The sequence below is a fragment of the Mesorhizobium sp. genome, from assembly GCF_017306585.1.
Classification (GTDB): domain Bacteria; phylum Pseudomonadota; class Alphaproteobacteria; order Rhizobiales; family Rhizobiaceae; genus Mesorhizobium.
In genome coordinates this window covers 1-53,238 of the sequence record NZ_JAFKIC010000126.1, presented here as the reverse complement: position 1 = coordinate 53,238, position 53,238 = coordinate 1, and the positions used below count along the sequence as shown (strand labels likewise).

Annotated in this window: 39 protein-coding genes and 1 tRNA gene; 21 read left to right on the top strand and 19 right to left on the bottom strand. The window is 63.7% G+C overall.

The features are described from left to right. Nucleotides 1–75: 75 nt before the first annotated feature. The 5 genes from J0I79_RS11600 to J0I79_RS11580 all read left to right on the top strand — a co-directional run bounded on the left by J0I79_RS11600 (nt 76) and on the right by J0I79_RS11580 (nt 4,842). The gene (locus J0I79_RS11600; protein WP_292857923.1) at nt 76–987 is read left to right on the top strand and encodes a toxic anion resistance protein; all 912 of its coding nucleotides are present in this window, start codon (nt 76–78) and stop codon (nt 985–987) included. Between the two features lie 11 nt (nt 988–998). Then, on the top strand, nt 999–2,570 hold the full coding sequence (locus tag J0I79_RS11595; protein ID WP_292857920.1) for a substrate-binding domain-containing protein: 1,572 nt from the start codon (nt 999–1,001) through the stop codon (nt 2,568–2,570). A gap of 15 nt (nt 2,571–2,585) precedes the next feature. Continuing rightward, complete coding sequence (locus tag J0I79_RS11590; protein WP_292857917.1) at nt 2,586–3,203, top strand: 5-bromo-4-chloroindolyl phosphate hydrolysis family protein; 618 nt, start codon at nt 2,586–2,588, stop codon at nt 3,201–3,203. After that, nucleotides 3,203–4,312, top strand: coding sequence for a substrate-binding domain-containing protein (locus J0I79_RS11585; RefSeq protein WP_292857914.1), 1,110 nt, complete (start codon nt 3,203–3,205; stop codon nt 4,310–4,312). Before J0I79_RS11590 ends, J0I79_RS11585 begins: the two co-directional genes overlap by 1 nt. Nucleotides 4,313–4,383: 71 nt before the next feature. After that, complete coding sequence (locus J0I79_RS11580) at nt 4,384–4,842, top strand: hypothetical protein (RefSeq protein ID WP_292857911.1); 459 nt, start codon at nt 4,384–4,386, stop codon at nt 4,840–4,842. Between the two features lie 31 nt (nt 4,843–4,873). Here J0I79_RS11580 and sthA read toward each other — a convergent pair whose 3' ends face one another. Continuing rightward, nucleotides 4,874–6,265, bottom strand: coding sequence for a Si-specific NAD(P)(+) transhydrogenase (gene sthA / locus J0I79_RS11575; protein ID WP_292857908.1), 1,392 nt, complete (start codon nt 6,263–6,265; stop codon nt 4,874–4,876). Nucleotides 6,266–6,468: 203 nt separating this feature from the next. Between sthA and J0I79_RS11570 the strand changes: the two genes are divergently transcribed. The 3 genes from J0I79_RS11570 (at nt 6,469) to J0I79_RS11560 (ending at nt 8,864) form a co-directional block, all read left to right on the top strand. Continuing rightward, nucleotides 6,469–6,939 carry an RDD family protein gene (locus J0I79_RS11570; protein WP_292857905.1) on the top strand — a complete coding sequence of 157 codons (471 nt, stop codon included), beginning with the start codon at nt 6,469–6,471 and terminating at the stop codon, nt 6,937–6,939. A gap of 136 nt (nt 6,940–7,075) precedes the next feature. Further along, complete coding sequence (locus tag J0I79_RS11565) at nt 7,076–7,840, top strand: arginyltransferase (RefSeq protein ID WP_292857902.1); 765 nt, start codon at nt 7,076–7,078, stop codon at nt 7,838–7,840. Nucleotides 7,841–7,967: 127 nt separating this feature from the next. Then, complete coding sequence (locus tag J0I79_RS11560) at nt 7,968–8,864, top strand: DMT family transporter (protein WP_292857899.1); 897 nt, start codon at nt 7,968–7,970, stop codon at nt 8,862–8,864. Between the two features lie 14 nt (nt 8,865–8,878). On the opposite strand, the gene J0I79_RS11555 is transcribed toward J0I79_RS11560, so the two are convergent. Next, entirely contained in the window at nt 8,879–10,093 is a 1,215-nt protein-coding gene (locus tag J0I79_RS11555; RefSeq protein WP_292857896.1) for an AI-2E family transporter, read from the bottom strand. A 249-nt stretch (nt 10,094–10,342) separates the two neighbouring features. Next, nucleotides 10,343–12,595 carry a DNA topoisomerase IV subunit A gene (gene parC, locus J0I79_RS11550; RefSeq protein ID WP_292857893.1) on the bottom strand — a complete coding sequence of 751 codons (2,253 nt, stop codon included), beginning with the start codon at nt 12,593–12,595 and terminating at the stop codon, nt 10,343–10,345. Between the two features lie 340 nt (nt 12,596–12,935). Between parC and J0I79_RS11545 the strand changes: the two genes are divergently transcribed. Continuing rightward, a complete protein-coding gene (locus J0I79_RS11545; RefSeq protein ID WP_292857891.1) occupies nt 12,936–14,126 on the top strand; it encodes a hypothetical protein in 1,191 nt (396 codons plus the stop codon). A gap of 114 nt (nt 14,127–14,240) precedes the next feature. On the opposite strand, the gene aspS is transcribed toward J0I79_RS11545, so the two are convergent. Together aspS and J0I79_RS11535 are read right to left on the bottom strand one after the other, a co-directional pair. Continuing rightward, nucleotides 14,241–16,031, bottom strand: coding sequence for an aspartate--tRNA ligase (gene aspS / locus J0I79_RS11540; RefSeq protein WP_292857926.1), 1,791 nt, complete (start codon nt 16,029–16,031; stop codon nt 14,241–14,243). A 133-nt stretch (nt 16,032–16,164) separates the two neighbouring features. Further along, the gene (locus J0I79_RS11535; protein WP_292857888.1) at nt 16,165–17,031 is read right to left on the bottom strand and encodes a LysR family transcriptional regulator; all 867 of its coding nucleotides are present in this window, start codon (nt 17,029–17,031) and stop codon (nt 16,165–16,167) included. Nucleotides 17,032–17,140: 109 nt separating this feature from the next. Here J0I79_RS11535 and J0I79_RS11530 point away from each other — a divergent pair, with 109 nt between their 5' ends. From J0I79_RS11530 to rnd, 3 genes are all read left to right on the top strand, one after another. Continuing rightward, nucleotides 17,141–18,067, top strand: coding sequence for a DMT family transporter (locus J0I79_RS11530; RefSeq protein WP_366014250.1), 927 nt, complete (start codon nt 17,141–17,143; stop codon nt 18,065–18,067). A gap of 76 nt (nt 18,068–18,143) precedes the next feature. Continuing rightward, complete coding sequence (locus J0I79_RS11525; RefSeq protein WP_292857882.1) at nt 18,144–19,388, top strand: MFS transporter; 1,245 nt, start codon at nt 18,144–18,146, stop codon at nt 19,386–19,388. A gap of 75 nt (nt 19,389–19,463) precedes the next feature. Further along, nucleotides 19,464–20,615 carry a ribonuclease D gene (gene rnd / locus J0I79_RS11520; protein ID WP_292857879.1) on the top strand — a complete coding sequence of 384 codons (1,152 nt, stop codon included), beginning with the start codon at nt 19,464–19,466 and terminating at the stop codon, nt 20,613–20,615. A gap of 58 nt (nt 20,616–20,673) precedes the next feature. On the opposite strand, the gene J0I79_RS11515 is transcribed toward rnd, so the two are convergent. From J0I79_RS11515 to guaB, 3 genes are read right to left on the bottom strand one after another with little or no spacing between them, the layout of a single operon-like run. Then, nucleotides 20,674–21,093 (bottom strand): MAPEG family protein, encoded by a 420-nt coding sequence (locus J0I79_RS11515; protein WP_292857876.1) that lies wholly within the window; start codon nt 21,091–21,093, stop codon nt 20,674–20,676. A gap of 25 nt (nt 21,094–21,118) precedes the next feature. Further along, nucleotides 21,119–21,742: a hypothetical protein gene (locus tag J0I79_RS11510; protein ID WP_292857873.1), complete on the bottom strand. Its 624-nt coding sequence runs from the start codon at nt 21,740–21,742 to the stop codon at nt 21,119–21,121. Then, the gene (gene guaB, locus J0I79_RS11505; protein WP_292857870.1) at nt 21,693–23,195 is read right to left on the bottom strand and encodes an IMP dehydrogenase; all 1,503 of its coding nucleotides are present in this window, start codon (nt 23,193–23,195) and stop codon (nt 21,693–21,695) included. The genes J0I79_RS11510 and guaB overlap by 50 nt, the downstream gene beginning before the upstream one ends. Here guaB and J0I79_RS11500 point away from each other — a divergent pair. Then, nucleotides 23,182–23,349 carry a hypothetical protein gene (locus J0I79_RS11500; RefSeq protein ID WP_292857867.1) on the top strand — a complete coding sequence of 56 codons (168 nt, stop codon included), beginning with the start codon at nt 23,182–23,184 and terminating at the stop codon, nt 23,347–23,349. The two genes, guaB and J0I79_RS11500, sit on opposite strands and share 14 nt — an antisense overlap. A 135-nt stretch (nt 23,350–23,484) precedes the next feature. Beyond that, nucleotides 23,485–24,903 carry an MFS transporter gene (locus J0I79_RS11495; protein WP_292857864.1) on the top strand — a complete coding sequence of 473 codons (1,419 nt, stop codon included), beginning with the start codon at nt 23,485–23,487 and terminating at the stop codon, nt 24,901–24,903. A 110-nt stretch (nt 24,904–25,013) separates the two neighbouring features. Here the strand turns inward: J0I79_RS11495 and J0I79_RS11490 are convergent, their stop codons facing one another. Together J0I79_RS11490 and J0I79_RS11485 are read right to left on the bottom strand one after the other, a co-directional pair. Beyond that, a complete protein-coding gene (locus tag J0I79_RS11490) occupies nt 25,014–25,760 on the bottom strand; it encodes an RlmE family RNA methyltransferase (protein WP_292857861.1) in 747 nt (248 codons plus the stop codon). A 25-nt stretch (nt 25,761–25,785) separates the two neighbouring features. After that, nucleotides 25,786–27,132 (bottom strand): Ppx/GppA phosphatase family protein, encoded by a 1,347-nt coding sequence (locus J0I79_RS11485; protein ID WP_292857858.1) that lies wholly within the window; start codon nt 27,130–27,132, stop codon nt 25,786–25,788. A 413-nt stretch (nt 27,133–27,545) separates the two neighbouring features. On the opposite strand from J0I79_RS11485, the gene J0I79_RS11480 reads away from it, so the two are divergent. From J0I79_RS11480 to J0I79_RS11465, 4 genes are all read left to right on the top strand, one after another. After that, nucleotides 27,546–28,478: a lysylphosphatidylglycerol synthase domain-containing protein gene (locus J0I79_RS11480; protein ID WP_292857855.1), complete on the top strand. Its 933-nt coding sequence runs from the start codon at nt 27,546–27,548 to the stop codon at nt 28,476–28,478. A 175-nt stretch (nt 28,479–28,653) separates the two neighbouring features. After that, a tRNA-Gln gene (locus tag J0I79_RS11475) sits at nt 28,654–28,727 on the top strand. Between the two features lie 96 nt (nt 28,728–28,823). Further along, complete coding sequence (locus J0I79_RS11470; protein WP_292857852.1) at nt 28,824–29,471, top strand: hypothetical protein; 648 nt, start codon at nt 28,824–28,826, stop codon at nt 29,469–29,471. 29 nt (nt 29,472–29,500) lie between these two features. Further along, nucleotides 29,501–31,186 (top strand): hypothetical protein, encoded by a 1,686-nt coding sequence (locus tag J0I79_RS11465; protein WP_292857849.1) that lies wholly within the window; start codon nt 29,501–29,503, stop codon nt 31,184–31,186. A 47-nt stretch (nt 31,187–31,233) separates the two neighbouring features. On the opposite strand, the gene J0I79_RS11460 is transcribed toward J0I79_RS11465, so the two are convergent. Next, complete coding sequence (locus tag J0I79_RS11460) at nt 31,234–31,920, bottom strand: D-lyxose/D-mannose family sugar isomerase (RefSeq protein WP_292857846.1); 687 nt, start codon at nt 31,918–31,920, stop codon at nt 31,234–31,236. A gap of 188 nt (nt 31,921–32,108) precedes the next feature. Here J0I79_RS11460 and J0I79_RS11455 point away from each other — a divergent pair, with 188 nt between their 5' ends. Further along, nucleotides 32,109–33,167, top strand: a complete 1,059-nt coding sequence (locus J0I79_RS11455; protein WP_292857843.1) for a D-TA family PLP-dependent enzyme — start codon at nt 32,109–32,111, stop codon at nt 33,165–33,167. Between the two features lie 3 nt (nt 33,168–33,170). On the opposite strand, the gene J0I79_RS11450 is transcribed toward J0I79_RS11455, so the two are convergent. From J0I79_RS11450 to hutI, 8 genes are all read right to left on the bottom strand, one after another. Next, nucleotides 33,171–33,932 (bottom strand): heme ABC transporter permease, encoded by a 762-nt coding sequence (locus tag J0I79_RS11450; RefSeq protein ID WP_292857840.1) that lies wholly within the window; start codon nt 33,930–33,932, stop codon nt 33,171–33,173. Between the two features lie 92 nt (nt 33,933–34,024). Continuing rightward, nucleotides 34,025–35,794, bottom strand: a complete 1,770-nt coding sequence (locus J0I79_RS11445) for a glucan ABC transporter ATP-binding protein/ permease (protein ID WP_292857837.1) — start codon at nt 35,792–35,794, stop codon at nt 34,025–34,027. A 372-nt stretch (nt 35,795–36,166) separates the two neighbouring features. After that, nucleotides 36,167–44,800 carry a glucoamylase family protein gene (locus J0I79_RS11440; RefSeq protein WP_292857834.1) on the bottom strand — a complete coding sequence of 2,878 codons (8,634 nt, stop codon included), beginning with the start codon at nt 44,798–44,800 and terminating at the stop codon, nt 36,167–36,169. Nucleotides 44,801–45,089: 289 nt separating this feature from the next. After that, nucleotides 45,090–45,668 carry a HutD family protein gene (locus J0I79_RS11435; protein WP_292857831.1) on the bottom strand — a complete coding sequence of 193 codons (579 nt, stop codon included), beginning with the start codon at nt 45,666–45,668 and terminating at the stop codon, nt 45,090–45,092. Nucleotides 45,669–45,670: 2 nt separating this feature from the next. Beyond that, a complete protein-coding gene (gene hutU, locus J0I79_RS11430; RefSeq protein ID WP_292857828.1) occupies nt 45,671–47,341 on the bottom strand; it encodes a urocanate hydratase in 1,671 nt (556 codons plus the stop codon). 34 nt (nt 47,342–47,375) lie between these two features. After that, nucleotides 47,376–48,191 (bottom strand): N-formylglutamate deformylase, encoded by an 816-nt coding sequence (gene hutG, locus J0I79_RS11425; RefSeq protein ID WP_292857826.1) that lies wholly within the window; start codon nt 48,189–48,191, stop codon nt 47,376–47,378. Between the two features lie 52 nt (nt 48,192–48,243). Further along, nucleotides 48,244–49,779: a histidine ammonia-lyase gene (hutH, locus tag J0I79_RS11420; protein WP_292857823.1), complete on the bottom strand. Its 1,536-nt coding sequence runs from the start codon at nt 49,777–49,779 to the stop codon at nt 48,244–48,246. After that, nucleotides 49,776–51,005, bottom strand: a complete 1,230-nt coding sequence (gene hutI, locus J0I79_RS11415) for an imidazolonepropionase (protein WP_292857820.1) — start codon at nt 51,003–51,005, stop codon at nt 49,776–49,778. The genes hutH and hutI overlap by 4 nt, the downstream gene beginning before the upstream one ends. A 99-nt stretch (nt 51,006–51,104) precedes the next feature. Between hutI and J0I79_RS11410 the strand changes: the two genes are divergently transcribed. Together J0I79_RS11410 and hutC are read left to right on the top strand one after the other, a co-directional pair. Next, complete coding sequence (locus tag J0I79_RS11410; protein WP_292857817.1) at nt 51,105–52,460, top strand: formimidoylglutamate deiminase; 1,356 nt, start codon at nt 51,105–51,107, stop codon at nt 52,458–52,460. A 6-nt stretch (nt 52,461–52,466) separates the two neighbouring features. Continuing rightward, on the top strand, nt 52,467–53,213 hold the full coding sequence (gene hutC, locus J0I79_RS11405) for a histidine utilization repressor (RefSeq protein WP_292857813.1): 747 nt from the start codon (nt 52,467–52,469) through the stop codon (nt 53,211–53,213). Nucleotides 53,214–53,238 lie beyond the last annotated feature (25 nt).

Here is a 53,238-nt window from a genome sequence, read left to right as displayed (position 1 = left end):
GCCCGACCGAACGGTTCGGTCATTGGAAAATTGACTTCAACTCGCAGCATTTCTGCCGCTTCCGGGAGAGCCGTGATGAGAGACATCGACACCGATACGGGCATTGGCGGGGCCGGGCGGACCGTGGTCATGGAGATCGACCCGGCGCTCGGAAGCGCCGGCTCGAACGTGACGCAGCTGCGCCCCGAGACGCCGACCGGCGAGGCGAAGACCTCGCCCGCGAAGGGCGTGGAGGGTGCCCCCGGCGATGCACCCGCCAAGAAGGGTGGCCGCAAGCGGTTCGCCTTCCTCATCGCCGGGCTCGTGGTGCTCGCCGGTGCCGGCTGGTACGGCTACAATTGGTGGATCAACGGCCGCTTCATCGTCTCCACGGACGATGCCTATGTGCAGGCCGGCAAGAAATTCGTCGACGACTACCGTGCCAACGAACTGCCGAAGCTGAAGGCGGTGGCGGATAAGGCCGGAGGTGACGCAGGCGGTACGCTGGAGGCGCAGACTTACCAGGATGCTGTGCAGGCGCTCGACCGCCTGGAAAAGCGCGTCTTCTACCTGGTGCAGGCGCGCCAGCTCGGCATCCAGCAATTGCCGCAGATCCGCATCGTCCAGTCCGGCGACGAGACCCTGATCGAGAATTTGCAGGCGACCTCGGCGCTGACCGTGCCGGCATGGAAGCAGAAAATGGTCATCCTGCTTGGGCTGACCAACCAGAAATCGGCGCTCGAACTGCAAAAGACGGTGACCGACGCCACCAACGAGATGATCCGCCAGACCTCCAAGATGATGAAGGACCAGGCGATCTCGATCGAGGAGCAGGCGCAGCGCGGCATCGTCGATGTCGAAACGCTGGCGCAGGCCAACCGCGATCTCATCGACACGGTGCAAGGCGTGCTGAAGGTGCAGCAGGAGGGCCGCCAGAAGCGGGCCGACGCCGAAAAGCAGATGGACCAGATGACGCTCGATCTGAAGAAAGCGCTGACCCAGTCCTGATCGGAACCGCCATGCTGAAGACGCTGACGTCCGTTCTGCTGCTGACCCTTGCGGTGCTGCTTACCGCCTGCAATTCGAGCCATGTGAACTTCTCGATCGTTTCCGGGTCCGAAAACACGGTGCTGGAACCAATCGTGCAGGAATTCTGCGCCAAGCAGGGCGCGACCTGCACTTTCGCCTATGAAGGCTCGCTCGACATCGGACTCGGCCTGCAGCGGCCAGCCGGGCTCGATCAGGACGCGGTCTGGCCCGCCTCGAGCGTGTGGGTCGATCTTTTCGACACGGGCCGCAAGGTGCGCAACCTCACCTCGATCGCGCAGATGCCTGTCATTCTCGGCGTGCGCAAATCCAAGGCAGCAGAACTCGGCTGGGTCGGCAAGCCGGTCTTCATGAAGGACATTCTGGCGGCGGTGAAGGACGGCAGGCTCAAATTCCTGATGACGTCGGCGACACAGTCCAATTCCGGCGCCAGCGCCTATCTCGCCATGCTGTCCAGCGCGCTCGGCGGCAAGGAAGTGATCGAGCCCGGCGATCTCGACAATGCGAATGTGCGCGAAACCGTGAGCGCTTTGCTGCAAGGCGTCGAGCGCTCTTCGGGCTCCTCGGGATGGCTCGCCGATCTCTATGTCGAAAGTGCCGGCAAGGGCACGCTCTACGACGCGATGTGGAACTATGAAGCGACGCTGAAAGAGACCAATGACCGGCTGAAGCAGATGGGCAAGGAGCCGCTCTACGCCATCTACCCCGCCGATGGTGTCGCGGTCGGCGATTCGCCGCTCGGCTTCATCGACCATGGGCGCGGCGCGGACGTCGAGAAATTCTTCACCGACCTGCTCGCCTATCTGCAGTCGGACGCGGTGCGCAAGCGCATCGCCGACACCGGCCGGCGGCTCCCGCTCGGCGGCCAGGCGGTCCAGGCCACGGCCGAGCCCGACTGGAATTTCGACCCGGGCAGGCTGGTGACCTCGATCCGCATGCCCGAACCGGCGGTGATCCGCAAGGCGCTCGACCTCTATCAGGAGGCCCTGCGCAAGCCTTCGCTGACAGCGCTGTGCTTCGACTTCTCCGGCTCGATGGAAGACCAGGGCGAGAAGCAGTTGCAGGCCGCGGCGCAACTGCTGTTCACACCGGAGAAGGCCAGCGAGGTGCTGGTGCAGTGGACGCCGTCCGATCGCATCTTCGTCCTGCCTTTCGACGGCGCCGTGCGCGGCAATTTCGAGGCGACCGGCGATGCGGCCGGCCAAGCCAGGCTGCTGGCCGCCGTCGCCGAGCAGCATGCCGGCGGCGGCACTGACATGTATGCCTGCGCCCAGCAGGCGCTGCAGGAGATCACCGCGACCCCGGACCTGCCAAAATATCTGCCGGCGATCATCATCATGACCGACGGCCGCACCGACGGCAGCGCCGACCGGTTCCTCCAGCAATGGCGTGATGCCCCAGTGCGCGTGCCGGTGTTCGGCATCACCTTCGGCGATGCCGACAAGACCCAGTTCGCCAGCCTTGCCAAGGCGACTTCGGCGCGGGTATTCGATGGCAGCGGCGATCTTGCCGGCGCCTTCCGCGCCGCCCGCGGCTATAACTGAGATGCGCGGCTAAGCATGCGTGGCTTGTTCGGCAACGACTGGAACTGGATCGCGGCAGGCCTGATCTCGGCAGTGCTCCTGGTCGGTTTGAGTTTTCTCACGCATTTTCCGTTCCTGGTCTCGGCTGTCATCTCTGTGCTGGTTTTTGCCGGCCTGGTCTTCGTGCTGGCGCCGCGCCAATTGTTCGAAGGCCTCGACCTCGGATCGATCGGCGGCAGCCGTGTGGCGTTCGCGCGCGAGCTGCTGGCGCAGGCGCAGCCTGCCGCGGACCGCCTTACAGCAGCGGCGCGCAGCATCTCCGACAAGGATATGGCGGCCAAGGTCAAGAACCTGTCCGATATCGCCGCCGACGTGATCGCGCGGGTCGAAGCCAAGCCCGAAACAGCGTCTTCCGTGCGGCGCTTTCTAACCTATTATGTGCCGCAGGCGGCGGAAGTGGCCGAAGGCTATGCGACGCTGGCCAGCCGGCGCGCGCCGAGCCAGGCGCGGCTCGCCAATATCGGTTCTGTGATCGCCAAGCTGCAGGACGCCTTCGTGCACTATGCCGACAGCCTGGCCGATACCGAACTCGGTACGCTCGACGTTGACCTGCGGCTCATTCAGGAGTCGCTGAAAGAGGATATCGGTCGCTGATGGCCATTTCGCGCCGCGCTTTCGGACTGGGTCTGCTGGGTGCCGCCGCCGCCGGCACCGGTGGCTATCTGGCACTCAAGGACCGTCCGGAGTTCCGCGGTTATCTCGGCAACAAGGCGCATCTTTTCGGCTTCATCGGTGGCGAGAAGCAGGCTTTTCTAGCCGATCCGGATGTCGTCCATGCGCTGGGCGGCTACGGACTGGAGCTCGACGCGCGCGTCGCCGGTTCGGTAGAGATGGTGCGCGAGCCGGCCTTGCTAACCCAGAAACCGCAGTTCCTCTGGCCGTCCTCGTCGATCATGGTCGATCTGGCCCGCAAGAGCGGCGTGGCTATCCGCAACGACCAGGTGGTGCTGAACTCGCCGATCGTCATCTACACCTGGGGCCCAGTCGTGGAGGGCCTCAAGAAGAGCGGACTGGTTACGGTCGCCGCCAAAGGCGGCTACAACCAGCTCGATCTCAAGGCGCTGCTCGATGCCGTGCTGGCCGGCAAGAACTGGTCGGATCTCGGCATCGGCGAACTCTATGGCCGCGCGCGGATCGTTTCCACCGACCCCAACCGGTCCAATTCCGGCTTCATGTTCGCCGGCCTGGTGCTGAGCCTGATGAGCGGCGACGTCGCGACGCAGGAATTGCTGGCGCAGCATGGCGACCAGGCCAAGGCGATCTTCCGCGGCATGGGACTGAAGTCGTCCTCGTCGGGAAAGCTGTTCGACCAGTACATCGCCGGCGGCCTCGGCGCCGAGCCGATGGTGGTCGGCTACGAAAACCAGCTGGTAGAGTGGGCGCTCGCCGACCCGGCGCGTTGGCAAAGAGTGCAGGCCGGCATGGGCGCCAAACCCGAGATTCTTTATCCCAGACCGACCGTATATTCCGCCCATCCCCTGATCGTCATCGATCCGGCCGTCGACAGGCTGCTGGAGGCGTTGACCAGTCCGAAGCTGCAGGAACTCGCCTGGTCGAAACACGGTTTTCGCGGACTACTCGGCACCGTCGCGGGCGGAACCGAGACGGCCATTGCCGGCGTTCGTCCCGCCGAAATCGAGGCAGTGCTGCCGATGCCTTCGGCCGACGTGATGCTGGCTCTGCTCGCTCAGATGGACGGGTAGAACAGCCCCAGGGCGCAGTGACAGGGGTGATGGCGGCAACTAGAATATCGATGACACGATCGAGATATTCCATGGATGCTACGACCGTCGCGACAGAACCCGGGATTTTTGAGAGACTGTTCGCAGTAGTGTCCGTATGGACTTTGACGGCCCCGATTCCCGTGTCGGTAATTTGGGGGGATTCTGTCTGGATGATGGGGTTTGTGGGCGCGATCGTCGCTGCCTCGCTCGCGTTCCCCAGAAGATTAGTAGAGCTTCACGGCAGATTCGAACATCCCATCATCTATATACAACAAAATTTGAGAAACGACTGGACTGGATTGCCATACACAAAGTCAAATATCCGCATGATATACAATCTAGCAATGGCCCAAAAATATCATTATATTTTAACGCTAATTACTCTAGCTCACTTTATGATTTCGGGAGCAAAAAACGAGTGGTTCGCTGGAGGATACCTGGTAATCTTTGGCGCATTCTCGGCGATTTCGGCGTTGCTTGTGTCCCATTTCACGAGAAAAATTTCCTAGAACGACGCCAGCGCCCTTGAGAGATGGACATTTAGGAGCCTCGTCCCATCCTATTCCAGGCGTCCAGCCCGGCGATCTTGTAGGCTTCGGCCAGCGTCGGATAGTTGAAGGTGTTGTTGACGAAGAAGTCGACGGTGCCGCCGAGATTGATGACGGCCTGGCCGATATGGATGAGTTCGGTGGCGCCCTCCCCGACAATATGTGCGCCGAGCAGTCGGCGCGTCTCGATCGAGAACAGCAGTTTCAGGAAGCCGGTGTCGACGCCCATGATGTGACCACGCGAGGTTTCGCGGAAGCGGGCGACGCCGACTTCATAGGCGGCACCGCTTTGGCGGACCTGCTCCTCGGACTGGCCGACGGTCGAGATCTCCGGCACCGCATAGATGCCATAAGGAAAAGTCTCGGGCGGCGGCTGCAACGTCACGCCGAAAGCGGGGCAGGCGGCCACCCTGCCCTGCTCCATCGAGGTCGAGGCGAGGCTCGGAAAGCCGATGACGTCGCCGGCGGCGTAGATATTGGGCACGGTGGTCTGGAAGGTCTGCGGATCGACCTTGATACGGCCTCTCGAGTCGGCCTCGATGCCGACCACGTCGAGGCCGAGGCTGCCGACATTGCCGGTGCGGCCGGCCGCGTAAAGCACGACCTCCGAACGGATGGTGCGGCCATCGGCCAGTTCGACCTCGGCGGTCTCGGGCTTGGAGCGGATTTCCTTGACCGCGCTGCCCAGCCTTATCGTCATGCCGCGATCGCGCATCTGATGGATGAAGTCGTCGACGATCTCGCGATCGACGAAATCAAGGATTGAGTTGCGCGGTTCGACCAGCGTGACCGGCACATCGAGCGCCGAGAAGATCGTGGCGTATTCGACGCCGATGACGCCGGCGCCGATCACCGTCAGCGTGCGCGGCAGCCGGTCGAGTTCCAGCATCTCGTCGCTGTCGAAGACGCGCGTCTTGTCGAAGGGAACGTCATTGGGCCGATGCGGCCTGGTGCCGACCGCGATCAGCGCGTTGGCGAAGCCGACCTCGCTGTAGTCGCCATTGTCCGTCGTCAGGCTGACCTTGTTGGGGCCGAGAAATTTCACCGCCGCCCGCGCGCTCTTGACGGTGTTGCGCATGAACTGGTGTTGCAGCACTTCCACCTCGTGGTCGAGCGTCTTGTGCAGGCGCTCGATCAGGTCACCGACCGAAATATCCTGCTTCACGCGGTAGCCGCGCCCATAAAAACCACGCTCGCGCCAGCCCGAAAGATTGAGCACCGTTTCGCGCAGCGTCTTCGAGGGGATGGTGCCGGTGTGCACCGAAACGCCGCCTAAACGCCGGCCGCGGTCGACCACCAGCACTGACTTGCCGAGCTTTGCCGATTGCACGGCGGCGCGGCGGCCCGACGGGCCGCTGCCGATAACCAGCATGTCGTAGTCCATATGTCCCCGTCCCCTCGGCGTCTTGCTGCGCCGCAACAAGCTAACGCCATCCGCGATGCAAATTCAACCGGTTCAGACCGCCAGCCTTATTTCATCCCGCCTGTACGGTGATGAAGGGCCCGATCTTGATTCCGCCATCTGCCTTCACCATTTTCTGGCGAGGTGGGCGCAGGCTAAGCAGGCCCCTGTTACGAGGAAATGACATGAACGCGCGCGTTCTCGACGGCGAAATCATCAACACCCGGCTTGACGATGTCAGGGCCTATGAAGGCGTACGCACACGGCGCATTCTTGCCTTCGTGCTCGACTACATCATCGTCGCGCTGCTCACCATTCCCTTCGCCATACTGGTGTTCTTCCTCGGGCTTTTGACGCTCGGGCTCGGCTGGATGCTGTTCGGCGTCCTCGTGCCGGCTGTCGCCATCCTCTATATCTGGAACACGCTGGGCAGTTCCGACCAGGCCACCACGGGCATGAAGATGATGGGCATCCGCCTCGACCGCCTCGACGGCAGGCCGATCGACGGGCTGACCGCCGTCGTCCATTCCGTGCTGTTCTGGGCCGGCAACGTCATCCTGTCGCCGCTGGTTCTGCTGGTGACCTTGTTCTCGGACCGCAAGCGCACGCTGCACGATCTTCTGCTCGGCACCGTGGTCAGCCGCACCGGCCGCTAAGGCAGTTTCGCAAGCGCTATCGCCGTGTCGGCGCAAATGTGAAGGCCTCCTTTCGGGTGGGCCTTCACAATCCTGTTGAATTTTTCGCTTTCCGCGCCAAAGGTAGAGCGACTCGAAGGAGTATTTTCAAGGCTAGATGACGCAGCATCCGACCCAGTCGCCGCAGTTCTTCCTGACCGCGCCGTCGCCGTGCCCCTACCTCGACGGTCAGTTCGAGCGCAAGGTGTTCACGCATCTGGTCGGCGACAAGGCGCCTGAGATGAACGACCTCCTGACGCAAGGTGGCTTCAGACGTTCGCAGAACATCGCCTACAGGCCAGCCTGCGAAACCTGCCGAGCCTGCGTTTCGGTGCGTATCCTGGCGCAGGAATTCAACGCCAGCCGCAACATGAAGCGCGTGCTACAGCACAATGCCGATCTGGTCGGCGCCATGCACAATGCCGAGCCTTCGACCGAACAGTATTCGCTGTTCCGCAGCTATCTCGATGCCCGCCATCGCCGCGGCGGCATGTCCGACATGACCGTGCTCGACTACGCCATGATGGTCGAGGACACCCATGTCGACACCAAGGTGATCGAATACCGGCGGCGCGGCCCCGACACATTCATCACCGGCAAGGGACAGGGCGAACTGATCGCGGTGGCGCTCACCGACAAGATGGCCGACGGCCTGTCGATGGTCTATTCCTATTTCAACCCCGAATTCGAAAGCCGCTCGCTCGGCACATTCATGATCCTCGACCATATTGCCCGTGCCAAGGCGATGGGGCTGCCCCATGTCTACCTCGGCTACTGGGTCAACGGCTCGCGCAAGATGAATTATAAGATGCGCTTCATGCCGCAGGAGCATCTCGGCCCGAAAGGCTGGGAGCGCTATACCAACGAAGCGGTTTCACGCTGAGTTCTTCCACGATCCGCGCTTAAACTGTTTCAAGGCAGGGGATGCTGGTTTTTCAGCCGGTTGGCTGGAGAGTGTGCGCCATTGCACCATCGGCCGCCAGCCTGCATTTCATTGCGAAGGTTCCCGCATGTCCTCTCACTACGATCACCAGAAGGGCCTCCTGATAACCGCCATCGGCGGGCTGACGCTGACCGTCGACATACCCTTGATCCGCCTCGCCGATGGCGGCGCATGGACGATCATGCTCTTGCGCACCGGAACGACATTCATTGCGGGCATGGTCATCTGGTCGGTCTGGCGGGCGCTCAGCCGAAACGCGCCGCCGCTCATCCCCGGATGGTCCGGCCTGATCGTGGCGCTTTGCTATGGACTGACGGGAATCACCTTCGTCACCGCCGTCTTTCATACATCGACCGCCGACCTGGTGTTCATCCTGGCTTTCAACACCGTCTTCTCCGGCCTTCTGTCCTGGATCTTCCTGAAGGAAAGACCGCAACTGGTGACGATCGCGGCGATGGTGATCATGATCCTCGGCGTGCTGGTCATCGTCGGTGGGTCGGTCGGCACCGGCAAGCTGTTCGGCGATTTCATGGCGCTGTGCTCGGCGTTCTTCATCGCGATCGCCATCACCATCTCGCGCGCCAGCGGCAAGGATATGGGGTTCACCTCACTCGTCGGCGTGCTTCTGCCGATGGCCCTGGCAGCCTTCATGGTGTCGGGCGAAGGCTTTCATGTGAACGCGCCATGGTGGATCATCTTCAATGGCGCCGTCATCATGCCGATCTCGTTCTTCTGCCTGGCGGCCGGGCCGAAATACATTTCAGGACCGGAAGTGGCGATGTTCTATCTGCTCGAAACCGTGCTGGCGCCGGTCTGGGTGTGGGTGATCTTTGCCGAGACGCCAACCCGCAACAGCCTGATCGGCGGCGGCATCCTGATCGTCACGCTGATAGCGCACTCGCTCTGGCAGTTGCATGACGGGCGCAAGCGCCGGACCGACCTCGTGGTGCATCATCCGGTCTAACTGCATCCGCCCGATCAGGCATCTGCCTTCCTGGTCGCGTCGGGTTCCGGCAGCACCTCGATGCGCGGGCTTGCCTCGATCTCGGCCGCCGATCCGGCGGCCATGTCGTCGGCCAGTTCCACCTCGCGCAGCCACTCGCGCCAGATCGCGACAAGCAGCGCCATCAGCACAGGGCCGATGAACAGGCCGAGAAAACCCATGGTCTTGACGCCGCCGATCAGGCCGAAAAAGGTCGGCAGGAAAGGCAGTTTTATCGGCCCGCCGACCAGCTTCGGCCGCAGCGTCTTGTCGACGATGAACAGTTCGACCGTGCCCCATATGAACAGTGCCAGCCCCGGTATCAGCGAGCCGCTGGCCGCGAGGTAGATCGAGACCAGGGTGAAGGACAATGGCGCGCCACCCGGGATCAGCGCCATGATGCCGGTGAGCGCGCCGAGCGTCACCGGCGACGGCACGCCGGCAAGCCAGTAGGCGATGCCCAGCACCAGCCCCTCGCCGATGGCGATGATGGTCATGCCGGTCACGGTCGAGGAAATGGTCGCCGGCACGACGCGCGAGATCCGCTCCCAGCGGGTCGGCAGGATGCGCTCGCCGAGCCGGTCGATCTGGCCGGCGAAATTCTCCCCGTCGCGATAGGCGAAGAACAGCGCGATCATCATGAACAGCAGCGTCAGGAACAGGCTGAAGGCACTGCCGCCGGCGGCGAGCGCGCCGCGATAGATGCTGCCGATATTGGCGCCGCTGATCAGCTGGATCAACTCGCCGATGCCGCCGGGATGGCCGAGATTGGTCGTCCACTGCTCGTTCAACCAATCACCCACCACGGGCAGGGTGGCGATCCAGTGCGGTGTCGTGGCGCCATGCCGGTTGGTCTCGATCGCCCAGCCTACCCATTCGCGCACCTCGTTGATGGCATAGGTGCCGGCAAGCGCGATCGGTATCACCAGGAAGGCGAGGATGAACAGGATGGCCAAGGTGGCGCCGATGGTGCGGTTGCCGCCGACTCCGGCAAGCAGGCGCAGATAGAGCGGCCAACTGGCGAAAGCAATGACCAGCGCGGCCAGCACCGGGAACAGGAAACCGTGGAAGAAATAGACGCCGGCGGCGACAATCAGCACCAGAAGCCAGCGCGCCGCCGACAGTGGCGGAATGACGGCCGAGCGCAGCGGCGTCGACAGGCCGAACAGGCGCTGCTGCCGTTCCGGTTTCTGGATTTTTGATTCCTTCAAACGCTGGCCTTTCCCAAACACCCTTCCCCGTTATGCACCGACATAGTGCAGCAATCGTGACGATAGTCCAAATGATTGGGTTGCGTCTCTTCCTTCTCCCCTTGTGGGAGAAGGTGGATCGGCGCGCAGCGCCGAGACGGATGAGGGGTGTTCCAGCGGATCAAGGCGTTGGTGCCAAGCTGGAGCACCCCTCATCCGACCTCGCTTCGCGAGGCCACCTTCTCCCACAAGGGGAGAAGGAAGAGTGCGCTATCCAAACTTGCCCGTTCTCGGGAAACCCTTGGGCACCATGCGTCCGGCGGAAGCACGGGCGCCGATCCATTCGGCCAGTTCCTCGCGCGACCTGACAAAGGTGCGGTCCGCGGAATCCTGCCAGGAGAGACCCGTCTCCAGCGTGAAAGGCTTGAGGTCGAGCAGGCCGCCATCCTTGTACTTCTGCAGCCGCACGCCCTTGCCCCGACCCATTTCCGGGATTTCGGAGAGCGGAAAGACCAGCATCTTGCGGTTCTCGCCGACGATGGCGAGGTGGTCGCCGTTGAGCGGCACACAGCGCTTGGCCTCGTCGGGCGCCTTGACGTTCATCACCTGCTTGCCCTTGCGGGTGTTGGCGACGACCTCCTCCTCCGGCGCGATGAAGCCGTTGGCGTCATGCGATGCGAGCAGCAGCTTGCGCTTTGGATCGTGGACGAAGGCGGTGACGATGTCCTGGTCGTTTTCCATGTCGACGATGATGCGGATCGGTTCGCCATGGCCGCGCCCGCCGGGCAGACGGTCGGCGCCGATGGTGTAGAACTTGCCGCCCGTGGTGAAGACCAGCACCTTGTCGGTGGTCTGGGCATGGAAGGCGAGCTTCAGGCTGTCGCCTTCCTTGAAGGTCAGCGCAGAGAGGTCGGCCAGATGACCCTTCATGGCCCGCAGCCAGCCCTTTTCCGAAACCACCACGGTGACCGGTTCGCGCTCGATCATGGCGTGCGCGATGTCGGTCAGGTCGTGTTCGGGCGCGTCGGCGAACTGGGTCCGGCGCTTGCCGAGTTCGGTCTCCGGACCGAATTTGTCGCGGACCTGGGAGACTTCCCACTTGATCGTCGACCACTGTTTGGCGTCGGAAGCCAGCAGCGCCTCGATCTGCTTCTTTTCGGTGGTGAGCCCGTCGAATTCCTTGCGGATCTCGAACTCCTCCAGCTTGCGCAAAGCGCGCAGGCGCATGTTGAGGATGGCCTCGGCCTGGGTGTCGGTGAGCGACCAGCGGGCCATCATGACCTGCTTGGGCTCATCCTCCTCGCGGATGATCTTGATCACCTCGTCGATGTTCAGATAGGCGATCAGGTAGCCGGCGAGGATTTCAAGCCGCCTTTCGATCTCGGCCAGGCGGTGCTTCGAGCGGCGGATCAGCACGTCGCGGCGATGGTCGAGCCATTCCTGCAGCACGCCCTTGAGCGACAGCACGTTCGGCACCTTGCCGCGCGACAGCACGTTCATGTTGAGCGGGAAGCGGCTTTCGAGCTCGGTCAGCTTGAAAAGCGATTCCATGAGGATGCCGGGATCGACGGTGCGGCTCTTCGGCACCAGCACGACGCGGATATCCTCGGCGCTCTCGTCGCGTATATCCTCCAGCAATGGCAACTTACGCGCCATCAGCAGTTCGGCGATCTTCTCGATCAACCGTGCCTTCTGAACGCTGTAGGGGATTTCGGTGACGACGATGCTCCAGGTGCCCCTGCCCTGGTCTTCCTGATGCCACTTCGCCCGGACACGGAAGCCGCCGCGCCCGGTCTCATAGGCTTCGAGGATGGAGGCGCGGCTGTCGACGATGATGCCGCCGGTCGGGAAATCCGGACCCTGGACGAACTCCATCAGCTTCGCGACCGGAGCGTCGCGATGCTCGATCAGGTGAAGGGCGGCGTCGCAAAGCTCGGCGGCGTTGTGCGGCGGGATCGATGTCGCCATGCCGACCGCGATGCCGGACGAGCCGTTGGCCAGGAGATTTGGGAAGGCGCCGGGGAGCACCACCGGCTCCTCGTCCTCTTCATTGTAAGTCGGCCGGTAGTCGACGGCGTCCTCGGTGATGCCGGCGAGAAGTTCGGTCGCCACATCGGTCATGCGCGCTTCGGTGTAGCGCATGGCGGCGGCGTTATCGCCGTCGATATTGCCGAAATTGCCCTGCCCGTCGACCAGGGGGTAGCGCATCGAAAAATCCTGCGCCAGACGCACCAGCGCATCATAGATCGACTGGTCTCCGTGGGGATGGAACTTGCCCATCACCTCGCCGACGATACGGGCGCATTTGGCGAAACCCTGGTCGGGATTGAGGCGCAGCAGGCGCATGGCATGCATGATGCGGCGATGGACCGGCTTCAGCCCGTCGCGAACGTCGGGCAGCGCCCGGTGCATGATGGTCGACAGCGCATAGGCGAGATAGCGCTCTTCCAGCGCCTTCTTCAGATCGACCGGTTCGATGTGATCGCCGCCGCCATCTTCAGGCGGCAAAAGCCTTTTTCCCATGGGCTGGAACTAGCCGAGTGGGTGATTCGCGGCAAGAGGCGCACGCCTTGCGCACTTGTTGGCTCGCCTGTTCTGCAACATGAAAGCGGAAGGCCGTGCCTGCCGGCCAACATCAGACTGTTACATGCCGCCTCTATTGGCAAGCGCATCGGCATCTGGGCGACCCGCTTCTTCATGACAAATTCACCGCTATGGACAATCGCACCCGGTTCGGGTTTGCCTTTCGCCGCGATTCTTGACCATTGTGACGGGTGCGCCTTTTTCCCGTCCAGTTCGTCACGGAATGGTGATGGCGCAAAGAATTGAAAAACAATTTCAGGACACTCTCAGGGACCTTGCGATGACAATCAAACGCTCAACTCTCACGAAATTCGCTTTTTCGACCTTCTTGCTCACATTGCCGCTGAACGCGGCCCTTGCCCAGGACGCCGCGGTCGCGGACCGTCTCAAGGCGGCACTGGCGGCTCAGGGCGTCGATATCTCCTGGACCGGCGTGACGGGCGACAACACCAGCATGGTGCTGCAGGGAGTCGCCATCAAGCCGGCGGCGGAAAAGGAAAGCCTGACGATCGGCGACGTCAAGCTCGAGAACATCACCGAGGCCAATGGCGGCTATGACATCGGCACCGTTTCGACCTCGGCCTTCGAGCACAGCAAGGACGGCGTCACCCTTAATCTCAGCCCGTTCGTCATCCACGACATGAGCGTACCGGCCGATGGCGCGACTGGCCCGCTCGGCTCGCTGATGATGTACAAGTCGGCCGAGCTCTCGAACATGACCGTCAAGGTCGCCGACAAGACCGCCTTCTCGATGGACGGGCTTGCCATCGAGATCACGCCGCCCGCCGACGGCAAGGCGATGGAATTCACCGGCGATACGGAAAAGTTCACCGCCGACCTCTCGCTGGTCGATGACCCGAAGTCGAAAGAAGTCATCAATGCGCTCGGCTACCAGAACATCTCCGGCAAGTTCGAGATGGCCGGCAACTGGCAGCCTTCGGACGGCAAGATGGAACTGTCGAAATATGACATCTCCGTCGAGAATGCCGGCACGCTCGGCATGACCTTCGACCTCGGCGGCTACACGATGGACTTCATCAAGTCGCTGCAGGAAATGCAGAAGAAGATGGCCGCGCAGCCGGAAGGCGCCGATAATTCGGCACAGGGCATGGCCATGCTCGGCCTGCTGCAGCAGCTTTCGTTCAACAGCGCCTCGATCCGTTTCGACGACGATTCGCTGACCGGCAAGGTGCTCGAATATGTCGGCAAGCAGCAGGGCATGTCGGCCAAGGACATCGCCAACCAGGCCAAGGCGATCGTGCCGTTCGGCATGGCGCAGCTCAACAATCCGGAACTGACGGCGCAGGTGACGGCGGCGGTCAGCAAGTATCTCGACGATCCGAAGAGCCTCGAAGTCTCGGCCGAGCCGCCGGCATCGGTGCCGTTCGCGCTGATCATGGCGGGCGCCATGTCCAATCCGCTCGACCTGCCGAAGACGCTCGGCGTGTCGGTCAAGGCGAACGAAGACTGATAGACGCCAACTCGATACGAAAAAGCCCGGCAGCGATGCCGGGCTTTTTGTTGGATTGTCGAATCAAACGAATCGGTTCGAGCCGTTTCCTGACTTACCGGACAAAGCCCCCGTTCAGGCGTCCTTCTTCATCGGCGCGACACGCAGCGCGAGATCGCGAAGCTGCTGCGGGGTCGCTTCCGACGGCGCGTTCATCAGCAGGTCGTAGGCCTGCTGGTTCATCGGGAACATGGTGATCTCGCGCAGGTTCTTGGCGCCGACCAGCAGCATCACGACACGGTCGATGCCGAATGCCGCGCCACCATGCGGCGGCGCGCCATACTGGAAGGCGCGGTAGAGGCCGCCGAAGCGCTCCTCGACCGTCTGGCGGTCCAGCCCGACCATCTCGAACGCCTTGACCATGGTTTCCGGCAGATGGTTGCGGATGCCGCCGGAGGCGATCTCGAAGCCGTTGCAGACGGCGTCATACTGGAACGCCTTGATGCTGAGCGGATCCTGGCCGTTGAGCGCATCGATGCCGCCTTGCGGCATGGAGAACGGGTTGTGGGCGAAATCGATCTTCTTCTCGTCCTCGTTCCATTCGAAGAACGGGAAGTCGACGATCCAGCACAGCTCGAAACGGTCGCGGTCGACGAGGTTCAGTTCCTCGCCGGCGCGGGTGCGCGCGGCACCGGCGAAAGAGACGAACTTCTTCGGGTCGCCGGCAACGAAGAAAGCGGCGTCGCCGTCGGCAAGGCCGAGCTGCTGGCGGATCGCCTCGGTGCGCTCCTCGCCGATGTTCTTGGCGAGCGGGCCGGCGCCCTCGAGCTTTTCGCCCTCCTTGCGCCAGAAGATGTAGCCCAGCCCGGGCTGCCCCTCGCCCTGCGCCCAGGAATTCATGCGATCGCAGAAAGCGCGGCTGCCGCCGGTCTTGGCCGGAATGCCCCACACTTCGGCCTTGGGATCGTTTGCCAGGATGTTGGCGAAAACCTTGAAACCGGAGTCGCGGAAATGGTCCGAGACCGCCTGCATGACGATCGGGTTGCGCAGGTCCGGCTTGTCGGAACCATATTTGCGCATGGCCACATCATAAGGGATACGCGGCCAGTCCCTGGTGACCGGCTTGCCGTTGGCGAAGGCCTCGAAGACCGAGGTCATCACCGGCGCCATGGTGGAGAGCACGTCATCCTGCTCGACAAAGCTCATTTCGAGGTCGAGCTGGTAGAATTCGCCGGGCAGACGGTCGGCGCGCGGGTCCTCGTCGCGGAAGCAGGGCGCGATCTGGAAATAGCGGTCGAAGCCCGACACCATGATCAGTTGCTTGTACTGCTGCGGCGCCTGCGGCAGCGCGTAGAAAGTACCGGGATGAATGCGCGACGGCACCAGGAAGTCGCGCGCGCCTTCCGGCGAGGAAGCCGTCAGGATCGGCGTCGAGAATTCGGTGAAGCCGACCTCGCCCATGCGCTTGCGCATCTCGGCGATGATTTTCGTGCGCGCCACGATGTTCTTGTGCAGCGTCTCACGGCGCAGGTCGAGGAAGCGGTACTTCAGCCTGATGTCCTCGGGATAATCCGGCTCGCCGAACACCGGCAGCGGCAATTCCTTGGCCGCCGACAGAACCTCGATCTCGCGGGCGAATATCTCGATCTCGCCAGTCGGCAGGTTGGCGTTGACCGTCTCGGGCAAGCGCGCCTTGACCTCGCCATCGACGCGGATGACCCATTCGCCGCGCACGGTCTCGGCGACCTTGAAGGCCGGCGAATCGGGATCGGCGACGATCTGGGTCAGGCCGTAATGGTCGCGAAGGTCGATGAACAGCAGGCCGCCATGGTCACGCACGCGATGCACCCAGCCCGACAGGCGAACGGAATTGCCGACGTCGCCCTTTCTCAACTGGGCACAGGTATGGCTACGGTAACGGTGCATGGTCATGAGTAAAAGTCCGGGATGCTGGGTTGTGCGCCGAAACATGAAGCCCGGCCCAAAATTTGCGCGAAAAGCGCATGGGAGGCCGGATTTGTCAAGGCGACGACGGCAGCATAGCGGTTCTGCGGACGACCTATGAACCCAAGGCCGACAGCCGAAGGCGGTTTGCGAGTTGATCGACGACCAGTGCAACGCCCGCGGAAGCTGCTTCGGCGCGATGAAGACGTATCTCGGCTCCCGGCAGCAGCGGCATATCCAGGCCGGGATGCACGCCGCGCAGACCGGGCGCGAGCATACTGCCTTTGACCACGGTGACCGCAAGGCCCTGCTCGACGATTGCTTCCGTGGCGGCGAGGCTCGGACTGACATAGGCCAAACGCCAGGCCCGGCCTGCCTTGTTGAGAGCCGCGATCGCCCAGGCGCGAAACAGGCAATCGGGATCCGACAAGGCAACGGGCAGCGGGTCGAGCTCCTCGACGGCATGGGCCCTCGCCGCCGCCCAGATCGCCCTTTCACGGCATATCAGTTCACCCCCCGACGAGCCTTCCGGATGCATGGCGATCACCGCGTCGAACGACGAACCGAGGCGTTTCAGGAGCCGTGCGGTAAGTCCGATCTCCATGTCGACCTGCACCAGGGGAAATCGCCCGGCAATGTCGGCGAGAAGGCGCGGCAGGATCTTGGTGCCGTAATCCTCCATGACCCCGATGCGAACGTGCCCGGAGACGCGCTGACTGGAGACACGCGCAACCGCCTGCTCGTTGAGGGCAAGGATACGCCGGGCGTCGATCAGAAACCCCTCTCCGGCGGCCGTGAGTTCAACACGAGCTGTCGAACGATGGAACAAGGCGATCTCGAGGCGCTCCTCGAGACGTTTCACTTGCAGGCTGACGGTGGCCTGCGTTCGATTAAGCTGCTCGGCGGCCCGCGTGAAGGACAGGCGCTCGGCGACAACGACGAAGGCTCGCAGCAGCTCCGGATCGAGGCTGGGTATGCTCATAGTGAAACCTTATCAAGCTCATTGAACTTATTCGATTCCTTTCTGGCCGCCCCACCGATATCGCTGGTCCCGGACTTACAGGTCAGGAACCATGGAAACTCTGGGAATATTGGCGGCGATTCTCTCCAGCGCTCTTGGGGGTACCGCCGTTGGCGCGACACGATATCTGGCAGGCCGGCTCGATCCGCTCACGATCGGCGCGATCCGGTTTGGCGGCGGATTTCTCGTGCTCGCCGCCGTGGCGCTGGCGCGCCGCGATACCTGGCCGCCGATGCGCGACTGGCCCGGCGCTGGTGCCTTGGGTGTCCTGTTCTTCGGGTTGTTTCCGGTGTTGTTCAACGCAGCGCTTGTCTACACGACCGCCGCGCGTGGAGCCCTGGCGCTGTCCACACTGCCTCTGCTCACCATGATTGCCGGAGCGGTTCTGCGGGTCGAGCCGCCGACCGCGCGCAAGATCACCGGCGTCCTGATCGCCATGGGCGGGGTAGCGATCGCCCTCGGCACAAGCCTGGCATCCGCGCCGCAGGGGGCGTGGCGCGGAGACCTGCTCATGGTGGCGGCCGCGTTGTGCATGGCGCTCTACAATGTCTGGTCGCGACCATTTCTGTCCCGGACCGCGCCCATCCCGTTCGTGGCGTTCGGCATGGGCGTGGGCGCGGTCTGCCTGTCCGCCCTGGTGGCTTCAAGCGGAGGCTTCGCGCGGCTTGCCACGTTTGGCATACCTCAGTGGATAGCGGCCGGATACCTGGCCATTATCTGCGGCGCCCTCATCTTCTTCCTCTGGGCATTCGCGCTGCGACGCGCGGCGCCGACGCTGGTTGCCGTTTCCGTCGCGGTCAATCCGATAACCGCATCGATCTTCGGCGTCTTCTTCCTGGGCGAGCAGGTGAGCGCGAAGCTGATTGTCGGGCTTGTCGCGGTTCTGTCCGGCATTGCAGTCGCATCGGGAGCAACGGGATTGTTTGGCTCAGGACGGCGCGAAGCCGGCGCCCGTCATCCCGTGCCGAAGCCTGGCGGATACACCGATACCGATTGATCTCCGCCCCGATTTGTTGCTGGCATTGACCAGGCCGATGGTTCAAGAAGGGATCACCGTTATGTGATTGCCTTTCATGTCCTCCATCCGCCCGTTGATCCCTCTCCTTCTCGCCGCGGGCATATTGCTCGGCGGCAATGGATTGCAGGGCACGCTGATCGCCCTGCGCGGTGCGCAGGAAGGGTTTTCCCCCTCCGACATCGGCCTGATGGGCACGTTCTATTTCGCCGGCTTCCTGCTCGGTTGTCTGGCGATCACCCGCATCATGAAGGCGGTCGGCCATATCAGGGCGTTTTCGGCATTGGCGGCGATCGCCTCGGTCGGCACGCTGCTTCTGGTGCTGGTGCTGGATCCGGTGATGTGGTGCGCGGTGCGCTTTGCCGGCGGTTTCTGCTTCGCCGGGCTGTTCACCATCGTCGAAAGCTGGCTGAATTCAGGCGTCACCAACAAGGACCGTGCCCGCGTGCTGGCGATCTACCGGATGGTGGATACGGGATCGGTTACCGGCGCACAGTTCCTGATCCCCGTTTTCGGAGCCGGCGGCTTCACCATCTTCGCCATCATGTCGATCATGATCACGCTGTCGCTGGTGCCGGTTTCGCTCGGCGACCGCTCCAACCCGACGCCGCCGGAAGAGGTCAAGCTCGACCTGGCGCGCGTCTGGCGGATATCGCCGCTCGGCTGCTTCGGCTGCATTGCCGTCGGCGTCACCAACAGCGCGTTCCGCACCTTGTCGCCGGTCTATGCCGAACAGATCGGCATGTCGGTCGCCGATGTCGTCACTTTCGTCAGCGTCGGCATTTTCGGCGGCGCCATCATCCAGTATCCGCTCGGCTACCTCTCGGACCGCTGGGACCGGCGCCGGGTGCTGCTGATGACGACATGCGGCGCCATGCTGGCGGCGCTGGCGCTGGCGTTCATCGCCGGCAGCAATCCGATGCTCAATTTTACCATCGTCTTCCTCTTCGGCTGTTTCGCAATGCCGCTCTATTCGCTGTCGGCGGCGCATTCCAACGACCGTGCCGACACGGGCGAGTTCGTTCTGATCAACGCTGCGCTGATGCTGTTTTACTCGTTCGGCGCCATTGGCGGGCCATTCGCGGCCTCCACGGCCATGCAGTATTTCGGGCCGAGCGCGCTCTTCGTGTTCAGCGCCATCGTCTATGCAATCTTCATCGCCGTCATCGTCTACCGCATGCGGGCGCGTTCCGGCGTGCCTGCGGGCAAGCGCAGCCGCTTCACGGCGCTGCTGCGCACCTCGACCGTTTTCGCGCGGCTGGCCAGAAGAAACAGTGATCCGGACGGGCCGGAGAGGTCTTGAGAGGCGAGCCACAGCTTGACGAAAGCCTTTCCGGCTGAAATCTAGGAAGACCCTACTCCTGCCAAAAGCGATTTGATGCACGTCATCACCACCCAGAAAGAACTCGAGACCGTTCTCGCCGCTTTCGAAAAGTCGAGTTTCGTTACCGTCGACACCGAATTCATCCGCGAAACGACCTTCTGGCCAATCCTGTGCCTGATCCAGATGGCCGCCCCCGGCGTCACGGCGCTGATCGATCCGCTGTCACCGGACATCGACCTCGCCCCCTTCTTCAGGCTGATGGCCAATGAAGCGGTGGTGAAGGTATTCCATGCCGCGCGGCAGGACATCGAAATCATCGTCCACCTCGGCGATCTCGTTCCACACCCTGTTTTCGATACGCAGGTGGCGGCGATGGTGTGCGGCTTCGGCGACAGCGTTTCCTACGATCAGCTGGTGCAGCGCGTCACCGGCGCGCGGCTCGACAAGTCGTCACGCTTCACCGACTGGCGCCACCGGCCGCTTTCCGACAAGCAGCTCGACTATGCGCTGGCCGACGTCACCCATCTGATCGAGGTCTATCAGCACCTCAGCGCCGAGCTGGCGCGCGAAAACCGTGCTCACTGGCTGAACGAAGAAATGGACGTCCTGACCTCGCGCGAGACCTATGATCCTCATCCGGAGGATGCCTGGAAGCGGTTGAAGATGCGGCTGCGCAAGCCGCAGGAACTGGCGATCGTGCAGGCGGTGGCGGCCTGGCGCGAGCGCGAGGCGCGCGAACGCGACGTGCCGCGCGGCCGCGTGCTCAAGGACGACGCGATCTACGAGATCGCGCAGCAGGCGCTGCGCGACGCTGCGGCACTCGGCAAATTGCGCACCACGCCAAAGGGCTGGGAGCGCTCTTCCACGGCGACAGCGCTGCTGGTGGCCGTCAACACCGCGCTCTCGCTGCCCAAGGACCAGATGCCGAAACTGCCGAAGAATTTCCAGCCTCCGGAAGGATCGAGCGCGGCCGCGGAACTTTTGAAGGTGCTGCTCAGGATCATTGCTGAAAAGCAGGGCGTGGCCTCGAAAGTCCTGGCCTCCAGCGACGACATCGACCGCATCGCCGCCGAGGGCGAGGAGGCGGATGTTCCGGCTCTGCAAGGCTGGCGACGCGCGGTCTTCGGCGAACAGGCGCTGAAGCTGGTGCGTGGCCAGATCGGCATCAAGTTCGACAAGCGCAAGATCGCGGTGTTCGATCTATAGCGCCTGCCTCTCCCTTCTACGGTTATTGCTGGAGAAGGGAACCAGCCGTGGCGTTCCCTCAGACCGCGCCAAGCAGATGCAGCGCGAACCAGATCCAGCCAAGCAGGATGATGACCGCGCCGACGAAAAAGGACCGGCTGCGCAGCAAGAGATCGTTGCTGGTCAGGTGGACCCAGGCGTGGAAATAGCGCGAGGCGACGAAAATCCACATCAGGGCCAGCGTCAGATAGTTGACGCCGTTGGTCATGTGCAGCGTCAGGCAAAGCGCATAGAAGAGCACCGGCAGTTCGAACTGGTTGCTGAGATTGCTGGCGACGCTGACGCAGGAGGCCGGTTCGGTCGAGCGCGCCTTGTACTGGCTGACCTTGGCTTCGCCCGACTTGACGGCGACATATCTGCGGCGGCCCAGCACCGCATAGACGATATAGATCAGCAGCACATGCGCCAGCATTGGCCAGAAGATCGTTGTCTGGTTCATGAAATCTCCCCTGCCCTGTCAGGCCTCAAGCCTGGCTTTTCTGGCTCACCAGCCAGAAGACCACAATGACGGCCACCGGGATGACGAGAAGCGCGAATTTGGTGACGATCAGGGCCGAAGCGAAAGACAGCGAATCCGGATTGGCCGACAGGAAATCCGACAGGAGCCGCGCCACGGCAAGGTTTTCGGCATAGTCCGCGATCATGTAGGGCAAGACCAGAACCAGGGCGAAGATCGACTGCGCCTGCGGCGGCAGCACGCGGAAATTCTTCAGCCGCCGACCGGTTGCCAGGATCAGGCTGACCAAAGTCAGCGACAGCAATGCCGGGAACAGGAGATCGAAGGTCAGATAGTGCCAGACAAGAATGATCTCGCCGCCGCGCCGGCCAAGCGCTGTCAGCCAGGCCATGCCTTCGTCGGGTGTGAAGCCGAAATAGCGCATGTCGAGCGACGGCAGGCCGCCGCTCAACTGGCGGAAATAGAAGAACTCCAGCAGCGTCATGGCGATGAACACCGCCGCCGACAGGAAACACAAGGCGCCCGCGTGGCGCGACAGCCGCAGGACCGTCGCCGTCAGGCTCCGCCCAAGCCCGTATTGATCAGGCTCCGCCGGGATAGTTCGGGCTTTCGCGGGTAATCGTGACGTCATGGGCGTGGCTTTCACGAAGTCCGGCATTGGATATGCGCACAAAGGTGGCGCGTTCGCGGAAATCGGCAAGGTCGCGGCCACCGACATAACCCATAGCGGCTTTCAGGCCGCCCGCAAGCTGGTGCAGCACGCCAGACACAGGTCCTTTGTAGGGAACCTGCCCTTCGATGCCTTCCGGCACCAGTTTCAGCGTGTCGCGGACCTCGGCCTGGAAGTAGCGATCGGCCGAGCCGCGCGCCATCGCGCCGACCGAGCCCATGCCGCGATAGGCCTTGAAGGAGCGGCCCTGGTGCAGATAGACCTCGCCCGGGCTCTCATCGGTACCGGCGAGCAGCGAGCCGATCATGGCCGCACTGGCGCCGGCGGCGAGCGCCTTGGCCAGATCGCCGGAATATTTGATGCCGCCGTCGGCAATCACCGACGCTCCTGATTTGTGGGCGGCTTCTACCGCCGACATGATGGCCGAAAGCTGTGGCACGCCGACGCCCGCAACGATGCGGGTGGTGCAGATGGATCCCGGACCGATGCCGACCTTGACGGCATCGGCGCCGGCGTCGATCAGCGCTTTCGTGCCTTCGGCGGTCGCGACATTGCCGGCCAGGATGCGGACCGAATTGGAAAGCTTCTTGGCGCGCGTCACGGCATCCAGCACACGCTGCGAATGGCCATGCGCGGTGTCGATGACGAGAAGGTCGACGCCGGCCTCGATCAGCCGCTCGGCGCGCTCGAAGCCGTCATCGCCGACGCTGGTGGCGGCGGCGGCACGCAGGCGCCCCTGCGCATCCTTGGTGGCATGCGGGTTGAGCTGCGACTTCTCGATGTCCTTGACGGTGATCAGGCCGACGCAATTGCCCTTCTTGTCGACGACGACAAGCTTTTCGATGCGGTGCTGGTGCAGAAGCCGCTTGGCCTCGTCCTGGTCGACATTCTCCTTGACCGTGATCAGGTTCTCACGCGTCATCAATTCATAGACCTTCTGCGCCGGGTCGGAAGCAAAGCGCACGTCGCGATTGGTCAGGATGCCGACCAGACGTCCGGTCTTGTGTCCGCCCGTGCCGCCATTCTCGACCACCGGAATGCCCGAGATCGAATAGGTGCGCATCAGCGAAAGCGCGTCTGCGAGCGTGGCGTCGGGGCCGATGGTGACAGGGTTGACCACCATACCGGATTCGAATTTCTTGACCTGGCGCACCTGCTCGGCCTGTTCGGCCGGCGAGAAATTTCGATGAATAACGCCGATGCCGCCGGCCTGCGCCATGGCGATGGCCAGGCGCGCTTCTGTCACAGTGTCCATGGCCGCCGACAGGATCGGCACGTTGAGATCTATGTCCCCGGCGATGCGGGTGCGAATATCGGTCTGGCCCGGCATGACTTCGGAATGGCCGGGCTGCAGCAGCACGTCGTCAAAGGTCAGCGCCAGTGCGCCGGTGGACGTTTCGATGATTTTTGCCATAGCCAGTCCTTTGAATGCGGAAAAGCGCTGGACCGGGATGGGCAGCGCCGACTCTCATCTTCCCTTTCAGGATTGGCGCTGGCTGGTACCACGTCGCGGCGCCGATGAAAAGCCGATGATTGCGGGGATTCACCAAGTATGGGGTTTATCCTGACGGACGCCACCACGGGTTGCGGTCGCACAAAAGTGACAGCAAATTAATGCGACATCGCAACAAAGCCGTGATAACCGCCTCTCATATCGGCCCGCCTCCCGGCCGACGACAAGATTTGAAGCCTGGACGCGTTCGTTGAACCGCATCATTCCGCTCATACTGGCGGTCGCTCTTTTCATGGAGAACATGGATTCGACCGTCATCGCGACATCGCTGCCGGCGATCGCGGTCGATATCCAGACCAGCCCGATCGCACTGAAGCTGGCGCTGACCGCTTATCTGGTGTCGCTGGCGATCTTCATCCCGATCAGCGGCTGGATGGCGGACCGCTTCGGCGCCAAGAACGTCTTTCGCGCCGCGATCGCGGTGTTCATCGTCGGCTCGGTCGCCTGCGCCTTCTCCGGCTCGCTGCCGGCCTTCGTGGTGTCGCGTTTCCTGCAAGGCATTGGCGGCGCGATGATGACCCCTGTCGGACGCTTGGTGCTGGTGCGGGCGACGCCCAAGAGCGATCTGGTCGCCGCAATGTCATGGCTGACGGTTCCGGCGTTGGTCGGTCCGCTTGTCGGGCCGCCGATCGGCGGTTTCATCACCACCTATTTTACCTGGCACTGGATCTTCCTGATCAATGTGCCGATCGGCCTGATCGGCATCTGGCTGGCGACCCGTTTTCTGCCCGAAACCGAATCGATGGAAACGCCGCCGCTCGATTTTATCGGCTTCGTGCTGAGCGGACTGGCCGCATCCGGCGTCGTCTTCGGCCTGTCGGTGGTCAGCCTGCCCTATCTACCGCCGGCGACGGGCTTCATCACCGTGGCCGTCGGGGTGGTGTCGGGCGCGCTCTACCTGATGCATGCGCGCCGCGCCAGGAATCCGCTGCTTGCGCTCGAACTGTTCCGCAACCAGGTGTTCCGCTCATCGGTGCTCGGCGGCTCGCTGTTTCGCATCGGCATCGGCGCGGTGCCGTTCCTTTTGCCGCTGATGTTCCAGATCGGCTTCGGCCTCACGCCGTTCCAATCCGGCATGATCACCTTCGTCTCGGCCGTCGGCGCGATCGGCATGAAGTTCGTCACGGCGCTGATTTTCCGGCTGGCCGGCTTCCGCCGGGTGCTTATCCTCGGCTCGCTGGTTGCCGCAGCCTCGATCGCCATTTACGGGCTGTTCACGCCCGACACGCCCTACGTGCTGATGCTTGCGATCCTGCTGGTCGGCGGCTTCATCCGCTCCATGTTCTTCACCGGCGTCAATGCGCTTTCCTATGCCGAGGTTTCGGCCGAGGATACCAGCAAGGCGACGCCGATCACGGCCGTCTTCCAGCAGCTCTCGATCGCGCTCGGCGTGGCGCTGGCCGGCGGCATCCTGGAAGTCTCGACGTCGATCCATGGCGGGCCGTTGCGGCTCGCCGACTTCCATATCGCCTTCTTCATCGTGGCGGCGGTGTCGGCGGCGGCGTCGCTGTCGTTCATGCGGCTGGCGCCCGATGCCGGCAACGCGGTGTCTGGACATGGCCGGTTGACGACACCCAAGACGCTGGAACCGAGTGGCGCCGGGAAGTGAGGACGGCTTTTCCTTCTCCCCTTCTGGGAGAAGGTGGAGCGGCGCGAAGCGCCGAGACGGATGAGGGGTGTTCCAGGGAATACCAACGCCTCACTCCGCTGGAACACCCCTCATCCGTCGCCTTCGGCGACACCTTCTCCCACAAGGGGAGAAGGAGGAGCGCGCCCTTTGAAGTCTTTCGCCAACAAGTAAAGCTCCACCGACTCATCGCGCGATGCCGGCGGCTTGACGTGGTGGACCGAACGGAAATTCTTCTTCAGCATCGAAAGCAGCTCGTTTTCGGCGCCGCCCTGAAACGTCTTGGCCAGGAAATGCCCGCCCGGCTTCAGCACCGACACCGCGAAATCGGCCGCCACTTCGCACAGATGCATGGTGCGGATGTGGTCGGTGCGCTTGTGGCCGGTGGTTGGCGCGGCCATGTCCGACAGCACGACATCTGGATCGCCGCCAAGCGCCTCGGACAGCTTTTGCGGCGCATCCGCGTCGAGGAAATCCATCAGCAGGACCGGCGCGCCGGGCACGGCGTCCATTTCGAGATAATCGATACCGACGACATGCGGGTTTTCCGCCGTCGATTTCGTGCGCGCGGCCGCGACCTGGCACCAGCCGCCGGGAGCAGCACCCAGGTCGATAACCTTCATGCCGGGCTTCAGGAGGTGGTGCTTGTCGTCGATCTCGATCAGCTTGTAGGCGGCGCGCGAACGGTAGCCGTCGGCCTTCGACCTCTGGACATAGGGATCGTTGATGTGGCGCTGCAGCCAGCGGCGCGACGATTCCTTGAGGCCGCTTTTCTTCTTGATCCGCGTCTTCAGCACGCGAATGCCGGCGGAACCCGGCTTTTCCGGTTTCTTGGTCATCGGCTGGTTTCTTGTTCGAGCATGATCATGCCCTGCCTCGCCCGTCGTTGCGCCAGACGCCGTCGTCGGCCATCAGTTCGCTCAATATGCCTTCGCGCAAGCCCCGGTCGGCGACGCGCAGCCGCTCCGAAGGCCAGACGGCGCGGATCGCTTCAAGGATAGCGCAGCCCGCCAGCACCAGGTCGGCGCGATCGGCGCCGATGCAGGGATTGGCGCAGCGCTGCTGGAAATCCCAGCCGACCAGCCTTTCAACCATGCGGTCGACGCTGTCGCGGTCCATCCACAGGCCGTCGACGCGGCGGCGGTCGTAGCGGTCGAGATCGAGATGGACACCGGCAAGCGTCGTCACCGTGCCGGAAGTGCCCAGCAGATGGAAGTTGGGGCTGGCCTTGAGGTGACTCAGCCGGTCGCGCCCGTCGAAACCGGCCAACCGGCCCGCGACGTCGTCGACCATCGCATTGAAGATCTCGCGCGTCACGGTGCGGCCGCCGAAGCGTTCGGCCAGCGAGACGACGCCGACCGGCAGCGAGGTCCATGAGACGATGTGGTTGGCAAGCCTTGGCGACCGGCGCCCGGTCAGGTCGATGAGCGCGATTTCGGAGGAGCCGCCGCCGATGTCGAACAGCACGACGCCTTGTGTGTCGCGCTCGACCAGCGAGCCGCAGCCGGAAACGGCGAGACGCGCCTCCGTCTGGCGGTCGATGATTTCGAGCTTCAGGCCGGCCTCGCGTTCGACGCGCTCCAGGAATTCGACGCCGTTCGCCGCCGAGCGGCAGGCCTCGGTGGCGATCAACCGCGCCTTCCTGATCTTGCGGCCGCGCAATTTGTCGCCGCAGATCTTCAGCGCCTCGACGGCCCGGTCCATCGCCGGCTGACCGAGCCGGCCATTGGCGGTGAGCCCCTCGCCCAGCCGCACGATGCGCGAAAAGGCATCGATGACGCGGAACTGTCCGTGACGTGTCGGCACCGCGACCAGCAGCCGGCAATTGTTAGTACCGAGATCGAGAGCCGCGAAGACTGGAAGCTCGTGCACGGGCGGGCGCCGCGCGCCTTGTTCCGGACGCGATGCCGGAGCGGTGATCGAGATTGCCGGAGTCTGCGCCTGCTTCAGATCCGGGCTGGCGGGTTTACCCGATGCCGGAGACCGATTCCCCTCGGGGCGCGCCTCATCGCGCGCGAAAACCTTGCGCCCGCGCCTTCGCTTGCGCCGCTTCTTGGGCTTGCCCTTCTGGGACGCGTCGCCCGCCTGTCCATTGGCGGAGCGTGGCTCCGGCGGACGGCGCTGCTGCCAGTTCCCCTGGCCTGAAGAGCCTGGGGAAGCGCTGGACGCGCCTACCTCCGGCGCGCCGGCGCCGGTGTCGCGGTCTTCCACTGTCGTTCCTTCCAGCGCCGCGCGAACCGGTAAAGGACGCTGCAGGCGCTTCAGTGTTTTAAGTTGCGGTCAGACTAACAGTGCCGCGCCCGATCACCAAGAGCGCCGCGTGCGAATTTTGCCGGCAGGGCCGGGGAAACCGCATCGGGGCCGGCGCACGTAATGTATCGGCAAGCCTGGATTGCTAGCGCAACATGATGAACATTCCCGTTTCAAAGCAGGCGGCATCACGGCCTGCCGGCGCTTTTGGGACCATGCCAGTGCCGGCAAACCGGCTCCGACCTCAGGCGCGACAAGTGTTCGCGGTTGAATAGCCGGCTTCGATGAGGCATTCCTGAAATGAAGTGGGGAATCCGGGGCACCAGGCCTCTCGACAGAAAAGGAAGCGGGCACGAACGCATGGCAGTCAGGCAATGAACTGGAGACGCTATTTCTGGCCGGTCGTCGGCATCGCCGCGGTGATCTTCTCGCTGCTCCTGCTCTGGCATGAATTACGCGGCATTTCGCTTGACGATGTCTGGGACGGGCTGGCCGCCATCCCAACGCGCGGCTGGATCCTCGCGGCGCTGAGTTCCGTCGTCGCCTACGCCGCGCTGGCCGGCTACGACCACATCGCGCTTCTGCATATCGGCAAGCGGGTGTCGTGGCTGTTCGTGACGCTCTGCTCCTTCACCACCTATGCGCTGTCGCACAATATTGGCGGTTCGGTGTTTTCCGGGGCCGTCATCCGCTACCGCGCCTATGGCACAAGGGGGCTGAGCGGCCAGGATGTCGGCGTGCTGGTGGCGATCTGCTGGATCACCTTCGTGCTGTCGACGATCATGGCCGCGGGGCTGGTGCTGGTGTTCGAGCCCGAGATCATCGATCGCTTTTCGGGTATTGCCCATCATGGCCTGTCGGAGGCGGCGGGCCTTGCCATGCTGCTGATCGTCGCCGCCTATGTCTTCGGCAGCTGGCTGCATCTGCGGCCGCTCAAGATCGCCAGTTTCCAGATCCACTACCCGGCGCTGCCGATCGTGGCGCGGCAGTTGCTGATCGGCCCGATCGAACTGCTGGCGGCGGGTGCCATCATCTTCTTCGCCCTGCCCGAGGCGAACAACCCCGGCTATTTCGTCGTGCTCGGCGTCTTCCTCGTCGCCTTCTCGGTGGCGCAGATCTCGCACGCGCCCGGCGGACTTGGCGTGTTCGAAGTGGTATTCCTGGCCGGACTTTCCGACATGGCTCCGGTGGGCGTGCTGGCGGCGCTACTGGTGTTCCGGTTGTTTTATCTCATCATCCCGCTGATTCTCGGCCTGGGCGTCGTGCTGTTCTTCGAGCGATCGCAGTTCAGCAGGAAGCAGAGTTGAGGCACTGGTCGGATTTGCGAACTGTGCGCCCGGTATCCGGAACGGGTTCGCAAACCGGCCGCGAAAACCTTGAGATTGAACCGCAAAGCAGGCTTGACTATTTTCCGCTGGCGGCTACAAGGCAGCGCTCAAGCGGCTCAGCCGTTCGGCCCGCGCGGTTCATGACCGCGCTTGCTGGGGAATAGGTTAACGGTAGACCCACGGACTCTGACTCCGTTAGTCCTGGTTCGAATCCAGGTTCCCCAGCCAAAATTTCAACAGCAAAATAATGATTTAACGGGGAAATTAGCCCTGTTCCATTGTGCATCGCCTATGCTTACCGAGAATCCCGCGCGAGGCAGCGTCATGCCCACTGACAGCCAGTACATTCTCGAAAGCATCCGCCAGGGTTGCGTGACGCTCGCCGATGACGAGTTCGTCATCGACAGGCTGGTGAAATATACGGGCAATGGCAGGATCCGCTGGCACGTCGAATTTCGCGGGCATCGCGTCGAGTTCACCACCGGCCAGATCAAGAAGCAGCCGACTTTCCGCAGAAAGATACTCGAACAGGCCGGCGTGCTGCCGTCGCAACGCAGCGGAGCCGACTACAGGCGATGGGCACTCGATTTGAGGAAGAGTGCCATCGAGCTTCCCTGGCGGGACAGGCCGGTCGACAGCGGTTTCGCCATCGACCGCATCACCAGCCATGGGAATGATCGCTGGATGGTTGAATACCAGGGCAAGGCCATCAAGTTCACGACGACCAAACTTCGCCGGCAAGTCAGTTTCCGCAAGCGCATGCTGGCCAAGGCGAAGGTTCTGCCGCCCCAACTGGATGCGGCTGCCTATCGCAAGTGGATGGATTGGCTTCTTCAAAACGCCGTCGAGATTGAGCCGCAGGCCGGCGACGCCGGGATGACAGAGAAAAGCTGGCTCGACGACCTGCCGGAGCTGGCCGGATGGCAAAATGAGGTGCCACTTGGGAGAACAGCCGGTGGCGATGATATCTAAGACAACCGTCCAAAATTGAACGAGACTCCATGGACCGCTTCGATCTCGGCACCTACCGCCGCACCATTTCCACCCCTTCAGCCGAGACCCAGCGCTGGTTCGATATCGGGCTCAACTGGTGCTACGGCTTCAACCACGAGGAAGGCATCAAGTGCTTCGAAAAGGCGCTGGAAACCGACCCTGATTGCCCGATGGTCCATTGGGGCATCGCCTATGCCGCCGGGCCTTTCTACAATCTGACCTGGAAGGAGCATGGCGAGGCAGAGGCCAACAGCGCGACGAAGCGCTGCTTCGAGCATGTGCAACTCGCGCGGGCGAACGCGGCTTGCGCCAGCGATGTCGAACGGCACTTGATCGAGGCGCTGGCCAGCCGGTTCCAGCAGCCGCATCGGGTGAGCCCGCAGGAATTCGAGCAGTGGGACGACGCCTACGCGGCGGCGATGCGGCAGGTCTACCAAAGCTTTCCCGACGATCATGATGTGATGGCGCTGCTGGTCGAGGCGCTGATGATGCGCACGGTGCGGCGGCTGTGGAACCTCAAGACCGGAGCGCCGGCGCCGAACTCGGATGTGCTGGAGGCGCTCGACGTCTGCGAGCGCTCGATCCGGCTTGCAGACGCGGCCGGCATCGCGCAGCATCCGGCGATCCTGCACCTTCACATCCATCTCCTGGAAATGTCGACCCAGCCGGAGCGCGGCCTGCGCTCGGCGGCAATGCTGGGTGAGATGTGCCCCGATGCCGGGCACATGAACCACATGCCGGGCCACATTTACGTGCTGTGCGGCGAATATGAAAAGGCCAAGCTCGCCAGCGAGAAGGCGGTGCGCGCCAACGATCTCTATCTCGCCTATGCCGACGAGCCGACCTATTACCTGCTCGGCTGCTGCCACGACCTGCATTTGATGATGTTCACCTGCATGTTCCTTGGCCAGCACAGGCCGGCGCTGTGGGCCGCCGACAAGGTGCGCGGGCTGGTTACGCGCGACGTGGTTGCCCTGCCCGACCGGCCAAAGCTTACCCAGACCGTGGAAGGCTATCATGCGATGAAATCGCATGTGCAGGTGCGTTTCGGCCGCTGGCGGGAGATCATTGAAGAACCGGCGGTCGCGGAACCAGGCCTCTATGTGCTGACGGCCGCCATGCAGCATTACGCCAAGGGTGTTGCGCATGCGACGCTAGGGCAGTTCGCCGAGGCCGAGCGCGAGCGCGAACGGTTCCATCGGCATGTGGCGGGCATTCCGGCTGAACGGCGTTTTCTCAGCAATCCGGCTCGCGCTTCGCTGGCCGTGGGCGCAGCCCTGCTCGACGGCGAACTCGCCTACCATCAGGGCCGGCACGAGGAGGCCTACGCCCATCTGCGGCAAGCGGTCGAACTGGACGATAACCTCTCCTACACCGAGCCATGGGCGTGGATGCATCCGCCGCGCCATGCTCTGGCGGCGCTGCTTCTCGACCAGGGTCACGCCGGGGAGGCCGAGCAGGTGTACCGCCACGATCTGGGCTTGAGCGGCAAGGTGCAGCGCTGCGCGCAACATCCGGACAATGTCTGGGCGCTGCACGGGCTGGTGGAATGTCTGAGGCGACGCGGCGGGAGCGAAGAGCTGCCGACTTTGCAGACAAAACTTGCCACAGCGATGGCCAAGGCGGATGTGCCGATCAGCTCATCCTGCTTGTGCCGGACGAGCGTGCAATCAGCGGCAAGCTGCTGTCATTGAGGTGACGCCGGCCTCGGCGGACCGGCGCATGTATTCGGGCGCCTGAACTAGGCCAGCCACTTCTCGTAGTCCGCCACCAGCAGATGCATGGGGGCGACGTCCTCGTCGATGTTGGAGAAGCGGCCGATCGGCTCGCGGAAGACATTGTCGGTGAGATCGTCGTTGACGGTCGAGACTTCGCCGATCAGCACGTCCTTGCCTTCGGCCCAGAAGGCGTGCCACACGCCGGGCAGCAGCGTGACGCTCTGGCCTGGATCGAGCTTCAGCAGGCCACCCGCCGGCAGCCTGTGGATGGTTCCATCTACCGGCACCGACACTTCGGCCTTGGGATCGATGCCGCCGTCGCGGTCGTGCATGAACAGTTCAAGCACAAGTTTGCCGCCGCCGCGGTTGATGATGTCCTCGGCCTTGATGTTGTGGCGGTGCATCGGCGACAGCTGGTCCTTGCGCGAGATCATGATCTTCTCGGCGTAGAGCATGCCCATCCCCTTCTTCATGTCCTCGTAGCGGCCGTTGCGCACCGTGAACAGAAACAGGCCGAGCTCCTTGAATTTCTCCTGGCCGTAATCGGTGATGTCCCAGCCGAGACGCGAGGTGTAGATGGCCGAGGAATCGACCTGGCGCGCCTTCATCTCTTCAGGCGACCAATAGGCGAAGGGTGGCATGATGTAGCCGAACGAGCGGATGAAAGCGTCGGCTTCGCGGATGATGTCGTTGATGGCGGAGCGTTTCATGATCGTGACCCTCGTGTCGATTTGTCTGGTAAATCCGCATAGCCGAACACGGGTTCGGTGTCGATCCATGCGCCCGCCGGGCCTGCGTTTGCAACGCGAACCCATGGCCTACAGCTCCGCGTCTGTGGCCACGTGACATCGCCGGCTTTGAGGCTCATAACGCCAGCGAGTTTTCACAGGGACAGCCGATGCAGACGATCCACGACCTCGATACGCCGTCGATCCTGATCGACGCCGCTCGCGCCGAAGCCAACATTGCCCGCGCGCAGGCGCATGCCGACCGGAACGGACTGAAGCTCAGACCGCATATCAAGACGCACAAGTTGCCCTATTGGGCAAAGAAGCAGATGGCCGCCGGTGCGGTCGGCATCACCTGCCAGAAGATCGGCGAGGCCGAGGTGATGGCGGACGCCGGGCTGACCGATATTTTTCTGCCCTACAACATCCTTGGCCGCGCCAAGCTGGAACGGTTGAAGGCGCTGCACGGCCGCGTCACCCTGTCGGTGACGGCGGACAGCAAGGAAACGCTGGAAGGGCTCGCGGCCACGTTCACCGATACCGGCCATCCCTTGTCGGTGCTGGTCGAATGCGACACCGGCATGGGCCGTTGCGGCGTACAGACGACCGATGAGGCGGTGGCGCTGGCAAAGGTGATCGACAAGGCAAGCGGCCTCACCTTCGGGGGGCTGATGACCTATCCGGCCGCTGGCCGCGCGGCGGAAGCAGAAAGCTGGCTGGCCGGTGCAAAGCAGGCGCTGGCTGCCTCGGGGCTCGCCTGCGAGCGCGTCTCCAGCGGCGGCACGCCCGACATGTGGCGTTCCGCCGACACGTCAGTCGTTACCGAATACCGCCCAGGCACCTACATCTATCTCGACCGCTACCAGGTCGCCAAGGGCGTCGGCACTCTGGACCATTGCGCGCTGACGGTGCTGGCGACGGTCGTCAGCCATCCCACACCCACCCGCGCCATTCTGGATAGCGGCAGCAAGGCGCTGTCCTCGGACACGCTGGGACTGAAGGATTTCGGCGAACTGCTCGGCGTTCCCGGCGCGCTGGTCACGGGCCTCAGCGAGGAGCATGGCACGGTCACGCTTTCGGACAACGCAGGACTGCGCATCGGCCAGCGCGTGCGCGTGGTGCCCGACCATTGCTGCGTGGTGACGAACCTCTTCAATGAGGTCAACCTGATCGACGGCGACAAGGTCGTGGAAACGCTGCCGGTGGCCGCACGGGGACTGATGGGCTGAGCCTCAGGCCGGCCTTTCGGCCTGGCGCGCCGCCACCCGCCGCATGGCGATAATCCGGCGGCGGCGGATCTCGGTGCGCATGGCCATCAGGTGCAAGGCGAAGAACAGCACCGTGAAGCCGACAGCCATCACCAGCAGCGGCCATAGCAGGCTGGGGTCGATGGTCGGGCCGTCCATGCGAAACACAGAGGCCGGCTGGTGCAGCGTGTTCCACCAGTCGACCGAAAATTTGATGATCGGGATGTTGATGAAGCCGACCAGCGTGATGATGGCGGCAGCCCAGGCGGCGCGGCTTGCGTCATCGAGCGCGCGGGTCAGCGCGATGATGCCGAGATACATCAGGAACAGCACGAAGACCGAGGTCAGGCGCGCATCCCACACCCACCAGGTGCCCCACATCGGCTTGCCCCAAATCGAGCCGGTGATCAGCGCCAGCGCCGTGAACACGGCGCCGATGGGCGCGGCCGACTTCAGCGCAACATCGGCCAGCGGATGGCGCCAGACCAGCGTGCCGAGCGCCGAAACCGCCATCAGCGAGTAGCACATCATGGCGAGCCAGGCGAAAGGCACGTGGATGTACATGATGCGGACCGTGATGCCCTGCTGGAAGTCCTCCGGCGCGGTGAAGCTCATATAGAGCCCGGCCGCCAGGATGAGCGTGGCGAGCGAGGCCAGCCACGGCACGAGCCTGTCGGCCAGCGCCACGAACCGTGTCGGGTTGGCAAGGTCGGCCCAGCCGGTGAGACGTGAAGTCGTATCGCTCATGCGGCCTTACATAGACCGGCAGCGTATGTTCGGCAATCGAGGGAGTAAGGCGATCTCCTTCTCCCAGATGGGAGAAGGAGATCGCTGTTCAATCAGGCTGCTTCGTTGACCGAACGGCTGAGGCGGCGGACTTCCTCGTCATTGAGCAAGCCGCCGGCGCGCAGCAGGCTGGCGAAGCGGCCATTGCGCAGCGACAGCTCGGCGAAGCCGCCCATCTCGACCACCTTGCCCTTGTCCATGAACACGACCAGGTCGGCGTCGCGCACGGTGGTCAGGCGGTGGGCGATGATGAAGGTGGTGCGGTCGCGCCGCAGCTCGTCGATCGCTTCCTTGACGCGGTCCTCGGTTTCGACGTCGAGCGCACTGGTCGCCTCGTCGAGCACCAGGATCGGCGCATCCTTGAGCACGGCGCGCGCGATGGCGATGCGCTGGCGCTCGCCGCCCGACAGCTGGCCGCCGCGTTCGCCCACCACCGTATCATAGCCATTGCTCTTGGCCAGGATGAAGTCCTGCGCGGCGGCGGCGCGGGCAGCGGCGTGCACCTCATCATTGGTTGCGTCGGCGCGGCCGACCCGGATGTTGTCCTCGATCGAGCGGTTCAGAAGCCCGGCATCCTGGAACACGGTGGCGATCGAATGGCGCAGCGACTTGCGGGTCACGGTGCGGGTGTCGATGCCGTCGATCAGGATCCGGCCGCTGGACGGCGAGAACACGCGCTGCAAGAGATTGATCAGCGTGGTCTTGCCAGCACCGGTCGGTCCGACGATGGCCACGGTCTGGCCGGCCTGGACCTCGAAGGAGACGTCGCTGACGCCCTGCCCCGAATTGGCGAATTCGAAGCTCACATCCTCGAAACGGACATGGCCGGTGACGTTGGTGAGATCGCGCAAGCCATCCGGCTCGGCGGCGTCGGCGGCCGAATCCTCGAGCTTGTAGAACTCCTCGAGCTTGGCGCGGGCTTCCGAGATCTGGTTGGCGAAAGCCGACATCTGGTCGAGCCGCGAGATCAGCAGCGTGGCGAAGCCGGTGAAGGCGATGACGTCGCCGACACGCAGCTGGCCGTGGGTGACCAGATAGGCGCCGATCAGCAGCACCACCATCATCGAGATCGTCGACGACAGGCGGTTGAGCGCATTGGCGATGGCCCACCAGTCGAGCACGGGGTTCTGGGCATCGAGCAGGTTCTTGACGTAGCGGCGCAGCGTCTCGGCCTCATAGCCCAGACGGTTGTAGCTCTGCAGGACGGCGACGTTGCTGACGGAGTCCGTCACATGCGCGAACACCTTGTGGTAGTGGCGCTCGACCGCGGCCTGACCTTCCTTGGTGCGCTTCATCACCAGGCGGCCGATGCCGACATAGAGCACGCCGAGCCCGAGCAGGACCATCGACATGCGCACGTCCATGCTGAGCGCCGTCGGAACCAGCAGGACAAGCGCAACGGCCGTGGAAAGATGCTGGCGCATGAATTCGAGCCAGAGGCTGAACAGCGTCTCGACAGCGCGCAAAAGGGTATGAAGGGCATTGGAGGTGCCGCGCTGGTGGTGCCAGGCGAGCGGCATGGTGATCACGCGCTCAAAGGACTCACACAGCACTTCGCTGCGCCGCGCATGGGCAAAACGGTCGGCGCCACGCGCTACCAGCACGAAGGCGACGACGTTGAAAGCGCCGAGGCCGGCCCACAGTGCGAGCGTCGAGAAAACGGACCCGTTCGTGGAAATCGCGTCGATCACCCGGCCGAACAGGATCGGCTCGACGATGGCGATGGCGGCAAGGGCGACGTTGGCCGCACAAATCAGCGCGACGCGCTTCTTGTCGGCGGCCAGATAGCCCAGCGCTCTCCAATAGATCTGCAGAAGTGACACTTCAGCTACTCCGCCAACTCTATATTGTGCTCAATACCAGTATTGTGCACTGCACCATTTCCCGACACGTAACGGTTGATGCGTCGCAAAACAATGCCCGTCTATCCCTTCCGTTCCCATTTAGCGAACAAAAGATGACGACGATACGAAATCTGACGTGATCACCTAACGGTTTGAGATAAAAGGTGAAATGCCAGCCTTGCGGCGAAATCATGGCAGCGGCCGGCCACTGCCACATTTTTAAGCACAACAGGCTGCCCAAGAGTTGGTCCGAGGGCAGCTGGAAGGCGTGGCGGCGGTTCGCACGCAAGTAACAATGGACGGCTTCGCGCGCCCCGAAGGACGCGCGAAAACCTGACCAAGCCTCTGATTTTACGCGGGTATCTTGACCACTATATCGGTCTGAGCGCCGGCTTTCGGCTCGAAGGAAGCGGATTTTGTTTTCGAACCGTCGACTTCAAGCGAGATGGTCTTGGTCTTTTTGTCGCGAACGACATGAACCTTGATCTCGGCGCCCAGCATCTTGAGCGAGGCCTGATAGCCCTCCCAGTGACTGGGCAGTTTCGGCCGAAACGTGATCTGCTTGCCTCGGCGCTCGATGCCGAGGATGCCTTCTACCGCAGCGCGGTATAGCCAACCCGCCGAGCCCGTGTACCAGGTCCAGCCGCCGCGCCCTCCCTTGTTACCGACCGCACTGCCGTCAGCGGCATAGATGTCGGCCGCGACCACATAAGGTTCGACGCGATAATGCTCGGTCGAAGCCTCGTCGAACGCGTGATTGACCGGGTTCAGCATCGAGAAGCAGCGGTAGGCTTCGTCGGTCAGCCCCATCTCGGCCAGCGCGATCACGAACCACGTGGCGGCATGGGTGTACTGGCCGCCGTTCTCGCGTACGCCCGGCGGATAGCTCTTGATGTAGCCGGGGTCCTTGTCCGTCCTGGAGAAGGGCGGCGTGAACAGCTTGACGATCTTGAGCTCATCATCAACGAGCAGCCTTGTCGCCTGCTGCATCGCGGTCGTCGACCGCGCCGGATCGCCCTCGCCCGACAGCACGCTCCAGGACTGGGCGATGGAGTCGATCTTGCACTCCTGCGAGGTGCGCGATCCCAGAGGCGTGCCGTCGTCGAAGCTGCCGCGCCGATACCACTCGCCGTCCCACGCGGTGCTCTCGAGCGCTCGCTTCAGGGCATCGGCATGCTTTGCCCAGGCCTGGGCCCGCTTGGTGTCGCCCTCGCTCTTGGCGACGGCGGCGAAGTCGCCAAGCGTCTTCAGCAGGAACCAGCCCAGCCAGACGCTTTCGCCCTTGCCGTGTTCGCCGACACGGTTCATGCCGTCATTCCAGTCGCCGCCGAGGATCAGCGGCAGGCCGGCAGGGCTGCTGCGCTTGATGGCCAGATCGAGCGCGCGGGCACAGTGATCGTAGAGCGATACGGTCTTCTTCGAGACTTCCGGGGTGAAGAAGGCATCATGCTCGCCCTCGCCCAGCGCCTGTCCATCGATGAAAGGCAATTGCGCCTTCAGGATGCCGGCGTCGCCGGTCACCGTGAGGTAGCGGGCCGTGGCGTGAGCGAGCCATACGACATCGTCCGAGATCATCGTGCGTACGCCGGCTCCGGTGCGCGGCAGCCACCAGTGCTGCACATCGCCTTCCGGGAATTGCCGCCGCGCGGCATTGAGGATCTGGTCGCGCGCCAGCGTCGGATCATGCGCCAGCAATGCCAGCGTATCCTGCAGCTGATCGCGGAAGCCGAAGGCGCCGCTGGCCTGGTAGAAGGCCGAGCGGGCGCGGATGCGGCAGGCAAGGCTCTGATAGGGCAGCCAGTGGTTGACCATGGCATCAAGCGCCTTGTCCGGCGTCTCGACCTGGATGGTGTCGAGGAAGCCGCGCCATTCGCGCTCATTGTCGGCCAGGCGCTGGTCGAAATCCTTGTCCCTATGCTTCTGGACCAGCGCGCTCGCCTGCTCGGAAGACTCGGCGTCGCCGAGCAGCCACAGCAGCGTGACATCGCCGCCGGCCGGAATCTCGACATCGCGGGCGATCGCCGCGCAAGGATCGTCCCCTGCCTCGACACGGCCCGACAGCGCCGCACCGCTCAGCACCGACTGCGGCAGCTCGCTGGAACCATGCCGCCCAAGGAACTCCGACCGGTCCGTCGTCACCGAATGGACTCCGGTGTCGGCGGCGAGGAAGGCCACCCGCTCGCTGAAATCGAGCCCATAGGGATTTTGCGCCAGCAGCGCGCCGGTGGCGCCGTCGCGGGACGGCACGATCGTTGCCGCCGTACGCGAGCGATGTCCGCCAAGCACCCATTCGGCATAGGCATAGATACGCAACCGCGCCGGTACCGAGCCCGAATTCTGGACGCGCAGCCGGGTGATCTTCACCGGATCGATGGGGTCGACGACATGGGTCAGGTCCATCGACAGCGGTCCGCGCTTCGAGCGGAACGTCGAGAAGCCCTGGCCATGCCAGGCCTCGTAGGTCATCGAGGGATCGCGCACCACGGCGGCGAGCGGCGAGAACGCCTTGCCGCTGGCCTGGTCGTAGATATAGACGCCCTCGCCGGGCCGGTTCGAGACCGGGTCGTTCGACCACGGTGTCAACTGGTAGTCGCGGCTGTTGCGGCTCCAGGTGAAGGCGGCGCCCTCAGCCGAAGTGTGGAAGCCGAAGGAGGCGTTGGAGACGACATTGATCCAGGGCTGCGGCGTCGTGCGCCGGCCGGCCAGACGCACGACATAGTGCCGCCCATCGCCGTCGAAACCGCCAAAGCCGTTCCACTGGGTGAGACCTGAACCATCCGCGCTGACATCCGCCACCGCCGGCGAAGCAAACGCATGCGCCATGGGCGCCGGAACCTGCGTTTCGCGAGGGCCCGGCAATCCGGCCGGCTGCAAACCGTCGCGAGCCTGCAGGGCGGCGGCTTCGGCCCGTTCGATCTGGTCGAAGATGGTGCCGTTGCGGGTGTGCAGCACCACGCGGGCGACGGCGAGCAGCGTCTTGTAGGTGGTTTCTTCCATCAGATCGCGGCGCACCGCGAAAATGTGCTGGCGAGGCCCGAGTTCCTTGCCGCGCAAGCGGCTGTTTTCGCACAGCGTTTCCACCGCGCGCTGCAGGTCCTGAACGTAGGAAGAGGCCTGCTCGTTGACGACCACGAAGTCGATCATCATGCCGCGGGTGCGCATATATTCCTGGAAGCGCAATGCCTGGGCAACGATCTCCAGATCGGCAACGTCGCCGATCCTGACCAGGAAGATCGGGAAATCCCCCGAAATGCTGGTCGGCCACAGACTCGATTGCTTGCCCAGCCCCGAGGCGATTGATTCGGCCGGCAGGCGCAGGAACGGATCGGGATAGATCAGGTAGCGCGCCAGTTTCTGGACGTTGGCGGCATCGGTCAGGCTCAAACCCATATGGCGGGTCTGCACCTGGCTGCGCGTCCAGGCCAGCATCGCCTGGCGGGCAAAGCTCTCCTGATGGTCGAGGCGGTTGATCGCTTCCTCCAGTTCGGAACGGTTGGCTCCGACCACGGTCCAGAAGGTCAGCGAGATCTTCTTGTTTGCCGGCACGCGCACCTGGCGTCGCAACGAGGCGATCGGATCGAGCGTGAAGCCGGAATGGCCGCCGAGCCTGGCGCCCGGATCGAACGCGGCGGCGTCGACGATGGTGCGGCCGCGGCCAATGAAGGCTCGTCTGTCGGTCTCGGCCTCGGCATCGCGCGCCGGTCCGGACGGATCGGTGACGAAATGCACCAGCGAAATGTCGGGCTCATTGGTGTCGCGCTTGCGGCGCGTGGCGAAGATCGCCCCGTTATTGCCTGCGATTTCCGTTTCCACGAACATCTTCGAGAAGGCCGGATGCGCGTTGTCGGACGCCTCGGAGCCCAGCACCAGTTCGGCAAAGGAGGTCACTTCGATGTGGCGGTCGGAGGTGCTCTCATTATAGAGCGTGACCCGCCGCCCCTCGCCATTGCCTTCCGAGATGACGATACACTCGACTTCCGAGCGCAAGGTGCCGACCGATTTGACGAAACTCGCCTTGTCGTCGGAGAACAGGGTCTGGGTCTTCTCCTCCACCGCGCGCTTGGGTTCTGAAGTCGCCGACCACCAGTCGCCCGTGGTGACGTCGCGCAGGAAGATGTAGGAGCCGAGCCTGTCTTCCACCGGGTCTGGTTGCCAGCGGGTGACCGAAAGGTCCCCCCAGCGGCTGTAGCCGGAGCCCGTCGCGGTCACCATGACCGAATAGCGGCCGTTCGACATCACATTGGTCGACCGCAGCGCCCGCAGGGGATCGAGCACGATACGGGTGTCGGGGCTCTCGACCTCGGTTTCGTCCTTGGCGCGCTCATCCGCTTCTGTGCGCACAGTCGCGGTCGGGATGTCGCGCGGTGCCCTCTCCTGCAGCAGAAGTTCCGCCGATTCGATGACCGGATCGCTGTGGAAACGGTCGCGCAGGCGGCCTTCGAAGATGGCGTCGGCGACCGCGGCGATCGACATGCCGGAATGGTGGGCATAGTAGTTCAGCACGACGGCGTGGTTGGTGCCCTCGGGCACGCGCTGCGGCGTGAAATCGACCGCATCATAGTAGCCGTGCGGGCCCATCGCTCCAATTTCGCGCAGACGCGCCAGATTGTGCACGGCTTCACGCGGGTTGAACTGCGCCGCCAGGATGGTGGCATAGGGTGCGATCACGGTGTTCTGACCAAGGCCGCGCTTGAGCCCGAGGCCTGGCACGCCGAAATTGGTGTACTGATAGGTCAGTTCCCGGTCGCGGGCGTTGTAGGCCGCTTCCGAGATACCCCACGGCACATTCTTCTGACGGCCATACTGGATCTGACGCTTGATGATCAGTTTGCTGGTCTGGTTGAGGATAGACCCTTGCGGCTCCTTCATGACCAGCGGCGGCATCAGGTACTCGAACATCGAGCCCGACCAGGACATCAGCGCGCCCTGGAAGCCGATCTCGACGATGGGACGGCCAAGGCGGAACCAGTGCTCGGTCGGCAGGTCGCCCTTGGCGATCGCGAACAGGCTGGTCAGGCGGGCTTCGGAGGCGAGAAGATCGTAGCAGCTTTCGTCAAGTTGATGCTCCTCGACCCGGTAGCCGATCGACAGCAGCTTGCGCTCCGGCCGCATCAGGAAGGCGAATTCCATTTCGAAGGCGAAACGGCGCGTGCGCTCGCGCAAGGTGAGTAGTTTGGCGCGCAGCGCCTCGACGGCGTTTTCGTCGCTATGGGCGTCGTGCACATGCGCCTCGCAGGTGGCTTCAAGCCTGGCCGCCCAGTCGACGATGACGTCGCTCTGGGCCGACGCCGCCTCGGTATGGATGGCGGTCGCCAGCTTGCGGATTTCACCCGCCAGCACGGCAAGATTGATAGTGCGGATCGAGGCCATTTCCGGCTGCGCCTTGATTGTATCGACCGCGCGCCGCATGCCGTCGAGGCGGTCGACGAGGCGCTGGCGCAGCGGCCTGAGCTGGCGGCGGTCGTCCGGCAGTTCATCCAGGCTTTCGCTGAGGATGGTCACCGTATCGAGTATGCCCTCGAAATCGCCCTGCAGGTGAACGGAGGGGGCTTCCGCCCATTCGGCGCAGGCGGCCGCGACGGCCACCAGATGGCCGGCGAGATTGCCGCTATCGACGGCCGAAATATAAAGCGGATAGAGCGGCTTCAGCGTCGTGGTGTCGTACCAGTTGAAAAGATGGCCGCGGTGGCGCGGCATGCTCTCAATCGTCGTCATGGTGGCGTCGATGCGGGTGATGGCATCGGAAAGGCTTATCCAGCCGAAATCGCGCGCCGACACGACAGACAGGAGATAGACGCCGACATTGGTCGGCGAGGTGCGCGGCGCCACCACGGGAGCCGGGCTTTCCTGGAAATTGTCGGGCGGCAGATTGTGGTGTTCTTCGGTGACGAAGCTTTCGAAATAATGCCAGGTGCGACGCGCCACGGTGCGCAGCGCGTGGATATCGGCCTGCGATATGCGCAGCCGGTCCTCGGTTTCGGCCGAGCGGCTGATCCAACTGGCGATCGCCGGCGAGCCTATCCAGAACAAAGCGAAGAAGAAGGCGACAAAGGCGCCGGTGGAATCGGCGAGCACCGGAATGGCGAGGCCGACAAAGCCGATGATCACGGCGCCATACATCATGCCATAGTAAGAGCCGACATCATTGTCGCCCGCCTTGTGTGCCTGCGAGGCGGTACGCCATTCCAGGAGGTTCTGGCGGCTGACGAACAAGCGGTAGAGCGTGCGCACGATGGCATCGCCCATCATCCAGGCATTGTGCGCCATCAGCACGATCTTGATTGCCACCATGGCGGTGCCGAAGGCAACGTCGCGGGCGAGCGCCGAGAAATGGCCGCGCGGCGTCTGGTCGCCGCTCTTGGGCAGGATGGCGTTAACGACGTCGAAGGTTGGCGCCATGAACAGGCTGAGGATGAGCAGGGCCTGCCATTGGGCAGCCTGCGTGAAGGGCAGCAGCGTCCACCCGGCGATGGCGGCCATGACCCAGAAGATCGGGGTCAGCGAACGGCGCAGATTGTCGACCATCTTCCAGCGCGACAGCGCGGGAACCCCGGAGCGCGGATCGAATATGAAGCCGAGAAGCTGCCAGTCGCCCCGCGCCCAGCGGTGGTGGCGCGAAGCATCGACCGAATAGCGGGTCGGATAGTCCTCGACCAGTTCGACATCGGTGACGAGTGCCGCGCGCGCCAGCGCGCCCTCGAGCAGGTCGTGGCTGAGAATGGTGTTTTCCTCGATGCGGCCCTGCAAGGCAGCCTCGAAGGCATCGACGTGGTAGAGGCCCTTGCCGGTAAACGAGCCGTCGCTGAAGACATCCTGGTAGAGATCCGAAACGGCGAAGACATAAGGGTCGAGGCCACGATTGGCCGAGAAGACGCGCTGGAAGAACGAGGCCTCGTCGCCACTGGTCAGCGAAGCCGTGATACGCGGCTGCAGGATCGTATAGCCGGCGGTCACGACACGCTTGACCGGGTCGAAATGCGGCCGGTTGAGCGGGTGACAAAGCTTGCCGACCAGCGTCGCCACCGCATCGCGGGTGGTGCGCGTGTCAGCGTCGAGCGTCATCACATGGACTACCTTCTCCGGCAGCGGGACGCTGAGCGGCAGGAAGGTGGTGTCGCTGTCGCCGCGCAGCAGGAGATCGAGCTCATGCAGCTTGCCGCGCTTGCGCTCCCAGCCCATCCAGCAGCCTTGCGCGGCATTGTAGAGCCGGCGCCGGTGCAGGATATAGAAGCGCGGGGCGCCCTCCGAAGGGTAACGCGCGTTGAGGCGGGCGATCTCGGCGCGGGCGTACTCAAGAATCTCCGTGTCCGCCGCATCGATCTCGGTCTTGCTGTCCGGCCAATCCGACAGCAGCGCGAAATGGATCTCGTCAGCCAGATTGGCCAGGTAATGCACTTCGATGTTGCGGATGTTCTCCTCGACATCGTCACGCGAGCCGATCAGCGAGGGCACCACGACCAGCGTGCGTGCCTCCGGCGGCACGCCGTGCCTGTAGTCATAACCGATCAGGCGTGTCGGCTTGAGGAACAGCGAGACCACGGTGTTGAAGAAGGCCAGCGCGCCCTCGCTCGCCGGCACGGCAAACAGAGCCAGCATCAGGACGATCGACGGTACCGACAGGCCCAGATGAGCCAGCGCATTGCCCGAAAGCACGAGCAGCAAGGCGGTGAGCGCGAAGACCGGCAGGACAATGCCAAGCCAGCCGGTCTTGGCAAAGGCGCGCTTGACCGTCTGGCTGACCGTGGGCCTGTAACCGATGGCCTTTTCCAGTTCCAGCCGTCGCGGGCCGACGAGGAAGAAGCCGACATCCGTGTGCGCCGAGGGCGCCGGCACGGGTTCGGCGCCCTCGCCGATCGTTGCCGCCTCGCTGGCGGCGCGTTCGCTGGCTGCCCGTTCGCTGGCGGCTTGGCCTGCCAGTTCGATCGCCTTTTCGGCGACACGATATTCCGAGAGATCCGAGCGGCGGGCCAGTTCCTCGATCGCGGTGCGGTATTGATCGCGCGAGAAGAAATCAAGCGCGGCGAAATCGGTGCGTTCGCGCAGCACCGTGTCGATGCGGCTGACGCCTTCGAACCAGACCGTCCAGTCGACGTCGTTGATGAGGCGCAGGCCGCGGATGATGTTGCCGGTCGTCACATTGCCGCTGGACAGCGTCTGATGCTCGGAGATGATGATCTCCTCGGCATCGGAGCCGGTCTTTTCCAGTTCGCCTTCCAGCCACTCAAGCGCCTTGCCGGCATTCTGCGACCCATCGCGCAGGCGATAGAGCAACTGGGTGGCAAAGGTGGTGTCCTGCGCATGCGCGCCGAAATTCGCCAGGATCGCCTGACGGTCCGGATTGTCGTCCGTCGCCAGCACCTTGTCGGCCACATCGTTGGCGATCTGGCGCATCTGCCGGGTGCGGTTGACCCTGACGGCCAGCCGGCGGAGGTTTTCGATCAGAACAAAGCGCAACAGCGACGGCAGCGCCCAGAGTTCACCGATCTTCAGCGGCTCGACGGATTGAAATCCCTGGACGATGGCCTTGAACATGGTCGCCGAGACGGAACTGTCCGAATGCGCGACATAGGTCCAGGCGAGCGCCAGCGCACGCGGCACGGTGCCGCCATCGGGCAGTTTCAGGGTCGGCAATTGGCGATAGAAACGGCGCGGCAGATCGCGCTTGACCTGGAAGATCGTCTCCTCGACCAGGTAATTGTTGTCGAGCAGCCATTGCGCGGCCGGCGTGATCGTTTCCCCCTTGGCCTGCGCCGCATTGGTGGAGCGGTAGACTTCGAGGATCTTCTTGGCGCTGTCGCGGATGCGGGCCTGGAAATCGAACGGGATCAGGCCGAACAGGTCGGTGAGATCGCCCTTGGCCAGGCTCTCGCCCAGCACTCGGAGACGTTCCTCCGGCAAATAAGTCGATCTTATCGGCTCTTCCGTGACGGCCGGGAAGCTCGCGCTCGTCTTCTCGATCTGGGCTGGGTTCGTCTGGATGTTCATTGAAAATTCCGTATGCGGGCGGGTCGCGGCGTCACCGCCACGGCAATGGCCCTAAAACCGGTTCAAATGCAATTGGTTGCATAAACCCCTATGCCGAAAGTTTGTTTCCGCACCACGACAGGGGCGTCATCTTTCGACCAAACTCAAAGACGAGCGCCCCTCGCTCTCGTTGGGATCGATCGACGGAGAGGATTCAGGCTTTTTCGTGATGCCGGGACGAGCTTACGCTATATTTCGCCGGCGTCGCGATCATGTTTGGAAACAGGCGGTAACCGTTGGCGCGAAAGCGTCAGGCCGCGGGCATTATCCGGATGACGAACAGGGTCGCATCCCCGGCGGGTTCGACCCGCAATGTCGGGGCATCCCGCTCGAACAGCAGCGTGTCGAGCGGCCCGAGACGGGTGTGCCCTGAGCTTGGGAAAATGGCTTCACCATTGTGACAAAGAATGAGGGTCGGGCCGACCTGGCCTCCGATTTCCATCGGCGCCGAGATGGTCAGGCGCTCGACCGAATGCAAGACGCGCCCGCGACGGGTCATAACGTTGAGATCGGTGATCGGGCCGGCAATCAGTGCGGCACTGGTCGGCAGATCGGCTGGAAACGAAAACGGCGCTGACGAGGCCGTCAGGCGCGCCGGCGGCTGGCCGGCGACGTCGAGCACGATCCCCTCCCCTTCCAGCACCGATAGCGTGCGATCGATGCCAGCAAAGCTGGAGAATGGCCCGCTGCCCTCGACGCGGGCCATCGAGACGCGCCACTCGAAATCGTCCAGCCCGGAACCCTCGGGCGAAACGATAATCTCGGTCGTCGTGCCGCCGCCGTTCTTCCACGGCATGACGCGGTAGTCGGCGGCACGAAGAACGCGCATGGTCAGCCCAATATGCCCGGCAGGTTGAGCTGATGCTCCTTGGCGCATTGAATGGCGATGTCGTAGCCGGCATCGGCGTGGCGCATGACGCCCGTCGCCGGGTCGTTCCACAGGACGCGCTCCAGGCGCTTGGCCGCTTCCGGCGTGCCGTCGGCGACGATGACCATGCCGGCATGCTGCGAGAAACCCATGCCGACGCCGCCGCCATGATGCAACGACACCCAGGTGGCGCCCGACGCGGTGTTGAGCAGCGCATTGAGCAGCGGCCAGTCGGACACGGCATCCGTGCCGTCCTTCATGGCTTCCGTCTCGCGGTTCGGCGACGCAACGGAACCGGAATCGAGGTGATCGCGGCCGATGACAACAGGCGCCTTGAGTTCGCCCTTGGCCACCATCTCGTTGAAAGCGAGGCCCAGCCGGTGACGGTCGCCGAGACCGACCCAGCAGATGCGTGCCGGCAACCCTTGGAACGAAATGCGCTTGCGCGCCATGTCGAGCCAGTTGTGCAGATGGGTGTTGCCCGGCGTCAGTTCGCGCACCTTGGCGTCGGTCTTGTAGATATCTTCGGGATCGCCGGAGAGCGCGGCCCAGCGGAACGGACCGATGCCACGGCAGAACAGCGGGCGGATATAGGCCGGCACGAAGCCGGGGAAGGCAAAGGCGTTCTCAAAACCCTCGTCCTTGGCGACCTGGCGGATGTTGTTGCCGTAGTCGAGCGTCGGCACGCCGGCATTCCAGAAGGCCACCATGGCCTCGACATGCTCACGCATGGACGCGCGGGCCGCCTTCTCGACAGCCTTGGGGTCGCTGACGCGCTTCTCGCGCCATTCGGCCATCGTCCACCCTTTGGGCAGATAGCCGTTGATGGGATCGTGGGCGGACGTCTGGTCGGTGACCATGTCGGGGCGGATGCCGCGCCTGAACATTTCGGGCACGATCTCGGCGGCATTGCCGAGCAGGCCGACCGACTTCGCCTCGCCGGCCTTGGTCCAGCGCTCGATCATCTCCATCGCTTCGTCGAGCGTCTCGGCCTTCTCGTCGACATAGCGGGTGCGCAGGCGGAAATCGATCGAATCCGGATTGCACTCGATTGCCAGGCAGCAGGCGCCGGCCATGACGGCGGCGAGCGGCTGGGCGCCGCCCATGCCGCCAAGGCCGCCGGTCAGGATCCACTTGCCCTTGAGATTGCCGTTGTAGTGCTGGCGGCCTGCCTCGACGAAGGTTTCGTAGGTGCCCTGCACGATGCCTTGCGTGCCGATATAGATCCACGAGCCGGCCGTCATCTGGCCGTACATCATAAGGCCCTTCTTATCGAGCTCGTTGAATTTTTCCCAGGTCGCCCAATGCGGCACGAGGTTGGAGTTGGCGATCAGCACGCGTGGGGCGTTGGAATGGGTCTTGAAAACGCCGACCGGCTTGCCTGACTGCACCAGAAGCGTCTCGTCCTCGCCCAGCGTCTTCAGCGAGGAGACGATACGGTCGAAGTCGTTCCAGGTGCGCGCGGCCCGGCCGATGCCGCCATAGACGACCAGTTCGTTCGGGTTCTCGGCAACCTCGGGATCGAGATTGTTCATCAGCATGCGCAACGGCGCTTCCGTCGTCCAGTAGCGGGCGTTGAGCTTGTCGCCGCGCGGCGCACGGACTTCGCGTATGTTGTGGCGGGGATCGGTCATGTCGTCACTTCCCTTTCAAGATGGCGGCGAGGCGTCAGCGCTCAGCCCAGGAAATCGCGGTTTGGAGAATAGTCTTCAGTGTCGCGCGGATCGGCGCGGCATAAGTCGCGTCATAAGGCACCGGCCAGTTGTCGGGCGTGCCCTTCTCCTCGGGCTCACGCATATAGCCGCGGTTGGAGAGCTCCATCTGCAGCGCGTGCACGCCGTTCTGGGGCTGGCCAAAGCTCCGGGTTATCCAGCCGCCCTTGAAGCGACCGTTGACGACCCAACTTTCGCCGGTGCCGGCGAGGATGGCCGCGACCTTTTCCTGCAGCGACGGGTCGGTGCTCTTGCCGTCATTGGTACCGAGATTGAAGACCGGCAGCGTGCCTTCAAAAAGGCGCGGCAGCACCGAGCGGATGGAGTGGCAGTCGTAAAGCACGATCTTTTCGTGGATGCCGCGCAGCCGGTCGATCTCGGTCTGCAAGGCGGAATGGTAGGGCACGAAATAGGTCTCGCGCCGCCTGTCAATCTCCGACGGGCTCGGCTCCTCGCCCATGCGATAGATCGGATCGCCGTCGAACGTGTCCGTGGGGCACAGGCTGGTCGTCGCCTGCCCGGGATAAAGCGAGACACCGGACGGGTCGCGATTGACATCGATGACAGTGCGCGAGATCGCGGTATGGACGATGGTCGCGCCGAGATCGCTGGCGAAGTCATAGAGGTTGTCGATCCACCAGTCGCAGTCGCGTCGGCCGAGCCAGGTCGAGACGAGACTATTGTCGATGCCGGCAAGGTCTATGCCGGTGTGCGGGATCGACACCAGCAAAGGCGCGGTGCCTTGCTTTACCGTCAGCCAGGAAGGCGTCATGCGAGACCTCCCCGCGTTGGAGCTCTACAGCGCCCTGTCAAGGCTAGCTGTCTCACGACGCAATTCCCGGCAGTGTAACGGCGCTCGCCGCCTTCACAGCAGCGCCGCTACGCACCATGGCGATCGCCTTTTCCATGTCAGGGTGGAAATGGCGGTCATTGTCGAGATGCGGAACTTCGGCCCGCACCAGCTTGCGGACGGCTTCTAGAGCCTCGCTTGAGGTGAGCGGCTGGTGGAAATCACAGCCTTGTGCTGCGGCCAGCAACTTGATGCCGATCACGGCAGTCGCGTTTTCCACCATGCCGATCAGCCGGCGCGCGCCGTGGGCAGCCATCGAGACATGGTCTTCCTGGTTGGCTGAGGTCGGGATGGAATCGACTGATGCCGGATAGGCCTTCTGCTTGTTTTCCGAGACAAGTGCGGCCGCCGTCACCTGCGGGATCATGAAGCCGGAGTTGAGGCCGGGCTTCGGCGTCAGGAAGGCCGGCATGCCCGACAGCGCCGGATCGACCAGCATGGCGATGCGGCGCTCCGACAGCGAGCCGATTTCGCAGACGGCGAGCGCGATCATGTCGGCGGCGAAGGCCACCGGCTCGGCATGGAAATTGCCGCCGGAAAGCGCGGTATCGTCATCGGCGAAGATCAGCGGATTGTCGGTTACGCCGTTGGCCTCGGTCTCCAGCGTGTCGGCCGCCTTGCGCAGCACGTCGAGCGCGGCGCCCATCACCTGCGGCTGGCAGCGCAGGCAATAGGGATCCTGCACGCGCTCATCGCCAACACGGTGCGATTCCCTGATCGCGCTGCCGGCCATCAGGTTGCGCAGCGCATCAGCCGTCTCGATCTGGCCGCGATGCTTCCTGAGCAGATGGATGCGCGGATCGAAGGGAGCGTCCGAACCCTTGGCGGCGTCGGTCGACAGTGCGCCGGCGACCAGAGCCGACTGGTAGAGCACTTCGGCCTCGAACAGGCCGGCCAGCGCGAAAGCCGTCGAGAACTGGGTGCCGTTGAGCAGTGCCAGCCCCTCCTTGGCGCCAAGGGTGACCGGTTCCAGCCCGTGCGAGACAAAGGCGACCTTGGCCGGGAAACGGCCATGCGGGGTAAAACACTCGCCGACACCGATCATGACAGCCGTCATATGCGACAGCGGCGCGAGGTCGCCGGAAGCGCCGACGGATCCCTGCGCCGGCACGACCGGAATGACGTCATTGGCCAGCATCGCTTCGAGCAGTTCGATGGTCTCGGCGCGGACGCCGGAGGCGCCCTGCGCCAGGCTGGCGAGCTTCAGCGCCATCATCAGCCGGACGACGGCGACCGGCATCGGCTCGCCGACGCCGGCGGCATGGGAGAGCACGATGTTGCGCTGCAGCGTTTCGAGATCGCTTGCCGGAATGCGCACGCTGGCCAGCTTGCCGAAGCCGGTGTTGATGCCATAGACCGGCTCGCCCTTGGCGACGATGCGCGCGACAGCCTCGGCACTGGCCTTGATCTTTGGCCGGCAGGCGGCGTCGAGCTTCGGCACGGCGCCCCGGTAAATGGCGCGCCAGTCGGCCAGCGTTGCATTGCCAGGCTTCAGTACGAGTTCGGTCATTGTCCTCTCCAGATGCGGGCATGGAGCGGGTTGAAGCCCATGCGGTAAACGAGTTCAGCCGGACGCTCGATGTCCCAGATGGCGAGATCGGCGGATTTTCCGGCTTCCAGCGTGCCGGCCTTGTCGAGCAGACCCAGCGCGCGGGCGGCCTCGCGCGTGACGCCAGCCAGGCATTCATCGACGGTCATGCCGAAGAGCGTCGCAGCCATGTTCATGGTCAGCAGCAGCGACGTCAGCGGCGAGGTGCCGGGATTTGAGTCGGTAGCGACAGCCATCTTCACGCCGTGGTGGCGGAACAGCTCGATCGGCGGCTTCTTGGTTTCGCGGATAAAATAGAACGCCCCGGGCAGAATGCCGGCCACGGTACCGGCCCGGGCCATTGCCTCGGCGCCCGCCTCGTCGGTGTATTCGAGATGATCGGCCGACAACGCGCCATATCGGGCGGCGAGTTCAGCGCCATGCAGGTTGGAAAGCTGGTCGGCATGCAGCTTCACCGGCAGGCCGAGCGCTTTTGCCTTGTCGAAAACGCGGGCCATCTGTTCCGGAGAGAAAGCGATGCCTTCGCAAAAGCCATCCACCGCATCGGCCAGGCCTTGGGCGGCAACTGCCGGCAGGATTGTTTCGGCGACCAGATCGATGAAGGCATCCTTGTCGCCCTTGGCTTCGGGCGGCAGTGCATGGGCGGCCAGACATGTTGTGCGTATGGTGACCGGGCGTTCCTCGCCCAGCCGGCGGGCGGCGCGCAGCGATTTCTTCTCGTTTTCAAGATCGAGGCCGTAGCCTGACTTGACTTCTACTGATGTGACGCCTTCGGCGATCAGCGCATCGAGGCGCGGCAGCGTCTGGGCGACGAGCTCGCTCTCGCTGGCCGCACGCAGTGACTTGACCGAGGAGACGATGCCGCCCCCTGCCCGCGCCACCTCTTCATAGGTGGCGCCGGCCAGCCGCATCTCGAACTCGTTGGCACGATTGCCGGCATAGACGAGATGCGTGTGGCAGTCGATCAGACCCGGCGTGATCCAGCGTCCTTCGCAATCGACCGTCTCGGCGCCATGCAAGGCAGCAGCCGGCATATCGGCTTCGGCGCCGGCATAGATGATGAGCCCGTCGCGAACAGCGATCGCGCCCTTCTCGACGATACCGAGACCAGGCGCGCCCTGCGCCAAGGTCGCCAGCCGCGCGTTGCGCCAGAGCCGAAGCCCGCTCTTCCTGTTTTCTCCACCCATCATCTTTTCCATTTGAAAGGATGGCGATTATGTATATACATATTGAAACGCGACGCAAGTGGCATCATCGCGCTTGCATTCGAATTCGGGAGTTTGGACGTGACGGCGATCTTTGCGGAACAGGCACTGCTGCCCGGAGGCTGGCAGGACAATGTGCGGATCACCCTGGAGGGCGGACGCATAGCCACGGTCGAGGCTGGCACATCCGCCCATGCCGGTGACGAACGCCATTCCATCCTGCTGCCCGGCATGCCCAATCTGCACAGCCACGCCTTCCAGCGCGGCATGGCGGGCCTGGCCGAGTTGCGCGGCCCCTCCGCCGACAGTTTCTGGAGCTGGCGCGAGGTGATGTACCGCTTCGCCTTGTCGATGACTCCCGATCAGGTCGAGGCCGTGGCCGCCCAGCTCTATGTCGAAATGCTGGAAGCCGGCTTTTCGCGCGTCGGCGAATTTCACTACCTGCACCATGACCGCGACGGGACACCCTACGCCAACCTCGCCGAAATGGCCGAGCGCATCGCTGCCGCGGCCGGCGACACGGGCATCGGCCTGACGCTGCTGCCGGTATTTTACGCGCATTCCGCCTTTGGCGGCGCAACGCCGAACGATGGCCAGAGGCGATTCATCAACGACGTGAATCGCTTCGCCCGGCTTGTTGAACAGAGCCGGGAAGCCGTTCGCTCCTTGAATCAAGGCGTGGTCGGCGTCGCGCCGCACAGCCTGCGTGCGGCAACGCCCGAAGAACTCCGTGAGGTCGCCGCCATGGCGCCGGGCGGACCGATCCACATCCACGTCGCCGAGCAGGTGAAGGAGGTCGAGGATTGTCTTGCCTGGTCCGGCGCGCGCCCGGTCGAATTCCTGCTTGGCCATGCCACGGTTGACAAGCGCTGGTGCCTGATACACGCCACCCACATGACCGAGGCGGAAACCGTCGCGATGGCCCGGAGCGGCGCGATTGCCGGTCTTTGCCCGATCACCGAGGCCAATCTGGGCGACGGTACTTTCGCGGCGCCGCTGTTCATCGAACATGGCGGCCGCTTCGGCGTCGGCTCGGATTCCAACGTGCTGATCGGGCTGCCCGATGAATTGCGCCAGCTCGAATATTCGCAACGCCTAGCCCACCGTGCCCGCAATGTCCTGGCGCGTGCCGGTGGCTCGACCGGGCGTGCGCTGTTCGATGCGGCGCTCGATGGCGGCAGCGTCGCGCTCGGCGCCGGGCCGGCACGGATTGCCGCCGGCGATGCGGCGGACTTCGTCTCGCTCGATGCCGGCCACCCCTCGCTTGCCGGCAAGGCGGGCGACGCGATCCTCGACGCCTGGATCTTCGCCAACGGCAGCAAGGTCGACTGCGTCTGGGTGCACGGGAAAAAACAGGTCAGCGGCGGCAGGCATGCCAAGCGTGACGCGATCGCGAAGCGATTCCGCGACGTGATAACCTCGCTTTCGCAAGGCTGATACCCGATGAGTCTTGTCGAGACAGACGATGCCGAGGCCAGCGAGACCATCTCGCTGCATCAGCGTATCCTGTCCGACATCAGGGAAAAGATACTTTCGGGCGCCTGGCCGCCAGGCCATCGCATTCCGTTCGAGCACGAACTGACGGATGAGTACAATTGCTCGCGCATGACGGTGAACAAGGCGCTGTCACAACTCGCCAAGGCCGGGTTGATCGAGCGGCGGCGGCGCTCGGGCAGTTTCGTGCGCCAGCCGCAGTCGCAAGCGGCTGTGCTGGAACTGCATGACATCAGGATCGAGGTCGAAGCGCTCGGGCTGCCCTATCGCTACGAGCGACTGGAACGCGTCAAACGGCGCGGCAATGCCGAAGACAGGACGCTGTTGGGGCTCTCCGCTCCTGGCCCGGTGTTGAGCCTCGAAGGCCTGCATTTTGCCGGCGAGCGGCCGTTCGCCCTCGAGCAGCGGCTGATCAATCTGTCAGCCGTGGCGGAGGCCGGGGACGAAGAGTTCGTTGAAATCGCGGCCGGCCCCTGGCTGATCGGCCGCGTGCCCTGGAGCGAGGCCGAGCACCGTATCCGCGCCATGGCCGCCGACGAGAACACCGCCGACGCACTGGATATCGATCCCGGCGCGCCTTGCCTTGTGGTCGAGCGCCGCACCTGGAGCGCGGAGCACCCGGTGACGCATGTCCGCTTCATCTATCCTGCGGAAAGCCACACGCTGGTGGCGCGGTTCACGCCCTCGCAGGGGTAGCACCAACGCCCCCTTCTCCCCTTGC

Coding starts and splice junctions, on each gene's coding strand:
- J0I79_RS11465 (WP_292857849.1), top strand. CDS start 29,501: ATGGACCGCTTCGATCTCGGCACCTACCGCCGCACCATTTCCACCCCT.
- parC (WP_292857893.1), bottom strand. CDS start 12,595: ATGGGAAAAAGGCTTTTGCCGCCTGAAGATGGCGGCGGCGATCACATC.
- rnd (WP_292857879.1), top strand. CDS start 19,464: ATGCACGTCATCACCACCCAGAAAGAACTCGAGACCGTTCTCGCCGCT.
- J0I79_RS11560 (WP_292857899.1), top strand. CDS start 7,968: ATGTCCTCTCACTACGATCACCAGAAGGGCCTCCTGATAACCGCCATC.
- guaB (WP_292857870.1), bottom strand. CDS start 23,195: ATGGCAAAAATCATCGAAACGTCCACCGGCGCACTGGCGCTGACCTTT.
- J0I79_RS11600 (WP_292857923.1), top strand. CDS start 76: ATGAGAGACATCGACACCGATACGGGCATTGGCGGGGCCGGGCGGACC.
- aspS (WP_292857926.1), bottom strand. CDS start 16,031: ATGCACCGTTACCGTAGCCATACCTGTGCCCAGTTGAGAAAGGGCGAC.
- J0I79_RS11440 (WP_292857834.1), bottom strand. CDS start 44,800: ATGAACATCCAGACGAACCCAGCCCAGATCGAGAAGACGAGCGCGAGC.
- hutI (WP_292857820.1), bottom strand. CDS start 51,005: ATGGGTGGAGAAAACAGGAAGAGCGGGCTTCGGCTCTGGCGCAACGCG.
- J0I79_RS11590 (WP_292857917.1), top strand. CDS start 2,586: ATGCGTGGCTTGTTCGGCAACGACTGGAACTGGATCGCGGCAGGCCTG.
- J0I79_RS11515 (WP_292857876.1), bottom strand. CDS start 21,093: ATGAACCAGACAACGATCTTCTGGCCAATGCTGGCGCATGTGCTGCTG.
- J0I79_RS11435 (WP_292857831.1), bottom strand. CDS start 45,668: ATGCGCGTTCTTCGTGCCGCCGACTACCGCGTCATGCCGTGGAAGAAC.
- J0I79_RS11510 (WP_292857873.1), bottom strand. CDS start 21,742: ATGACGTCACGATTACCCGCGAAAGCCCGAACTATCCCGGCGGAGCCT.
- J0I79_RS11595 (WP_292857920.1), top strand. CDS start 999: ATGCTGAAGACGCTGACGTCCGTTCTGCTGCTGACCCTTGCGGTGCTG.
- hutH (WP_292857823.1), bottom strand. CDS start 49,779: ATGACCGAACTCGTACTGAAGCCTGGCAATGCAACGCTGGCCGACTGG.
- J0I79_RS11535 (WP_292857888.1), bottom strand. CDS start 17,031: ATGAGCATACCCAGCCTCGATCCGGAGCTGCTGCGAGCCTTCGTCGTT.
- J0I79_RS11565 (WP_292857902.1), top strand. CDS start 7,076: ATGACGCAGCATCCGACCCAGTCGCCGCAGTTCTTCCTGACCGCGCCG.
- J0I79_RS11570 (WP_292857905.1), top strand. CDS start 6,469: ATGAACGCGCGCGTTCTCGACGGCGAAATCATCAACACCCGGCTTGAC.
- hutG (WP_292857826.1), bottom strand. CDS start 48,191: ATGACGCCTTCCTGGCTGACGGTAAAGCAAGGCACCGCGCCTTTGCTG.
- J0I79_RS11580 (WP_292857911.1), top strand. CDS start 4,384: ATGGATGCTACGACCGTCGCGACAGAACCCGGGATTTTTGAGAGACTG.
- J0I79_RS11545 (WP_292857891.1), top strand. CDS start 12,936: ATGACAATCAAACGCTCAACTCTCACGAAATTCGCTTTTTCGACCTTC.
- hutC (WP_292857813.1), top strand. CDS start 52,467: ATGAGTCTTGTCGAGACAGACGATGCCGAGGCCAGCGAGACCATCTCG.
- hutU (WP_292857828.1), bottom strand. CDS start 47,341: ATGACCGATCCCCGCCACAACATACGCGAAGTCCGTGCGCCGCGCGGC.
- J0I79_RS11500 (WP_292857867.1), top strand. CDS start 23,182: ATGATTTTTGCCATAGCCAGTCCTTTGAATGCGGAAAAGCGCTGGACC.
- J0I79_RS11480 (WP_292857855.1), top strand. CDS start 27,546: ATGAACTGGAGACGCTATTTCTGGCCGGTCGTCGGCATCGCCGCGGTG.
- J0I79_RS11460 (WP_292857846.1), bottom strand. CDS start 31,920: ATGAAACGCTCCGCCATCAACGACATCATCCGCGAAGCCGACGCTTTC.
- sthA (WP_292857908.1), bottom strand. CDS start 6,265: ATGGACTACGACATGCTGGTTATCGGCAGCGGCCCGTCGGGCCGCCGC.
- J0I79_RS11585 (WP_292857914.1), top strand. CDS start 3,203: ATGGCCATTTCGCGCCGCGCTTTCGGACTGGGTCTGCTGGGTGCCGCC.
- J0I79_RS11490 (WP_292857861.1), bottom strand. CDS start 25,760: ATGACCAAGAAACCGGAAAAGCCGGGTTCCGCCGGCATTCGCGTGCTG.
- J0I79_RS11455 (WP_292857843.1), top strand. CDS start 32,109: ATGCAGACGATCCACGACCTCGATACGCCGTCGATCCTGATCGACGCC.
- J0I79_RS11470 (WP_292857852.1), top strand. CDS start 28,824: ATGCCCACTGACAGCCAGTACATTCTCGAAAGCATCCGCCAGGGTTGC.
- J0I79_RS11525 (WP_292857882.1), top strand. CDS start 18,144: ATGTCCTCCATCCGCCCGTTGATCCCTCTCCTTCTCGCCGCGGGCATA.
- J0I79_RS11450 (WP_292857840.1), bottom strand. CDS start 33,932: ATGAGCGATACGACTTCACGTCTCACCGGCTGGGCCGACCTTGCCAAC.